This window comes from Massilia sp. TSP1-1-2 (genome assembly GCF_049896185.1).
Classification (GTDB): domain Bacteria; phylum Pseudomonadota; class Gammaproteobacteria; order Burkholderiales; family Burkholderiaceae_D; genus Telluria_A.
The window spans coordinates 53,593-98,594 of the sequence record NZ_JAFCTU010000022.1 but is presented as its reverse complement, the minus strand read 5'-3'; the positions used below and the strand labels follow the sequence as shown (position 1 = coordinate 98,594).

The 45,002-nt window shown below is 59.6% G+C and carries 43 protein-coding genes (1 of these 43 running past the window's edge); 31 read left to right on the top strand and 12 right to left on the bottom strand.

The features are described from left to right. Window positions 1-434 precede the first annotated feature (434 nt). Window positions 435-2,264: a glutamine--fructose-6-phosphate transaminase (isomerizing) gene (gene glmS, locus ACP7BV_RS18530; protein WP_426105898.1), complete on the bottom strand. Its 1,830-nt coding sequence runs from the start codon at window positions 2,262-2,264 to the stop codon at window positions 435-437. Window positions 2,265-2,449: 185 nt separating this feature from the next. Here glmS and ACP7BV_RS18525 point away from each other — a divergent pair, with 185 nt between their 5' ends. From ACP7BV_RS18525 to ACP7BV_RS18515, 3 genes are all read left to right on the top strand, one after another. Then, a complete protein-coding gene (locus ACP7BV_RS18525) occupies window positions 2,450-2,902 on the top strand; it encodes an Lrp/AsnC family transcriptional regulator (protein WP_426105896.1) in 453 nt (150 codons plus the stop codon). Window positions 2,903-2,998: 96 nt separating this feature from the next. After that, complete coding sequence (locus ACP7BV_RS18520; protein ID WP_426105895.1) at window positions 2,999-3,766, top strand: ABC transporter ATP-binding protein; 768 nt, start codon at window positions 2,999-3,001, stop codon at window positions 3,764-3,766. Continuing rightward, window positions 3,763-4,971 (top strand): ABC transporter permease, encoded by a 1,209-nt coding sequence (locus tag ACP7BV_RS18515; RefSeq protein WP_426105894.1) that lies wholly within the window; start codon window positions 3,763-3,765, stop codon window positions 4,969-4,971. The genes ACP7BV_RS18520 and ACP7BV_RS18515 overlap by 4 nt, the downstream gene beginning before the upstream one ends. 61 nt (window positions 4,972-5,032) lie before the next feature. Here the strand turns inward: ACP7BV_RS18515 and glmU are convergent, their stop codons facing one another. Then, entirely contained in the window at window positions 5,033-6,412 is a 1,380-nt protein-coding gene (gene glmU / locus ACP7BV_RS18510) for a bifunctional UDP-N-acetylglucosamine diphosphorylase/glucosamine-1-phosphate N-acetyltransferase GlmU (protein WP_426105892.1), read from the bottom strand. Window positions 6,413-6,438: 26 nt separating this feature from the next. Here glmU and ACP7BV_RS18505 point away from each other — a divergent pair, with 26 nt between their 5' ends. From ACP7BV_RS18505 to ACP7BV_RS18480, 6 genes are all read left to right on the top strand, one after another. Beyond that, the gene (locus tag ACP7BV_RS18505) at window positions 6,439-7,335 is read left to right on the top strand and encodes a DUF6279 family lipoprotein (RefSeq protein WP_426105890.1); all 897 of its coding nucleotides are present in this window, start codon (window positions 6,439-6,441) and stop codon (window positions 7,333-7,335) included. A gap of 111 nt (window positions 7,336-7,446) precedes the next feature. Next, window positions 7,447-8,091, top strand: coding sequence for a 16S rRNA (guanine(966)-N(2))-methyltransferase RsmD (rsmD, locus tag ACP7BV_RS18500; RefSeq protein WP_426105889.1), 645 nt, complete (start codon window positions 7,447-7,449; stop codon window positions 8,089-8,091). 82 nt (window positions 8,092-8,173) lie between these two features. After that, entirely contained in the window at window positions 8,174-8,671 is a 498-nt protein-coding gene (gene coaD / locus ACP7BV_RS18495) for a pantetheine-phosphate adenylyltransferase (protein WP_426105888.1), read from the top strand. A 4-nt stretch (window positions 8,672-8,675) separates the two neighbouring features. Continuing rightward, entirely contained in the window at window positions 8,676-8,930 is a 255-nt protein-coding gene (locus ACP7BV_RS18490) for a YfhL family 4Fe-4S dicluster ferredoxin (protein WP_426105887.1), read from the top strand. A gap of 452 nt (window positions 8,931-9,382) precedes the next feature. Then, window positions 9,383-11,062: a methyl-accepting chemotaxis protein gene (locus tag ACP7BV_RS18485; protein ID WP_426105886.1), complete on the top strand. Its 1,680-nt coding sequence runs from the start codon at window positions 9,383-9,385 to the stop codon at window positions 11,060-11,062. A gap of 39 nt (window positions 11,063-11,101) precedes the next feature. Beyond that, a complete protein-coding gene (locus ACP7BV_RS18480) occupies window positions 11,102-11,710 on the top strand; it encodes a chalcone isomerase family protein (protein WP_426105885.1) in 609 nt (202 codons plus the stop codon). Between the two features lie 101 nt (window positions 11,711-11,811). Here the strand turns inward: ACP7BV_RS18480 and ACP7BV_RS18475 are convergent, their stop codons facing one another. Then, the gene (locus ACP7BV_RS18475; RefSeq protein WP_426105883.1) at window positions 11,812-12,093 is read right to left on the bottom strand and encodes a hypothetical protein; all 282 of its coding nucleotides are present in this window, start codon (window positions 12,091-12,093) and stop codon (window positions 11,812-11,814) included. Between the two features lie 142 nt (window positions 12,094-12,235). On the opposite strand from ACP7BV_RS18475, the gene ACP7BV_RS18470 reads away from it, so the two are divergent. Further along, window positions 12,236-13,186: a LysR family transcriptional regulator gene (locus ACP7BV_RS18470; protein WP_426105882.1), complete on the top strand. Its 951-nt coding sequence runs from the start codon at window positions 12,236-12,238 to the stop codon at window positions 13,184-13,186. A 25-nt stretch (window positions 13,187-13,211) separates the two neighbouring features. Here the strand turns inward: ACP7BV_RS18470 and ACP7BV_RS18465 are convergent, their stop codons facing one another. Together ACP7BV_RS18465 and ACP7BV_RS18460 are read right to left on the bottom strand one after the other, a co-directional pair. Next, window positions 13,212-14,768, bottom strand: a complete 1,557-nt coding sequence (locus ACP7BV_RS18465) for a methyl-accepting chemotaxis protein (protein WP_426105880.1) — start codon at window positions 14,766-14,768, stop codon at window positions 13,212-13,214. A 145-nt stretch (window positions 14,769-14,913) separates the two neighbouring features. After that, entirely contained in the window at window positions 14,914-15,369 is a 456-nt protein-coding gene (locus tag ACP7BV_RS18460) for an Lrp/AsnC ligand binding domain-containing protein (protein WP_126073517.1), read from the bottom strand. A gap of 183 nt (window positions 15,370-15,552) precedes the next feature. On the opposite strand from ACP7BV_RS18460, the gene putA reads away from it, so the two are divergent. Next, entirely contained in the window at window positions 15,553-19,224 is a 3,672-nt protein-coding gene (gene putA, locus ACP7BV_RS18455; RefSeq protein WP_426105879.1) for a trifunctional transcriptional regulator/proline dehydrogenase/L-glutamate gamma-semialdehyde dehydrogenase, read from the top strand. A gap of 45 nt (window positions 19,225-19,269) precedes the next feature. Further along, window positions 19,270-20,385 carry an alanine dehydrogenase gene (ald, locus tag ACP7BV_RS18450; protein WP_426105877.1) on the top strand — a complete coding sequence of 372 codons (1,116 nt, stop codon included), beginning with the start codon at window positions 19,270-19,272 and terminating at the stop codon, window positions 20,383-20,385. Between the two features lie 159 nt (window positions 20,386-20,544). Here the strand turns inward: ald and ACP7BV_RS18445 are convergent, their stop codons facing one another. Genes ACP7BV_RS18445 through ACP7BV_RS18420 form a run of 6 tightly spaced genes read right to left on the bottom strand, consistent with a single transcriptional unit; the run spans window position 20,545 to window position 25,266 of the window. Next, window positions 20,545-21,312: a 5'-methylthioadenosine/adenosylhomocysteine nucleosidase gene (locus tag ACP7BV_RS18445; RefSeq protein ID WP_426105875.1), complete on the bottom strand. Its 768-nt coding sequence runs from the start codon at window positions 21,310-21,312 to the stop codon at window positions 20,545-20,547. A gap of 22 nt (window positions 21,313-21,334) precedes the next feature. Next, window positions 21,335-22,561, bottom strand: coding sequence for an ABC transporter permease (locus tag ACP7BV_RS18440; RefSeq protein WP_426105874.1), 1,227 nt, complete (start codon window positions 22,559-22,561; stop codon window positions 21,335-21,337). After that, the gene (locus ACP7BV_RS18435; protein ID WP_426105873.1) at window positions 22,554-23,288 is read right to left on the bottom strand and encodes an ABC transporter ATP-binding protein; all 735 of its coding nucleotides are present in this window, start codon (window positions 23,286-23,288) and stop codon (window positions 22,554-22,556) included. The genes ACP7BV_RS18440 and ACP7BV_RS18435 overlap by 8 nt, the downstream gene beginning before the upstream one ends. Then, window positions 23,285-24,544 carry an efflux RND transporter periplasmic adaptor subunit gene (locus ACP7BV_RS18430; protein ID WP_426105871.1) on the bottom strand — a complete coding sequence of 420 codons (1,260 nt, stop codon included), beginning with the start codon at window positions 24,542-24,544 and terminating at the stop codon, window positions 23,285-23,287. The genes ACP7BV_RS18435 and ACP7BV_RS18430 overlap by 4 nt, the downstream gene beginning before the upstream one ends. Further along, window positions 24,541-25,059, bottom strand: coding sequence for a YIP1 family protein (locus ACP7BV_RS18425; RefSeq protein WP_426105869.1), 519 nt, complete (start codon window positions 25,057-25,059; stop codon window positions 24,541-24,543). Before ACP7BV_RS18425 ends, ACP7BV_RS18430 begins: the two co-directional genes overlap by 4 nt. A 12-nt stretch (window positions 25,060-25,071) precedes the next feature. Beyond that, window positions 25,072-25,266 (bottom strand): hypothetical protein, encoded by a 195-nt coding sequence (locus ACP7BV_RS18420; RefSeq protein ID WP_426105868.1) that lies wholly within the window; start codon window positions 25,264-25,266, stop codon window positions 25,072-25,074. A 722-nt stretch (window positions 25,267-25,988) separates the two neighbouring features. On the opposite strand from ACP7BV_RS18420, the gene ACP7BV_RS18415 reads away from it, so the two are divergent. The 8 genes from ACP7BV_RS18415 (at window position 25,989) to ACP7BV_RS18380 (ending at window position 34,116) form a co-directional block, all read left to right on the top strand. Beyond that, window positions 25,989-27,023 (top strand): NAD(P)H-dependent flavin oxidoreductase, encoded by a 1,035-nt coding sequence (locus tag ACP7BV_RS18415; protein WP_426105867.1) that lies wholly within the window; start codon window positions 25,989-25,991, stop codon window positions 27,021-27,023. Between the two features lie 28 nt (window positions 27,024-27,051). Then, the gene (locus ACP7BV_RS18410; RefSeq protein ID WP_426105865.1) at window positions 27,052-28,674 is read left to right on the top strand and encodes a GMC family oxidoreductase; all 1,623 of its coding nucleotides are present in this window, start codon (window positions 27,052-27,054) and stop codon (window positions 28,672-28,674) included. A 126-nt stretch (window positions 28,675-28,800) separates the two neighbouring features. Further along, window positions 28,801-29,568 (top strand): ABC transporter ATP-binding protein, encoded by a 768-nt coding sequence (locus ACP7BV_RS18405; protein ID WP_426105863.1) that lies wholly within the window; start codon window positions 28,801-28,803, stop codon window positions 29,566-29,568. Further along, on the top strand, window positions 29,568-30,275 hold the full coding sequence (locus ACP7BV_RS18400) for an ABC transporter ATP-binding protein (protein ID WP_426105861.1): 708 nt from the start codon (window positions 29,568-29,570) through the stop codon (window positions 30,273-30,275). The genes ACP7BV_RS18405 and ACP7BV_RS18400 overlap by 1 nt, the downstream gene beginning before the upstream one ends. A gap of 161 nt (window positions 30,276-30,436) precedes the next feature. Continuing rightward, on the top strand, window positions 30,437-31,645 hold the full coding sequence (locus tag ACP7BV_RS18395; protein WP_426105859.1) for an ABC transporter substrate-binding protein: 1,209 nt from the start codon (window positions 30,437-30,439) through the stop codon (window positions 31,643-31,645). Window positions 31,646-31,744: 99 nt separating this feature from the next. Further along, entirely contained in the window at window positions 31,745-32,623 is an 879-nt protein-coding gene (locus tag ACP7BV_RS18390; protein ID WP_426105858.1) for a branched-chain amino acid ABC transporter permease, read from the top strand. A gap of 34 nt (window positions 32,624-32,657) precedes the next feature. Beyond that, window positions 32,658-33,644 carry a branched-chain amino acid ABC transporter permease gene (locus ACP7BV_RS18385; RefSeq protein WP_426105856.1) on the top strand — a complete coding sequence of 329 codons (987 nt, stop codon included), beginning with the start codon at window positions 32,658-32,660 and terminating at the stop codon, window positions 33,642-33,644. Window positions 33,645-33,903: 259 nt separating this feature from the next. Continuing rightward, window positions 33,904-34,116 (top strand): alpha/beta fold hydrolase, encoded by a 213-nt coding sequence (locus ACP7BV_RS18380; protein ID WP_426105854.1) that lies wholly within the window; start codon window positions 33,904-33,906, stop codon window positions 34,114-34,116. Between the two features lie 3 nt (window positions 34,117-34,119). Here the strand turns inward: ACP7BV_RS18380 and ACP7BV_RS18375 are convergent, their stop codons facing one another. After that, the gene (locus ACP7BV_RS18375; RefSeq protein WP_426105853.1) at window positions 34,120-35,277 is read right to left on the bottom strand and encodes an iron-containing alcohol dehydrogenase; all 1,158 of its coding nucleotides are present in this window, start codon (window positions 35,275-35,277) and stop codon (window positions 34,120-34,122) included. Between the two features lie 135 nt (window positions 35,278-35,412). On the opposite strand from ACP7BV_RS18375, the gene ACP7BV_RS18370 reads away from it, so the two are divergent. From ACP7BV_RS18370 to atpA, 11 genes are all read left to right on the top strand, one after another. Then, complete coding sequence (locus ACP7BV_RS18370; RefSeq protein WP_426105902.1) at window positions 35,413-36,183, top strand: sulfite exporter TauE/SafE family protein; 771 nt, start codon at window positions 35,413-35,415, stop codon at window positions 36,181-36,183. A gap of 155 nt (window positions 36,184-36,338) precedes the next feature. Further along, window positions 36,339-38,270, top strand: coding sequence for a tRNA uridine-5-carboxymethylaminomethyl(34) synthesis enzyme MnmG (gene mnmG, locus ACP7BV_RS18365; protein WP_426105852.1), 1,932 nt, complete (start codon window positions 36,339-36,341; stop codon window positions 38,268-38,270). Then, on the top strand, window positions 38,267-38,914 hold the full coding sequence (gene rsmG, locus ACP7BV_RS18360; RefSeq protein WP_426105851.1) for a 16S rRNA (guanine(527)-N(7))-methyltransferase RsmG: 648 nt from the start codon (window positions 38,267-38,269) through the stop codon (window positions 38,912-38,914). The genes mnmG and rsmG overlap by 4 nt, the downstream gene beginning before the upstream one ends. 114 nt (window positions 38,915-39,028) lie before the next feature. Continuing rightward, window positions 39,029-39,799 carry a ParA family protein gene (locus ACP7BV_RS18355; protein ID WP_426105850.1) on the top strand — a complete coding sequence of 257 codons (771 nt, stop codon included), beginning with the start codon at window positions 39,029-39,031 and terminating at the stop codon, window positions 39,797-39,799. A 31-nt stretch (window positions 39,800-39,830) separates the two neighbouring features. Next, the gene (locus ACP7BV_RS18350; RefSeq protein ID WP_426105849.1) at window positions 39,831-40,715 is read left to right on the top strand and encodes a ParB/RepB/Spo0J family partition protein; all 885 of its coding nucleotides are present in this window, start codon (window positions 39,831-39,833) and stop codon (window positions 40,713-40,715) included. A gap of 528 nt (window positions 40,716-41,243) precedes the next feature. Beyond that, window positions 41,244-41,582, top strand: coding sequence for an ATP synthase subunit I (locus ACP7BV_RS18345; RefSeq protein ID WP_426105848.1), 339 nt, complete (start codon window positions 41,244-41,246; stop codon window positions 41,580-41,582). Then, complete coding sequence (atpB, locus tag ACP7BV_RS18340) at window positions 41,579-42,454, top strand: F0F1 ATP synthase subunit A (protein WP_426105846.1); 876 nt, start codon at window positions 41,579-41,581, stop codon at window positions 42,452-42,454. The genes ACP7BV_RS18345 and atpB overlap by 4 nt, the downstream gene beginning before the upstream one ends. A 79-nt stretch (window positions 42,455-42,533) precedes the next feature. Continuing rightward, a complete protein-coding gene (gene atpE, locus ACP7BV_RS18335) occupies window positions 42,534-42,776 on the top strand; it encodes a F0F1 ATP synthase subunit C (protein ID WP_426105845.1) in 243 nt (80 codons plus the stop codon). Between the two features lie 71 nt (window positions 42,777-42,847). Continuing rightward, complete coding sequence (locus tag ACP7BV_RS18330; protein ID WP_426105843.1) at window positions 42,848-43,318, top strand: F0F1 ATP synthase subunit B; 471 nt, start codon at window positions 42,848-42,850, stop codon at window positions 43,316-43,318. 2 nt (window positions 43,319-43,320) lie between these two features. After that, window positions 43,321-43,854: a F0F1 ATP synthase subunit delta gene (locus ACP7BV_RS18325; protein ID WP_426105842.1), complete on the top strand. Its 534-nt coding sequence runs from the start codon at window positions 43,321-43,323 to the stop codon at window positions 43,852-43,854. A gap of 68 nt (window positions 43,855-43,922) precedes the next feature. Then, window positions 43,923-45,002: the 5' portion of a F0F1 ATP synthase subunit alpha gene (gene atpA / locus ACP7BV_RS18320; protein ID WP_426105841.1), read on the top strand. It continues 462 nt past the right edge of the window; only the first 1,080 of its 1,542 coding nucleotides appear in the window; the start codon lies at window positions 43,923-43,925; its stop codon lies beyond the right edge, outside the window.

Below are 45,002 nucleotides of genomic sequence, written 5' to 3'. Positions count from 1 at the left end.
ATCGCGGAGAAATTCTGTTGAGCATAGGCGCGCGGCGAAATCTTGGAACAGCGTGGTCAGAACGGACATGGCAGGCATGGATAGTAAAAATCCATGCTGGACGCCGCAATTTTAAGGTGATGTCAAGTGTTATTGTGAAAAAATTGATAATAATTTACTGAAATGCACGCCAACTGCTAACTTGGGTGGATTGACGTCGTACCCCATCGAAATTGATCTTCGAAAAGCACAGCATTCGCACTCATGAAAATCAATCCGCAAAAACACACCCATTAATAGCTGCTCTTTTGCAACTAAAGATCGGGACAGCGCAGCAAGAATGCAAGAATGCAAGAATGCAAGAATGCAAGAATGCAAGATGTTAAACTAACAATATTTTGCTTGTCCCGGACTTTAATGGCAAAGAACAACTAGTCAACCTAGCAGCCAGGCCGTTACTCAACAGTAACGGACTTCGCCAAGTTACGCGGCTTGTCCACATCCGTGCCCTTGGCCAGCGCCGTGTGGTACGCCAGCAGTTGCAACGCGCAAACGTGCAAGATGGGCGACAACAAACCATAGTGTTCCGGCAAGCGGATTACATGCACGCCATCGCCCGACGTAATGCGCGAATCAACGTCGGCAAACACGTACAGCTGGCCGCCCCGGGCACGCACTTCCTGCATGTTCGACTTCAGCTTTTCCAGCAAGGCATCGTTCGGCGCAATGGTCACCACCGGCATTTCGTCCGTGACCAAGGCCAGCGGGCCGTGCTTGAGTTCGCCTGCAGGATAGGCTTCGGCGTGGATGTAGGAAATTTCCTTGAGCTTGAGCGCGCCTTCCAGGGCGATCGGATAATGGATCCCGCGGCCAAGGAATAGTGCGTTTTCCTTGCGGGCAAAGTCGTCTGCCCAGGCGATGATTTGCGGCTCGAGCGCCAGCACGGCGGCGATCGCGACCGGCAAGTGGCGCATTTGCTTGAGGAAAGTTGCTTCTTCTTCGTCCGACAGTTTGCCGTTCACTTGCGCCAGCGTCAGCGTCAGCAGGAACAGGGCAGCCAGCTGGGTGGTGAAGGCTTTGGTCGAGGCAACGCCTACTTCCACGCCGGCGCGGGTGATGTAAGCCAGCGCACATTCGCGTACCATCGCGCTGGTTGCCACATTACAAATGGTCAGCGTGTGCACCATGCCAAGGCTGCGCGCATGCTTGAGGGCGGCCAGCGTGTCGGCTGTTTCACCACTTTGGGTAATGGTAACGACCAGCGTCTTGGGATTGGGGACGCTGTCGCGGTAGCGGTATTCGCTGGCAATTTCCACCTGGGTCGGCACTTTAGCTACCGACTCGATCCAATACTTGGCGGTCAAGCCGGCGTAGTAACTGGTGCCGCACGCCAGGATCAGCACGCGGTCAATGTCCTTGAAGACCTTGTATGCCTCGTCGCCGAACAGTTCCGGCATGATGCCGGTGACGCCTTCCAGCGTGTCGCCGATGACGCGCGGCTGCTCGAAAATTTCCTTTTGCATGTAATGACGATACGGGCCGAGTTCGGCTGCGCCCGTGTGTGCGTGCACGGTTTTGACTTCCCGGTCGACCGGGCGGCCGTCGGCATCGACGATCCAGCACTTGGCCAGTTGCAGGTCGACCACGTCGCCTTCTTCCAGGTAAATGATCTGGTCGGTGGTGCCGGCCAGCGCCATGGCGTCGGAAGCGACGAAGTTTTCGCCCTTGCCCACGCCGACGATCAAGGGCGAACCCTGGCGCGCGGCAACCACGCGGTGCGGCTCTTCGCGGCTGAACACGGCAATCGCGTAGGCCCCGTGCAGGCGCTTGACGGCCATCTTGACGGTTTCGAACAGGTCGCCGGTGTACATGTGGTCGACCAGGTGGGCGATGACTTCGGTGTCGGTCTGGCTTTGGAATACGTAGCCCAGTGCCGTCAGTTCGGCGCGCAACTCGTCGTGGTTTTCAATAATGCCGTTGTGAACCAGCGCGATGCGGGCGTTCTCTTCGGTCGGGGAAAAGTGCGGGTGCGCATTGTGCGACGCCGGGGCGCCATGGGTGGCCCAGCGCGTGTGCGCGATGCCGGTGAAGCCTTGCAGGCCTTCGGCGGCGATCTGGGTTTCCAGCTCGGCCACGCGCGAGGTGCTGCGCGAACGCTGCAGCTTGCCGTCCACGTGCAGCGCCACGCCGCAGGAATCATAGCCGCGGTATTCCAGCCGCTTGAGGCCCTCGATAAGAATAGGGGTGATATTACGTTGAGCTACTGCTCCGACGATTCCGCACATGGAAGGCCTCAATTGGAAAATGAATAATGGACATAGATAGTAGTTGGAAAGCAATGAAATTTGCTGTCGAACGGGGAGCGATTTTGGTATATTATTTCATCGATATCTCGCGATGAAATTTTATTTCATTTTTCTTCGAATTCTTTCGTTAATCGCTACATGACAAGAAGGGCTGTAAGAAACCCATGGATGATGTCGATCGTCGCATCTTAAATATCTTGCAAATTGATTCCTCACATACCAATGCGGAGTTGGCGGAACTGGTTCATGTATCGCCCCCCACGTGCCTGCGACGGGTCAAGTTGCTCACGGAGCAGGGCGTCATCGCGCGCCAGGTGGCCATCGTCGCGCCCGAAAAAGTCGGCGCGCGCTTGACGGCCATCGTCGAGATCACGCTCGACATCCAGGCGGCCGAGCGGATGAGCGAATTTGAACAGCACGTCGCGGCCGAGGCTGCCGTATTGCAATGCTACCGGGTAGCGCCCGGACCCGATTTCGTGCTCGTCGTGCAAGTAGCCGACATGCCATCCTACAACGCGCTGGCCCACCGCTTGTTCGCCGGCCACACCAACGTGCGCAACGTGAAAGCGTACTTTTCCACCTTCCGCAGCAAGTTCGAAACCCGCATCGCGGTCTGATCCCGCCCATCCTGAGCAAGCTCAACGAGTACCGACGAGAAACAGTGTCTACTGGAAACTGTTTACTGACGCACGCGAGGTTTTTTCATGGAAGCAATGCAGTTACCCGGATCGCCATGGCCACTGGCCGGCCCGCCCATCGAGCTGGTCAATCTGTCGCGGGTGCGCAAGGTGTACGGCGCCGGTTTCAGCGGCGTGCACGCGCTACACGACATCGACTTGCAAATCCACGCCGGCGACATGGTGTCCGTGTGCGGCCCCTCCGGTAGCGGCAAGACGTCGCTGCTGAACCTGGTCGGCATGCTCGAGACGGCCACCGAGGGCAGCATCGTCATTGCCAGTTTGCTCGTCTCCAAGCTGTCCGAACAGGCCCGCGCCGAGTTGCGCGGCGATATGATCGGCTTCGTGTTCCAGGCGTCCAGCCTGATTCCGGTCATGACGGCGCGCGAAAACGTGCTGCTGCCGCTGATGCTGCGCGGCCACCTGGACGACGCAGAACTCGCCGCAGCGCATGACCGTGCCGAGGCGCTGCTGACCCAGGTCGGACTCGGCACCCAGGCCGGCCACTATCCGCCGCGGCTGGACGCCAGCCAGTGCCAGCGGGTTGCCATTGCGCGCGCGCTGATCGCCAGGCCGCGCCTGGTGGTGGCGGACGAGCCGACCTCGCGCCTGGACAACGGCTGCATCCGCCTGGTCATGGACTTGTTTGCGCGGGAACAGCAAGCGCACGGTACCGCTTTCCTGATCTCTACCCGTGACCAGCGCCAACTGAGCCGCGCCACGCGCACCTTGCAGCTGAGCGAAGGGCGCCTGACCAGCGCCGCCAATGGCCAGGCGCGGCGCGCCGTCCGGGTTGAACTATGAGCCCGACGCAGCTGGCCCTGCGCACGCTGCTGCTGGGAAGCACCCGCAGCGTACTGGCCATCGTGCTCATTGCCGCCAGCCTGTGCGTGCTCGACTTGTTCGCCGGCCACATTGCCAGCGCCCGCGCCCGGATGGAATACCAAGCCGTCATCGGCGAACGCCTGGGCCACCTGGCCATCTTGCGCGCCGCCGAGCCCGGCAGCTTGCAGAGCACCCGCATGTTCGACCAGGCCGAGGCGCTGCGCGTGATCAAGCTGGCAGAAGCGAGCCCGGGCGTGGCGCTGGTGGTGCCGCAAATGAGCGTGAGCGGCATTGCCGCCACCGGCGAGCGCTCGGCCCTGTTCTTTGGCGAAGGCATCGTTTCCACGCCGGACGCCGCCAGCGCCACGCGCCAGTTGCCGGGCAAGCTCAATCCGACCGCCCGCAATGGCATTGCGCTCAGCAGCAAGCAAGCCCGGTCGCTCGGATTGGTCCACGGCAGTAATCTGACGCTGACCGGGGCCACACTTGACGCCCATACCGTCCCGTTCGACGCGCAAGTGGTCGATGTTTACAGCAGCGTGGGGCGGCCGGAGAACGGCCGCAATCCACTGTTGATGCCGTTTGCCATGGCGCAGTCGCTGCTCGATACGGAACTGACGGAACGGATCGTGGTCTATCTGTCGGAAGGTCAGCACACCGAAGAGCGCCGCGGCACTTTGGCTGCCGGGCTGCGGGCGGCCGGAATACCCGTGCACATCAAGACCTGGCAAGAGCAATCGGCCGCCTACGCCAATGAGCGGGGCGCGTTTGACGTCGCCTTCGACAGCGTGGCCGGCATGGTGTTTGCGGTGATCGGCGCCACGATTGCGGCCACCATGTCCATGAACGCGCTGGAGCGGCGGCGTGAAGTGGCCACGCTGCGCGCGCTTGGCATGCGCAGCAGTGCGGTATTCATGATGTTCGTGACGGAAGCTTTATGGATGGCACTGACGGGTGTGCTCTTTAGCCTGATAGGCAGCGGGCTGATCGCCTGGATTGTCAACCGGGCGGCGCTGTCTTACGCCGCGCAAACGGCGCTCAATGCGGCGCCCATGCTGGTCGAGCTTGATTTTAACCGCATGGCAATGGCGGTGGTAACGGTGCTTGCCGTGGCATTGCTGGCGGCGCTGGTGCCGTCATTTAAGGCAGCACGGGTGGCGATCGCGCCGGCGCTTGCGGCGTAAGGCAAGGCAAATGGGGGGAGGCGCCTCGAGCGCCCCCGCTATCGCGTCCGCTCTTCTGCAATCAAGCCTTCTTGACTTTCACCGGACGCGTCCAGCCTTCAACGGTCATCTGCTTGGCGCGCGAAATGGTCAGCTTGCCTGCTGGCGCATCTTTGGACAGCGTAGTGCCAGCACCCAGGGTTGCGCCCTTGCCAACCGTCACCGGGGCGATTAGCTGGCTGTCACTGCCAATGAAGCAGTCATCCTCGATCACCGTACGGAACTTGTTGGCGCCGTCATAGTTGCACGTGATGGTGCCCGCCCCGATATTGACGCGCGAACCCACCGTGGCGTCGCCCACATACGCCAGGTGATTGGCCTTGCTGTGCGCCGCCACCTGGCTGTTCTTGATCTCGACAAAATTGCCAATGTGCACATCCTCGGCCAGCTCGGTGCCCGGACGCAAACGTGCATATGGCCCGATGACCGATTTCGGCCCGACCACCGCTTCCTCGATATGGCAGAACGGCTTGATCGTGGCGCCGGCCGCAATGCGCGCATTGACGATGACGCTGTGCGCACCGATGCTCACGCCGTCCGCCAGCTCGACCCGGCCTTCGAAGATGCAGCCCACATCAATACTGACATCGCGCCCGCAAATGAGTTCGCCGCGCACATCGATGCGCGCCGGATCGAGCAAGTGCACGCCTTTTTCCAGCAGCGCATGGGCAATATTCAATTGATGGCGGCGCTCCAGTTCGGCCAGTTGCACCTTGCTGTTGACGCCCGCCACTTCCCACTCGCCACCCGGCTGGCTCGACACTACCGGCACGCCGTCGGCAACGGCCTGGGCCACGATATCGGTCAGGTAATACTCGCCCTGCGCATTATTGTTCGACAACGCAGCCAGCCATTTTTTCAGGTGGCGGGTTGGCGCGACCATGATGCCGCTGTTGATTTCGCGAATCGCGCGCTCTTGCTCGTTCGCATCCTTTTCCTCGACGATACGGCGGATCTGGCCGCCTTCGCGCACGATGCGGCCCAGGCCGAACGGGTTGGCCTGCTCGACCGTGAGGATGGCCAGCTTGTCGGCGCCGGCCGCCTCGACCAGGCGCTGGAGCGAGGCGGACGTGGTCAGCGGCACGTCGCCGTACAGGATCAGGGTAGGGACGCTGTCATCGAGCTGGGGGATCGCCTGCATGACCGCGTGGCCGGTTCCCAGTTGCGGTTCTTGCAGCGCGGTATCAATCGCCGCGTGCGTGCCAATGTTCTGTTTCTGAACCATTTCCGGCACGGCCGCGCCGCCGTGTCCGTAAATAACGCATAATTTGCTCGGCGCAAGGGTGCGCGCCGTATCGATCACGTGTAGCAATAGCGGCTTGCCGGCAAGAGGGTGCAGTACTTTGGGCAGCGCCGATTGCATGCGCTTGCCCATACCGGCAGCGAGGATCACAACGTTCATAGGCAGTTGTTCAGAGAGTTATAAAGATGAAAAAGTTTAACACGCAAGACCGATTGATCCAGCGCTTTCGCGTGGTGTTCCTGCTCACTGCCATGGTCGTGCTGGCCGCTTGCAGCAGCGTCAAGTTTGCCTACAACCAAGGCGACACCTTGCTGTACTGGTTTGTCGACGCCTATGTCGACCTCGATTCCGAGCAGGCGCCCGTGGTCAAACAAGATATCGGCCAGCTCATCAAATGGCACCGCAAGACCCAATTACGCGACTACAGCCAGTTCCTCGTCAAGGCCCAGGGTCAGCTTGCCGGCACTATGACCCACGCCGACCTGAAGGCCGATTACAAGGATATCAAGGGCCGCACCGAAACGCTGGCCTACAAGGCGCTACCCGAGCTGACCGACCTGGCGCTGTCGGTCAAGCCCGAACAGATCGCGAACATCGAAGAAAAGTTCCGCAAAAATAATGACACCTACCGCAAGAAATTCGTCGCTATCGACAACGACAAAAAGCAGAAGGTGCGCTACAAGAAATCGATGGAGCAATTCGAGTTGTGGTTCGGCAGTTTCAGCAGCGAGCAGGAAGCGGTGTTGCGCAAGGCATCCGACGCCCGCCCGCTGGACAACCAGATATGGTTGGACGAGCGCATCATCCGCCAGAAAAAGATCGTCTCGGTGCTGCATGAGATCCAGTCCAAAAAGCTGGGCAAAGAAGCAACCAGCGCCTTGCTGAATGGATTGCTGAAAGATATTTTCGGCCGTTTCGACGCCCCCGAGCGTAAGGCATTTTTCGACGCCTATATCGACAGCACGATCAACCTGACGCTCACGGCCATCAAAATTGCCACCCCGGCCCAAAAGGCGCACGCGCAAAAACGCATGCAGGGCTGGATCGACGACTTCAAGGTCCTTGCCGCCGAAACGAAGTAAAAAAGCTGGTTCTGCAGCAAGCGCCACACCGGGGTCAGACCACAAGGTCTGGCCCCGGTGCGTTTACCGGCCGTGATATAGTGCCGCCCATCAGATTCACAGGGTCTTTCCATGCCAAAAAAACCAGCCAAAGTCCCGGTCCACCGGGCCCCGCCTCCGCAGCAGGTACGCATCATCGGCGGCGCGTGGAAGCGCACGCCGCTGCCCGTGCTGGACGCCCTCGGCCTGCGCCCCACGCCGGACCGCGTGCGCGAGACCGTGTTTAACTGGATCACTCATTTGTGGGACGCCAACTGGGCCGACGCCGCCTGCCTCGACATGTTCGCCGGCAGCGGGGCACTGGGCTTCGAAGCCGCCAGCCGCGGCGCGCAGACAGTCACGATGATCGACTCGCACTCGCCCGTGGTGCGCCAGCTCGAAGCAATCAAGGACAAGCTCAAGGCCGACAATGTGACCATCTTGCGCGCCGACGCCATGACCTGCGTGCACAGCATGGCGCTGCGCGGCCAGCGCTTCAAGCTGATCTTTTTGGACCCGCCCTATCACCAGGAGTTCTTGTCCAAGGCGCTGCCGCTATGCGCAAACCTGCTTGAGCCTGGCGGCCTGGTGTACGCGGAATCGGGCGCGCCGCTGCCTTTCGCGCCCGAGGACGCCAGTGCGCCCCCGGACTGGCTGGCGCCGTGGGAAGCAATCCGCGCCGACAAGGCCGGCGTCGTGTTTTATCACTTGCTCAGGCTGCGCACCGGCCAGACCTGAAGGACCGCGGCCGCCGCGCCCCGGGGTGCCCGGGCTTTTCAGGCATAATGCGGCTTTTATTGGCGCATCTCTAGGAGCCGTAATGGTTGTAGCCGTTTATCCAGGAACCTTCGATCCGCTCACCCGCGGGCATGAGGATTTGGTGCGCCGCGCCTCCGGATTGTTCGACAAGCTGATCGTCGGCGTGGCCGACAGCAAGAATAAACGCCCGTTCTTTTCGCTCGCTGAGCGCCTGGAAATTGCCAACGAAGTGCTGGGCCACTATCCGAACGTGCAGGTGGAAAGCTTTTCCGGCTTGCTCAAGGATTTTGTGCGCAAGCACGATGCACGCGTCATCGTGCGCGGCCTGCGCGCCGTGTCGGACTTTGAATACGAATTTCAGATGGCCGGCATGAACCGCTACCTGCTTCCCGATGTCGAAACCTTGTTCCTGACGCCTTCCGACCAGTACCAGTTTATTTCGGGCACCATCGTGCGTGAAATTGCCATGCTGGGCGGCGATGTTTCAAAATTCGTGTTTCCGTCGGTCGACCGCTGGCTTCAGAAAAAGATCGCCTCGCTTCCACCTGACGCAGAGTAACGCCATGGCACTCCTGATTACCGACGACTGTATCAATTGCGACGTGTGCGAGCCCGAGTGCCCGAACGACGCCATCTACATGGGCGCCGAGATTTACGAAATCGATCCCAACAAGTGCACCGAGTGCGTCGGCCATTTCGACGAGCCGCAGTGCCAGCAGGTTTGCCCGGTCAGCTGCATCCCGTTCAACCCGGCCTGGCGTGAAACGCCGGAAGAGTTGCAAGCCAAGTACGAACGTCTGACCGCAGCCAAGAACTGACTGGCCTGCGGCCCTGCGGGCGAGGGTGTTGCACAAAATTTTCCGCCCCTTTGAACGCGCAAACACTCGCGCCATTTGGCAACATCAAACCATACCTACATCGTCCTCGCGCACGCGGGGACCCATGGAACAGTTGCTAAGTTGAACCGTTCCATGGGTCCCCGCATGCGCGAGGACGATATCGCTTTGTCAAACCTCCGGCCCATTCCGACAGCTTCGTTCGCCACGACAATGAGGCAGTCGATTCCCGTGCGCCTGAACGTTCCAATACAAAGTTTTAACAGTCGCTATTGCCAATATCGATAGCAATGTGCCTGCACGCCACGGTTTCCGCCGAAATATCCCGTTTGGTATGCCATATATGTACCCATACGGCAATTCTTTGATATATATAGGCTATAGTCGTAGTTAAGATTTAAGCACGCCCATTCTATTTTCAACACAGGAATCCCATGATCAAGAATATGCGCATCGGCCAGCGCTTGGCTCTCGGCTTCGGCGTGGTGATTTTCCTGCTGATTACGCTGGCGGGCTTGTCCTATCTGCGTATCGCCAGCCTGAACCAGGAAGTGGGCAAAATGGTCGACGTACGTTACCCGAAGACCGTGGTCGCCAACGTCATCAAGGCCGATGTCAACGAGGCGACCCGCAGCATGCTCAACGTGCTGATCATGACCGATCCCGCGCAGATCGCCAAAGAACTGAGCAATATCGAGGCCCACAGCGCCAGCGCGACCAAGGCCATCGCCGAGCTGACCGCCACCACCACCGATCCAAAAGCGGTCGAAATCCTCAAGGCGATCGGCGTCATCCGCAACCGCTTCATGCCGGGTCAGGCCACTTTCGTGAAACTGATCAATGAAGACAAAAAAGACGACGCAATGGTCAAGTTCATGTTTTCGCTGCGTCCCCAGCAAGGCAAGTATTTCGAGCAGCTCGACAAGTACATCGCTTACCAGAATGCCGAGATGGTCAGCGCCGGCAACGATGCGTCGGCCCTCACCAAGCGCACCCAGCTGATGATCACGGTGCTGGCCATCGTGGCCGGCGTGATCTCGCTGCTGGTCGCTTTCATGGCCACGCGCAGCATTACCCGTCCGCTCAATGAAGCGGTGGGCGTTGCCCAGCGTGTCGCCGACGGCGACCTGACCAGCGAGATCGTCGTGACCAGCACGGACGAAACAGGCCAGATGATGGAAGCGCTCAAGTTCATGAACGATAGCCTCATTCGCATCGTGGCCGAGGTGCGCACCGGCACGGTGTCGATCGCCGAAGCGTCCAGCGAAATTGCCAGCGGCAACCTGGACCTGTCGTCGCGCACTGAACAGCAAGCCTCGTCGCTGGGTCAAACTTCGCGCTCGATGCACGAACTGACCAGCACCGTCCAGCAAAATGCCGACAATGCGCGCCAGGCCAACGTGCTGGCGGCCAAAGCGTCTGAGGTAGCGGTGCGGGGCGGCTCGGTGGTATCGAATGTGATCGAGACGATGGGTTCGATCACGGCCTCTTCCAAAAAGATTGTGGATATTATCGGCGTGATCGACGGCATCGCCTTTCAAACCAACATCCTGGCGTTGAACGCGGCGGTGGAAGCGGCCCGCGCCGGCGAACAGGGCCGCGGCTTTGCCGTGGTCGCCGCCGAAGTGCGCAACCTGGCGCAGCGCTCGGCGGCGGCAGCCAAGGAAATCAAGACGCTGATCGGCGACTCGGTCAGCAAGGTGCGCGAAGGCAGCACGCTGGTCGAACAGGCCGGGGTGACGATGGAAGAAGTGGTGGCCAGCGTGCGACGGGTAACCGATATCATGGGTGAAATTACTTCCGCCAGCCAGGAACAGAGCGCCGGTATTGCCAAAGTAAATTCGACCATTCTTGAAATGGATGAAACAACGCAGCAAAATGCAGCTTTGGTCGAGGAAGCTGCCGCAGCGGCCGCTTCAATGCAGGATCAGGCCGCCAACCTGGCGCGCGTGGTGAGCGTTTTCAAGCTCGACCACGAGACGGCTTATCTGGCGTCGCCGCAGCCTGTGTCCACCGAATTGCCACGTGCTGCGTTAAGGAAAGAGATAGCTGCTGCGGGTGCGCCGCGGATGGCGGACAAGCAGTCGAACGGTAGCGACTGGGAAGAGTTTTAATTGTGTACAATTTGTATTTAAATCAATAATGGAGACAATATGATCAAGAATATCGTAGTCAAGACCCTGGTAAGCGGTGCGTTGCTGGCTGGCGCTTTCGGCCAGAGCGCCATCGCAGCTGAAGTTGCCGGCATCAAGTTCGCGGACACCGCCAAGGTAGGCGGCAAGGAATTGCAACTGAACGGCTTGGGCGTGCGTACCAAGTTCATCGTCAAGGTATACGCCGCCGGCCTGTATCTGCAAGATAAGAAATCGACGGCCGAAGAAGTATTCGCTGCCGAAGGTCCGCGCCGCATGCAGCTAGTCATAATGCGCGACATTAGCTCGGAAGACTTCGGCAATGCCTTCATGAGCGGCATTAACAATAACCTCGACGGCAAGGACAAGACCAAGATCGTCACCCAGATCAGCAAGTTTGGCGAGATTTTTGCCGCGGTCGATGGCTTGAAAAAGGGCGACGTGCTCGACACCGACTATATCCCTGGCCAGGGAACGATCTGCATTTTGAACGGCAAGCGCCTCGGCGAAGTGACTCCGGAAGTCAATTTCAACAACGCCGTGCTGAAGATCTGGCTTGGCAACAAGCCGGCAGACAATGCGCTCAAGCTAAAACTGTTGGCGCCAGCGGCGGCTTCGGCCAAGAAATAAGGCTCACTACGTAAGCGACAAACGTCACAAAGCAAAAAAGCGGCGCCGGTGTGAACTGGGCGCCGCTTTTTTCATGCACACCGAACTTTCAACTCAGGACACTAGCCGCGCGCGGCCATGGCTTGCAGCTCGGCCGTCATGCTCGGACTCGTGGACGCTGCAATCATTTTCTGAATCAGACGCTGGTCGCGCATCTGGGCGCGCCGCGCTCGCTGGTCCAGGCTCAGGCGAGGAAACGCCAGCAGCCACAAGGCGCGCGCGATGCCGACCAGCAAAGGCCGGAACGTCAGCAGCAGAGCGCCAATCACGAGATAAGTAGCGCACAGATGCAGCAGCGGCAAAAATTGGGCAGCGCTCAGTTCTAGCAGGTAGGTAGTAGACACAATATTTCCGTCGCAATAGTTATTTCTTCATAGAACTATAATGCGGTGCAACATATATAGCCAATTGCGTTTTCGGATGACCCTCATTCTTTTTGTGAATGCGTTGCTGTATGATTAAGCACCGCCTTTCTCTCTGGATCCCATGAGCTTCCTGACCCTCGACCTGAACCTGCTGCGCGTATTTGACGCGGTGATGACCGAGCAAAATCTAACCCGCGCGGCCGGCCACCTGGCCATGACCCAGCCGGCCGTCTCGAACGCCATCAAGCGCTTGCGCGAAAGCCTGGGCGACGAGCTCTTGATCCGCACCGCCTATGGCGTCAAGCCGACCCCGCGCGCCGAAGCGCTGTGGCCGGCCGTGCGCCAGGCGCTTGCCGGCCTGGAAGCTGCAGTCACGCCGGAAACGTTCGACGTCTCCAAAGCCCACGCCACCTTCCGCATGGCCATGGCCGACGCCACCGCCGCGTTCTGGCTGCCGGCCCTGATGCGCTCGATCGAGAGCGAGGCGCCAGGCGTCAACGTGCGCATGGTCCCGCTGACCACGCGCGAACCGCGCCCGATGCTGTTGCGCGGCGACATCGATCTGGCGGTTGGTTTTTTCCCGGGCGTGGCGGCGCAGTTGTCGAGCGACACCAGTTCGCCGATTCGCCATGAGCGCTTGTATTCAGGCCATTATGTGTGCGTGATGCGCAAGAACCATCCGCTGGCCAAGGTTGAATTGGGAATGGACAATTACTGCGCGGCGAATCACTTGCTGGTCAGTTTTTCGGGCCGCGCGCACGGCCTGGTCGACGAAGCGCTGGCGCAGGTGGGCCGCGAGCGGCGCATCTGGCTGACCGTCAATCAATTTTTTACGGCAGGGCGGGTGGTGGCCAATTCCGATCTGATCACCGTGCTACCCAAGCACTTGATCGCCTCGACCGGCATGACCGATGCGCTGGTCTGGCGCGAATTGCCGTTTACGTTGCCGGCGGTCCACCTGGACATGCTGTGGCACGAACGCGACGCCCGCAGTCCGGCCCACAAATGGCTGCGCAAGCATCTCGAGGGCATGAATACCACCACCTTGCGCGGCGCTGCCAGCAGCGATTGATGGCGCGGCCACGCAGCGCGTAGCGTCAAGCAACGATGCCTGACCGGTAACCGACCCGAAATCCGCCCCAATGCTTGCCGTCGACGTAAATCGGCGCGGACAAGTCATGCATCACCTCGCCCGTATCGCGCTTGTAGGTCTGAAGCAAGAACGGCGCGATACTCGATCCGCAGCGCTTGCCCGTGCGGTCGCTGAAAATGCGCTTGGTGCGGTTGTTGACGATGTCGACGTCATAGTCGCCCGTCAGCTGCCGAGAAAACTTCTTGTTGTGGGTCGGAAAATACCCGTGGTCATCCACCGCGCCCGCATACGCCAGGTGCGGCATTTTTTCCAGCAATTCTTCCTGCAACGCCGGCAACACCCGGTCCGTGTAAGCGTCGAACAGCGTGCTGTGCTTGAGAGGGTCGGTGTTGGCAATTGGCTTGTAGCGCCGGTCGAACAGCGCCTCGCGCGAAATTTGCCCCGCCTTGATTGCCTGGCTAAACAACTGTCCCACGGCCGCCGCTGCCTGCTGCGCCGCGATCCTGATCGGATCATGAGCATTGGGCACCGATGACTCGCCCAGTGCGGCGGCGATGGTTTCGGCTTTTTCGGCCAGCGCCATGGCCGAACCGGCCGCGCGCGGCAAGCCGGCGTCGATCGAACGCATGCTGTCGCAAATTTGCGACAGGGAATCAGTCATGTCGCGCGTGGTGGCCATATGTTCGCGCGCGGCCGCGGCAATCCCGCCAATTTCGCTCTCGGAAGCCGCCGACGACCGTTCGATGTGGCCGAGCAAACCGTGGACCCGCTCGACGTTGCCGGCCGCTTCGCTCACGGCAACAAACAGCGAGGCCATGCCGCCGGACGCTTTTTCAGCCTGTTCGGAAATGGCGCGCACCATGGCGCCGATTTCGTCGGTGGCTTCGCGTGTGCGATGGGCAAGTTGGCGCACTTCGCTGGCCACGACTGCAAAGCCGCGCCCGTGCTCGCCCGCGCGCGCCGCCTCGATCGCCGCGTTCAGAGCCAGTAAATTGGTGCGGGCCGAAATTTCCGTGATCACTTCGGTGAAGCCGGCGATGGCGCGCGACTTTTGCTGCAGCTCGACCATGGTGCAGGCGGCAAGGCGGGCGTCGTCGCGCGCGCTGCTGATGCGCCGCAGTCCCTCGTCGGCCTCGGCGCGCCCGGCCGCGCTTTCGCTGCGGACCTGGGCGGCAACGGCGGCCGCGCGCTTGGCATCGACGGCGATGCGTTCCGTCGTGGCGGCGATGTGGCGCGCGCTTTCGGCAACCGCGACGGCCGTTGCCACGTCCTCGTGGATGTTTTTCTTGAGCGACTCGACAAACCACGACGTTTCGGCGGCGCCGATCATCATGTCGTCGACCGCGTGACCAACCAGGCCCACGAAGCGCGTGCTGGCGTTAACCTGGCGCCGGTGCAGCACCAGCAACAGCGACACACTTGCCAGCGAGGCGAGCGCGGCGCACACCATCGGCCCGGCGCCCAGCCAGCTGGCCGGGAGGGCGAAGGCGCAGCCGGTCGCAAAAGCGATCACGGGCGGCAGGACACTACCCGCCCTCCTGGAGTGAAGAATTTGCAACATGTTTCTCCCCCGGCATCTCGGCCTGTTTTGTGCACAGAGCCTGACAGCAGGCGCTTACTTGAGCCTTACTTGAGCCTTACTTGAGCTTTACTTGAGCCTTACTTGAGCCTTACTTGAAACAATACTTGCGAAAATGAATGTAGTATTACTTTATTGGCAACTTAGTCGTATTCTTGACCTCTTCCATCACCGCATACGTGTGGGTTTCCCGCACACCTTTTTGCAACAAAGTCTTCCCCAGGAACTCCCGGTACGCCGCCATGTCCTTGACGCGCGCCTTGACCAGGTAATCAAAGCCGCCCGCCACCATGTGACATTCCAGTACCTCGGGGATCAGTTGTACGCTATTCTTGAAGGCATCGAACACTTCGGGCGTGGTGCGGTCGAGCACAACTTCGATGAACACCAGCAGGGAAACGTCGAGCAGCTGGGGGTTCAACTGGGCCGTGTAGCCCATGATGTAGCCCGATTCATGCAGCTTGCGCACCCGCTCCAGACAGGCCGCCGGCGACAGGTTGACCCGCGCGGCAAGTTCCACATTGCTGATGCGGCCATCGCTCTGCAACTCCGAAAGGATCTTCTTGCTGATCTTGTCCAACATTTCCCATGCTCCTTTATTAATATAATTTGGTTAAATTGTCTCACCAAAAACAATCTATGGCTAGTCTTCTGTAATACCAGAATTAATCCAGAAGAAATGGCTCTACAATCGAATCATTGTGCCGCGCATGGCTCGTTGCGCGGCTGCTTTTATTCTTTTAGTCCATTCCTGCAAAGACTCTTCATGCACATCGCCGCCGTATTGGCCCCCGTTTCGGCCCCCGTTCCCGGCTCACCGCCCATCCCTTTCGCCGCTTTCCAGGCCGAAACCGCCCACACCGTCACGCCGCTGCGCGCCGCCATCACCGCCGCCTACCGCCGCGATGAAGCCGAGGCCGTCAGCTGGCTGCTGGCCCAGCCGGCGCGCGCGCATGCCGACGCCCATGACCTGGCGCACCGCCTGGTGTCGGCCGTGCGCAGCAAGCGCACCCGCGCCTCGGGCGTGGACGCGCTGATGCACGAGTTTTCGCTCTCGTCCGAAGAAGGCGTGGCGCTGATGTGCCTGGCTGAAGCGCTGCTGCGCATTCCCGACAGCGCCACCGCCGACCGCCTGATTGCCGACAAGATCAGCAAGGGCGACTGGCGCAAGCACCTGGGCGAGTCGCCTTCGCTGTTCGTCAACGCCGCCACCTGGGGTTTGCTCATCACCGGCAAGCTGGTCGACACCAGCAGCGAAACGGGCTTGGGTTCGGCGCTGTCCAAACTCATTTCGCGCGGCGGCGAACCGCTGATCCGCAAAGGCGTGGACCTGGCCATGCGCATGCTGGGCAATCAGTTCGTTACCGGTCAGACAATCGACGAAGCGCTCAAAAACAGCCGCGATAACGAAGCGCGCGGCTACCGCTATTCGTACGACATGCTGGGCGAGGCGGCGCTGACCGAAGCGGACGCCAAAAACTATTATGCCTCGTATGAAAAAGCCATCCACGCCATCGGCAAGGCATCCAATGGCCGCGGCATCAAGGATGGCCCAGGGATTTCGGTCAAGCTGTCGGCACTGCACCCGCGCTACAGCCGCGCCCAGCATGCGCGCGTGATGAAAGAATTGCTGCCGCGCCTGCGCAGCCTGGTCCTGCTGGCCAAAAAATACAATATCGGCCTCAATATCGACGCCGAAGAAGCCGACCGCCTCGAGATCTCGCTCGACCTGATGGAAGCGATGGCCTTCGATCCCGGTCTGGCCGGTTTTGACGGCATCGGCTTTGTGGTGCAGGCTTACCAGAAGCGCTGCCCGTTCGTGATCGACTACCTGGTGGACCTGGCCCGGCGCAGCGGGCGCAAGTTCATGGTGCGCCTGGTGAAGGGCGCCTATTGGGATGCCGAGATCAAGCGCGCCCAGGTCGATGGCATGCCCGGCTACCCGGTCTACACGCGCAAGGTCTACACCGACGTGTCGTATCTGAACTGCGCCAAAAAGCTGTTGGCCGCAACTGACCTGATCTACCCGCAGTTCGCCACCCACAACGCGCACAGTCTTGCCGTGATCTACACCTGGGCCAAGGCCGACGGCGTCGACAACTACGAATTCCAGTGCCTGCACGGCATGGGCGAAACGCTGTACGACCAGGTGGTCGGCGCCGAAAACCTGGGCAAGCCATGCCGCATTTACGCGCCGGTCGGCTCGCACGAAACGCTGCTGGCCTACCTGGTGCGCCGGCTGCTGGAAAACGGCGCCAACTCCTCGTTCGTGAACCAGATCGTCGACCAGAAAGTCGCCATCGACAGCCTGATCGCCGACCCGTACAAAGCGTCGCGCGAGCAGGGCGGCGTGCCGCATCCGGGCATTGCGCTGCCGCTGCAGCTGTTCGGCGCCGAGCGCGCCAACTCGGCCGGGCTGGACTTGACCAATGAAGACGTGCTGCGCACGCTGGGCCGCGCGCTGGCCGAGGCGCGCACTTACGAGGCCACGCCGCTGATCAACGGCCAGCAAAGCGAACACCAATGGCTTGATATCCACAATCCGGCCCAGCATCTCGACATCGTCGGGCGCGTGGCCGAGGCCAGCGCGGACGATGTCGACACTGCGCTCGAAGGCGCGGCCGCGTACGCGATGGACTGGCAGACCACGGCGCCATCCGAGCGCGCCGCCATCATTGCCAACGTGGCCAACCTGTTCGAGGCCAACTGCGCCGAGCTGATGGCGCTGGCCGTGCGCGAGGCAGGCAAGTCGCTGCCGAACGCCATTGCTGAAATTCGCGAAGCGGTCGACTTCCTGCGCTATTACGCCGCGCAGGTTGACGGCACCCCGAACGTGCTGGCGTTGGGACCGGTCGCCTGCATCAGCCCATGGAACTTCCCGCTGGCGATCTTCACCGGCCAAGTTGCCGCGGCGCTGGCCGCTGGTAACGTGGTGCTGGCCAAGCCGGCCGAACAAACCCCGCTGATCGCGTTTCGCGCGGTGCAGCTGTTTTTGGAAGCGGGTGTTCCACGTGGAGCACTGCAGCTGCTGCCCGGCCGCGGCGAGATCGTCGGCGCGCGCTTGACCAGCGACGCGCGCGTGCGCGGCGTGATCTTCACCGGCTCGACCGAGGTGGCGCAGCTGATCAACCGCACGCTGTCACAGCGCGGCGTGAGCGAGAACAACGAGATCGCCCTGATTGCCGAAACCGGCGGCCAGAACGCGCTGATCGTCGACTCGTCGGCACTGCCCGAACAGGTGGTGCAGGATGTGATGACGTCCGCCTTTGACAGCGCCGGCCAGCGCTGCTCGGCGCTGCGCGTGCTGTTCCTGCAAGAAGACATCGCAGAAAAAACCATCCGCATGCTGATGGGAGCGATGCAAGAGCTAAGAGTCGGCAATCCCGACCGCCTGGCCACCGACATCGGCCCCGTTATCGACGCCGAAGCGCAAAAGAACCTGCAAGACCATATCGCGCGCCTGAAAAAAACCGCCAAGGGCCACTTCGACCTGGAGCTCGACCCTGGCCTGGCGGCGCAAGGCACCTTTGTCGCGCCCACCGTCTTTGAAATCGGCTCGCTGTCGGAGTTGACGCAAGAAGTATTTGGCCCCGTGCTGCACGTGATCCGCTACAAGCGCGCCGACCTGGGCAAGATCGTCGAGTCGATCAACGCCACCGGTTTTGGCCTGACGCTGGGCGTGCACACGCGGATCGATGAAACGATCGACTTCATCACCGCGCGCGCGCATGTCGGCAATATCTACGTGAACCGCAATATCGTGGGCGCGGTGGTGGGCGTGCAGCCGTTTGGCGGCGAAGGCAAATCGGGCACCGGTCCCAAGGCCGGCGGCCCGTTGTACATCAGGCGCCTGCAACGGGGCGCGCAGGCGCTGGCCGAGCACGAGCGCAAGGCGGCGCCCGGCCTTGACGCACTGCTGGCGTGGGCCCGCACCCACGGCCAGGAACGCGTGCTGTCGCTGGCCGAACAGTACATGCGCACCACGCTGGTGGGCACAGCCATCACGCTGCCGGGGCCCACGGGCGAGCGCAACACCCTCGCGTTCGCGCCGCGTGGCGCCGTGCTGTGCGCCGCCACCAGCATTGGCGTGTTACTCAATCAACTGGCTGCCGTGCTGGCGACCGGAAACCGCGCCGTGGTAGTGGCCCCAAGCGCCGACGTGATCCCGCAAGGCTTGCCGGCTGAAGTAAAGGAGAGGATCGATTTCGCAGGCAGCATCGGCGAATGCAAAATACCGTTCCAGATCGCTTTGGTGGAAGCGGAGCTGGCCGACGAACTGCGGCCCATGCTGGCTGCGCGATCTGGCGCGATTATCGGCGTGATCGACACCACCGAAGAAGGTGCGATTGCGCTATGGCGCCTGGTGGCCGAACGCGCCCTGTGCGTGAACACGACTGCGGCTGGCGGCAACGCAAGCCTGATGACGCTGGGTCTGTAATAGTAGGAACTGTAAAAAAAACCGAATCAAACCTTGGAGGAAGACATGATCGTAGGCGTACCAAAAGAGATCAAGAATCACGAATACCGAGTCGGACTGACGCCCCCAAGTGTGCGCGAGCTCACGTCGCGCGGCCACCAGGTGCTGGTGCAAAAAAACGCGGGCGCCGAGATTGACCTGTCTGACGAGCAGTACGTTGCGGCCGGCGCGCTGATGATCGACACGGCCAAGGAAATTTTCGCGCGCGCCGACATGATCGTCAAGGTCAAGGAACCGCAGCCGGGCGAATGCGCGATGCTGGGCGAAGGGCAGATCCTGTACACCTATCTGCACCTCGCGCCGGACCCTGAGCAGACCGCCGCGCTGGTCAAGTCGGGCGCGGTGTGCATCGCGTACGAAACCATTACCGGCGCCGGCGGCGGCTTGCCGCTGCTGGCTCCCATGAGCGAAGTGGCGGGGCGCATGGCGATCCAGGCCGGCGCCGCCCACCTTGAAAAATCCAAGGGTGGCATGGGCTTGCTGCTGGGCGGCGTGCCGGGCGTGGCTGCCGGCCATATTGTCATTATCGGGGCCGGCGTGGTGGGAACGAACGCGATGCAGATGGCCGTTGGCACCGGCGCGCGCGTGACAGTGCTCGACAAGAGCATCGATCGCCTGCGCCAGCTTGACCTGGTGTATGGCAACCGGATCTCGACCCAGTATTCGAATGCGCAATCGATCGAAGAAGCGGTGCTCTCGGCCGACCTGGTCATTGGCGGCGTGCTGGTGCCGGGCGCCGCGGCGCCCAAGCTGGTCACGCGCGACATGATCTCGCGCATGAAGCCGGGGGCAGTGGTGGTGGACGTGGCGATCGACCAGGGCGGGTGCTTCGAGACGTCGCACGCGACCACGCATGCCGATCCGACCTATGTGGTGGACGGCGTGGTGCACTACTGCGTGGCGAACATGCCAGGTGCAGTGGCGCGCACATCGACTTTTGCGCTCAATAACGCGACCATCGGGCATGCGATCGCGCTGGCCGGCAAAGGCTGGCAAAAGGCGCTGGCCGATGATCCGCATTTGCGCAATGGCTTGAATGTGTGCAAAGGAAAGGTGACCTACGCGGCCGTGGCGCAGGATCTGGGGTATGAATATACGCCGGCCGAGAGCTTGCTGACCTGATGCTGCATCGTCCTCGCGAAACGCGGGGACCCATGGAACTGACGAGTCATGTTTCCCTTGAATCGAGCTGCTTGCTGTAACGAATTGATTCGAATCGAACTATTGGCATCCGTTCTATGGGTCCCCGCTTTCGCGAGGACGATGTGGGATGAGCGCTATTTACCCTGCAGCCGCTTTCAGATCCCGGCACACCCGCATTACGATATGAAACGCGTACTTTGACGCAACCGCCTGCACAAACCGCATGAAATCATGCGCCGCCCCTTCATTGGCGTTGTCCGAAATCGTCCTGATCACCGCAAACGGCACGCCCAGTTCAAAACATACCTGCGCCACCGCCGCGCCTTCCATCTCCACCGCCAGCAAGCCCGGTAACGCCGCCCCAAGCGCATTGACCTGCTTGGCACAGCTGATGAACTGGTCCCCGCTGGCAATCAGCCCCCGATGCAGCCTGGGCGAGCGCAAGCCGAAATCCTGGCGCTCTCCCGCCGCGATCGCCTCCTCGAAATCCAAAGCGAGGAAAGTTCCCGCCGCGCTCGCCACCAGATTACTCAAATGCTGGTCCGTCGCAAAATGCGACACGCCGGTCAACGGCACTTCAAACTTGGGAAACAGGGGACTGGCATCCATGTCGTACTGCAGCAGCGCATCGGCCACCACGATATCGCCCACCTGGACCCCGGCATCTCCCGCCCCGGCCACGCCCGTGAACAAGATATGCGATACCCCAAACTTTTCCACAAGCATGGTCGCCGTCGTTGCGGCGGCAACCTTGCCAATGCGCGACAACACGCACACAGCGTCGATCCCGGCAATGCTGCCTGCCGTGTAGCCTCGCATGCCATGCATGACCCTGGTGGCCCCTTGCATGGCCTCCACGAGCCCTTGCTGCTCCTCTTCAAGCGCGCTGATGATTCCTAAACGCATTTTGATTCCACTTTTTTACGCATTACTCGTAACGTAAGGCATCAATCGGGTTCAGGTTGGCCGCCTTGGCCGCCGGCATGATGCCAAACACGATGCCCACCAGGCTGGAAAAGCCCAGCGCCATCAGGATGGCCCACCATGGCACCACGGCGCTGGGAAATTCCGGAATGATTTTGGACACCCCAAAGCCGATCGCGTAACCCACGCCCAGCCCGACTAGGCCCCCCAGCAGCGAGAGCGTGGTCGCTTCGATCAGAAATTGCAGCAGGATATGGTGGCGCTGCGCGCCCAATGCCTTGCAGATGCCAATTTCCCGGGTGCGCTCGGTCACCGACACCAGCATGATGTTCATGATCCCGATTCCCCCCACCAGCAGCGAAATACTGACAATGCCGCCCACCACCAGCGTCAGCGTGCTGATCATGCCTTCGAACATGTCGCTCATTTCTTTGGCGGTTTGCACTTTGAAGTCGTTCGGCTGGCCCGGCTTGAGGTGGTGCGCCGTGCGCAGCAAGTTTGTCAGCCGCGCCTGAACCGCCTCGAGCTGTTCGATGTCATTGACGGTCAAACTGATGCCGATATTGAGCTTGGCGCTGTTGCCGGCGATGGCGGTGCCCACTGAAAACGGCATCAGGACGTAATCATCCTTGTTCATGCCCATCATCTCGCCTTTTTCTTCGCCCACGCCAATGATCTTGAACCACTCGCCGCCGATTTCAATGAAGGTCCCCACCGGATTGTCGACCAGCTTGAGCTTTTTGCGCACTTCGGCGCCTATAAAGCAGACCCGGCGGCGAGACTGGTCGTCGCTCTTGCGCAGAAAGCGCCCTTGCTGCGGCTCGACCTGTTGCGCCTGCTGATACGCCTCCGTCACGGCCATCACCCGGGTCACGGTCGATTGACTGCCGTAACGCACCGCGGCGCTCATCGAAAACGGCATGAAATACGGTGAAACGTCACTGACATCGTCAACGTGCGCAACAATTGTCTCGTAATCGGTCAGGCTCAGGATATTTTCCTTTCCCTGCATCGCTTCCGCAAACGACGTTTCGGCCCGCACCGACAAGCTGTTCGCACCGAGTCCCTTGAAATTATCGCTGATCGACGCCGACAAGCCTTGCAGGATGGACACCACGGCAATCACCGAAGCGACGCCGATAATAATGCCCAAGGAGGTGAGAAAACTGCGAAAACTGTGCGCCCGTATGCTCTGCAGCGCCGAGCGGAACGATTCGATCATGCTAAACATGGCCGCGCTCCCGTGAACGGAAGGCGGTCTGCACCGTGTTGACAACATCGCTCTGGACCTTGCCATCGGCCAGCCGCACCGCGCGCCGGCAATGAGCGGCAATATCGGGCTCGTGGGTGACGATAATGACGGTCTGGCCTTCGGCATGCAGCGTGTCGAACAGGCTCATGATGTCGGCGGCGGTGGCGGAATCGAGGTTGCCGGTAGGCTCGTCGGCCAGCAAAATGGAAGGCTCGCTGCACAGCGCGCGGGCAATCGCCACCCGCTGGCGCTGGCCGCCAGACAATTGATTGGGCAAGTGATCGAGCCGGTTTTCCAGTCCTACCCTGGCCATGGCCAGCGTGGCCCGGCGGGCGCGTTCAGCCGGACGAATGCCGCGGTAAATCAGCGGCTGCATCACGTTTTGCAGGGCGGTCGCCCGCGTCAGCAAATTGAAACTCTGGAAAATAAAGCCGATTTCCTCGTTGCGGGTGCGCGCCAGGTCGGACTCGCTCATGCCGGCCACATCGCGACCGTTAAGAAAATACTTGCCCAGTGTGGGGGTGTCGAGGCAACCGAGGATATTCATCATCGTCGACTTGCCCGATCCGGACGAGCCGATGAAGGCAATGTACTCGTTGCGCGCAATCTCCAGGTCGATCCCGTTGAGCGCGGCAATGGTTTCTCCCCCCATTTGGTAGTGCTTGGCGATACCTTGCAGGCGAATCAGCGGCTCTCCGGTACTCATGCCTTCAACTTTGCCGGTTCGCTTGCGCCTTTCGGCAGATCCGTTGTAACGCGGTCGCCCTGTTTCAGGTAGCGCAGGATTTTATAGGGGCCGGTGATGACGCTTTCGCCTTCCTTCACGCCCGACAGGATTTGCTGTTGGCTGTCGTCCGATACGCCGATCGTCACGATCCGCTTTTCCGCTTTGCCGGCATTGTTGACGAAGACGTAGTACTCGGTTTTGACCTCGATCTTTTCCTTGTTACCTTTTTTCTTTGGCGCCACTTCCGTGTTTTCATCGTTATTCGACAACACTGCCTGCAGAGGCAGCGCCAGCGACTTGTCCGAGCTCGCCGTAAAAATTTCAGCGCGGCACGTCATGCCTGGACGCAGCGTCAGATCCTTGGTGTCGGACAGCTTGACCTTGATGTTGTAATTGCGCGCCAGCGAAGCGCCGCCCTGGCCCTGCGCCACATTTGTCTTTGGCGACAGGGGAATGGTCAGCACTTCGCCCTTGATCGGCGTATCCGGGTAGGCGGCAGTATGGATCTGCACTTCCTGCCCCACGGTAATTTTCGCGATGTCGCCTTCATCCACATTCACTTCGGTGATCATGGTCGACGTGTTGGCGATCGTCATCAGGCTGGAACCGGCGATGCTGACCTGGCTGGCCACGGCCGTTTCGCCCACCTTGATGTCGAGCGCCGTGATGGTCCCGGAAATGGGCGACTTGATGTTGGTCTTGGCCAGGCGTTCATTGGACTGCTTCAAAATCGCTTCGACCTGTTCCAGGCGCGAACGGCTGTTGCGCAACTCGATGCGCGCAGCGTCTACCGCATAGCGTGCATCGTCGATTTGCACGTCAGCAATCATTTTCATGCGATGCAGCTCAACTTTGCGCTTGTACTGGTTTTCCTGGTTGGACAGGTTCAGCTGTTGCTGCTCGATCACGATGCGCTGCTGGCGTACCGCAGCTTCTTGCTGAGCAACTTCCGCGCGGTAGCTCTGGTCGTCCAGGTGCAGCAGCAAGTCACCCTTGGACACTTTCTGCCCTTCCTTGACGAAAATGGTGTTGACCTTGCCGATCACTTCGGGCGACAGCAACACTTGTTCCTCATACAACAAGTGCCCGGAAGCGAGAATCGACGACTTGATGTCCCTGAAGGCGATTTTGTCGACTTTCACCGAGCGCGCCGGATCTTGACGCGTCATTTTCACGACAACCGGCACGCACAGCGCGGCGACGATTGCCGCCCCAACGACATATTGCTTTTTCATGCTGCCTTGCTCAGTGCGTAGGCGAACCAGATCCCGTAAATGATTGCATAAGGAATCAAGACGACCTTGATGGCGGTGCCACGGGCAACTTTCGCCCATACCTGGAAGCCGATGACAGTCAGGAAAACACTCCAGAGACTGGTCAAATTGATGCTGTCGAGCACCCCAGCCATCGGATGAGTCATTTCATGATGAAAAAACAGTTGGTTGACCGACAGCGGATTGAGTTCTGAAAAGCTCAGCTGTCCACCGGACGCCAAGACAATCGCGACCGCACCCAAGGGCAGCATCAGCAGCCCAGGTACGGATGCCCAGGCCGACAGCGCAAAACCGGTCCCAAAGCTGACATCCTTGTTGATGAATTTCCCAACCATCATGAAATACAGGCCAAAGACGGCGCACACAGCCGGATACATCGCGACGGTGCTGATTAGGGTAATGATTTGCATCATGCCTTTGGTCATCATGCCCTTCGCCTGCTCACGCTGGGCAGCGTCCTTCACGGTGGCGAACATTTGGTCCATCAATCATGCGAAATCGACCACGTTGAAATACCAGGTCATCAAGGCCATTGCAGTGACGATGAGCAACACCAGCGGCGGCCAGGCGTGGCGCTTAGGTTCCAGCATGGCAAAAGCGCGGCTTGGATCATAAAACATCGTACCCAGGGCACTCACAGGAGAAGCATTGCTTGCGGTATCCGTCGACTTGGTCAATTCCATTGTTTGCTTGCTTGAAAGTGGTCGTTTTGTAAAAGTGTTTCGATCAGGAATCGCAGAATAGCATAGGCATTAACAAGAATATCAACTTTGATGCTCATGCATATCAAAGTTTTTTTGTAGAGGCTTTTTCTTCTTGTTCGCCTGGTTTACTGTTTTATATAAAGGTATGTATACAAAATTAGTAGTGATAGTAAACAAGAGAAAAATTGTGGATAAGTCTGTTTACCCGAAGATTTTCAACGACTTGGGTGACCTTGAACTAGCTGTACAAGTTTTGTATCAAAGAGGGATGACTGTTGGATAGATTTTTGACTGTACTCAAGTAGCGCGGTTTTGCACAACGAGTCCTGTGGATATCCAATGACTTATCCACAGCTGGCGCTTGGTGTCTGCTTGTTGTTTTTTTGTTGTGCAAAAAAGGAAACTTGCTGCCGGTGACTTTTTTCGGTGTTTTTCGCGTCTCGGATTTTTTTTTCGGTCTTTGTTTGTTTACTTAAAAAGGTAATATATATCTTTAATAGTAGTTGTTAACGCAGGCACATTTCTGTGGATAAGCCATTTTTTTCTTTTGTAAACAAGCGCTTGCAAGAAGTATAAAGGGGAAAGTAAGCCTGTATCCGGCTGGGGCCAATTCTGGACAAAAATGAGCCTGTGCATAAAACCGACTTTATCCACAATCGACACCTGTGGATATCCAAACACTTATCCACAGGGGTATCACCATGAAACTGCATGAGCTGTTCAAGTTCCCCATCATCCAGGGACCGATGGCCGGAGGCGCTTCCGGGCCTGCCCTGGTTGCCGCTGTTTCCAACGCGGGCGGGCTTGGTTCCTTCGCTGCCTCGTTGCTGACGCCGTCTGTGCTGCGCGACCAGGTCGCCGTCATCCGCAACTTGACCGACCAGCCTTTCTTGCTGAACTTGTTCGTACAAGAAACGCCGGCGCCGTCCGCGGCCGAAATCGACGCGGCGGTCCAGTTGCTCGCACCTATTTACAAGAGCCTGGGCTGGGACAGCTTGCCCATGCCTGAAAAATGGTGCGAAGACTTCCATGCCCAGTTCGATGCTTTGATCGCGCTGCGTCCCGCAGCTGCCAGCTTTACTTTTGGCATATTGACGCCGGCTCAGGTCGAGCGGCTGCACGATGCGGGCATCTTTGTCATCGGCACCGTCACCAGCGTTGCCGAAGCGCTGGCCTGGGAGAGCGCTGGCGCCGATGCCGTGGTTGCTTCCGGTATCGAAGCGGGCGGCCACCGCGGCACCTTTATTGGCGCCCAAGAAGATTCCATGCACCCGTCAAGGGAGTTGTGGCCGCAAGTAGCCGCATCGGTGGGCATACCCGTCATCGCCGCCGGTGCCATCATGACCGGGATCGATATCAATGAAGCGCTCGCACAAGGTGCCCAGGCAGTACAGATGGGCAGCGCGTTCCTGGTGTGCGACGAATCCGGCATCAACGCCACCTACCGCCGGGCCTTGATCGATGCCGACGATACGCCCACCCGGCTGACCCGCGTTTTTTCCGGGCGCTATGCGCGCGGACTGGAAAACCGTTTCATGCGCGAAATGCAGGACCTCGAAGCGCGCGTTCCCGCGTATCCTGTTCAAAATGCGTTGACGACGGCAATTCGCGCCGCCGCCGCCAGCCGGGGCGATCCTGAACTGATGTCGCTCTGGGCTGGCTCGGAGATAAAACGTGCGCGGCCCTTGCCTGTTGCCAGGCTGATGCAAACGCTGGTGGCTGAAATGCGTCACTAGCGTTATCACAATGAGATGAGGAGTGAGTTTGGAATCTGCCGGTGAATACGATTACATCATTGTCGGGGCTGGCACTGCCGGCTGTGTGTTGGCCAACCTCCTGAGCCGCAACCGCGACGTCGACGTGCTGCTGATTGAAGCGGGCGGACGCGACGATTACCTGTGGATTCACATTCCCGTGGGCTACCTGCATTGCATCGGTAATCCGCGCACTGACTGGCTTTACCAGACTGAACCGGACGCCGGCTTGGCCGGAAGAGCGCTGATCTATCCGCGCGGCAAGGTGCTGGGCGGCAGCTCATCCATCAACGGCATGATCTATATGCGCGGCCAGTCGCACGACTATGAACGCTGGGCCGACGCCACGGGCGATGGATCCTGGTCCTGGGACCACGTCTTGCCGATGTTCATGAAAAGCGAAGACTATTACGGCGGCAGCGGTCCCGTCCACGGAACAGGCGGCGAATGGCGGGTGGAAAAGCAGCGTCTGTCGTGGCCGATCCTCGACGCCTTTCGCGATGCGGCCGAGCAGGTCGGCATTCCCAAGACGAGCGACTTCAATGGCGGCGACAATTTCGGCTGTAATTATTTCGACGTCAACCAGAAGCGCGGCATTCGCTGGAACACGGCCAAGGCCTTCCTGAAACCGGCGGCATCGCGCCCGAACCTGACGATCATGACCGGCTGCCACGTGGAACGGTTGATCATCGACGATGGCGAGCATGGCAAGGTGTGCAGTGGCGTTCAATTTACCGGCGGTGGCACCGCGTGGACGGCGCGGTCCCTGCGCGAGACTATCCTGACTGCGGGCGCCATCGGCTCGCCGCAACTATTGCAATTGTCCGGCATTGGACCGGCGGGGGCATTGCAGCAGCATGGCGTCAAGGTCCATGTCGACGCGCCCGGCGTTGGAGAAAACCTGCAAGACCATTTGCAACTGCGGATGATTTTTAAAGTCAGCAACGCCAAGACGCTCAACACCAGCGCGGCAACTTGGTACGGCAAGATGAAAATAGGGCTCGAGTATGCCATGTTCCAGAGCGGACCCATGTCGATGGCGCCTTCGCAACTGGGCGCCTTTGCGCGCTCCGATCCCGGCCAGGCTACCCCCGATTTGGAATACCACGTGCAACCGCTGTCGCTGGAAAAATTCGGCGACCCGCTGCATGCGTTTCCGGCGTTCACGGCCAGCGTGTGCAACCTGCGGCCCACGTCCCGCGGCCATGTGCGCATTGCCTCGAACGATTCCTACGCGGCGCCAAAAATCACGCCCAATTACCTCAGTACGCCGGAAGACCGCAAGACAGCCGTGGCCGCACTGACGCTGACCCGCGCCATCGCCGCCGCCCCGGCGCTGGCGCGCTATGCGCCGGTCGAATTCACGCCAGGCATTCATTACCGGACGCAAGAAGAATTGGCCGAAGCGGCAGGGCTGATTGGCACGACCATTTTCCACCCGGTAGGCACGTGCAAGATGGGAAAAGCGAACGATGCGATGGCCGTCGTCGACAGCCAATTGCGCGTGATCGGCGTGCAGCGCCTGCGCATTGTGGACGCGTCGATCATGCCGTTCATCACGTCCGGAAACACGAATTCGCCGACGCTGATGATTGCTGAAAAGGCCGCCCAAATGATCGTCAATACGCCCTGAAAATGGTGCGAGTTTCCCTATACGGAAAGGTAGTTATACCGTATTGTGAGCAAAAACCAATCTGTGTATTATCTGTCTAAAATTATTTTTCAAGTGCGCAGTCAAGCTTAGAAAAACGGAGACACGATGACAGACGTCATTCTGGAAACACGAAACCTGACCAAGGAATTCAAGGGTTTCACCGCAGTCAGTGACGTTAGTTTGCAGGTGCAGCGCGGCCATATTCACGCGCTGATCGGCCCCAATGGGGCCGGTAAAACCACCTGCTTTAACTTACTCACCAAGTTCCTGGTGCCCACTTCCGGCCAGATCATTTTCAACGGCAAGGACATCACGGCGGCCAAGCCGGCGCAGATCGCACGCATGGGCGTCATCCGGTCGTTCCAGATATCGGCTGTGTTTCCGCACCTCACCGTTTTGCAGAATGTGCGTATTGGGCTGCAGCGCGAGCTTGGCACGTCTTTCCATTTCTGGCAGAGCGAACGTTCGCTGTCGCGGCTCGACGAGCGCGCCATGGAATTGCTGACCGAAGTCGATCTGGCGTCCTTTGCCGACACCGTCACGGTGGACATGCCCTACGGGCGCAAGCGGGCGCTTGAAATCGCCACCACGCTGGCGATGGAACCGGAGCTGATGCTGCTCGATGAACCGACGCAAGGCATGGGCCACGAAGACGTGCACCGCGTCACTGAGCTGATCAAAAAAGTGTCTGCCGGCCGCACCATCCTGATGGTTGAACACAATATGAGCGTGGTCGCCGGCTTGTGCGACAAGATTTCAGTGCTGCAGCGCGGCGCCATGCTGGCCGAAGGCACGTATGCCGAGGTATCGAAAAATCCGCAAGTCATGGAAGCGTACATGGGAACAACGGACGTGCTGGAAGGAGCGCACTGATGGCGGCGGCGCTCGAGATAACAAACTTGCAGGCGTGGTACGGCGAGTCGCACATTTTGCACAATGTGAACCTGAGCGTGAACCAGGGCGAGGTGGTCACGCTGCTTGGCCGCAATGGCGCCGGCCGCACCACCACACTGCGCGCCATCATGGGCTTGACCGGCGCGCGCAAGGGTTCCATCAAGGTCAACGGCGTGGAGGCGATCGGCCTGCCGACCCACAAGATTGCCCACCTCGGCATCGGTTACTGCCCGGAAGAACGGGGCATTTTTTCCTCGCTGTCGACCGAAGAAAACCTGATGCTGCCGCCGCAACTGAGCGGCGCGGAGAAGGGCATGTCGGTAGCGGAAATCTACGAGATGTTTCCCAACCTGCAGGAGCGCCGCAACAGCCAGGGAACGCGATTGTCGGGCGGCGAACAGCAGATGCTGGCCGTGGGCCGGATTCTGCGTACCGGCGCGCGCCTGCTGCTGCTGGACGAAATTTCCGAAGGGCTGGCGCCCGTGATCGTGCAAGGTCTTGCCCGCATGATTACCACGCTCAAGTCCAAGGGCTACACCATCGTCATGGTGGAACAGAATTTCCGCTTCGCCGCACCGTTGGCGGACCGGTTTTACGTGATGGAGCACGGTCAGATCGTGGAGACCTTCGCTTCGTCGGAATTGAACGCCAAGATGCCGGTCTTGACCGAGCTGCTGGGCGTGTAACTGGATCGACACGTTGCACCCATAAGTTGCACCCATAAGTTGCATCCACGAGTTGTAGCCATGAGTTGTACCCATGAGTTGTACGCATGAGTTGTACGCATGAGTTGTACGCAGAAGCGCAACCCACAATAAGACAAACCCATCCTTAAAACGGAGACAACATGAAACGTACTGTTCTCGCCATTGCGGCTACCGCCGCGTGCGCTATCGGTTTTTCCATGCCTGCTCAAGCGCAGGTTTCGGGCAACACCATCAAGATTGGCTTGATCACTGACTTGTCGGGCGTGTATTCGGACGTCGACGGCCCCGGCGGCGCGGAAGCGGTCAAGATGGCGATCGCCGATGCCGGCGGCATGATCGACGGCAAAAAAGTCGAATTCATCGTGGCCGACCACCAGAACAAGGCCGACATTGCCGCCAGCAAGGCGCGCGAATGGTTCGACCAGCAAGGGGTCGACATGCTGATCGGCGGCACCAATTCCGGTGCCAACCTGGCCATGGCCAAGGTTGCAGCGGAAAAGAAAAAAGTATTCATTTCCATCGGTGCAGGTTCGGCCCGCCTGACCAATGAGGAATGCAGCCCGTTTACCGTGCACTACGCGTATGACACCGTGGCATTGGCGCGCGGCACGGGCGGGGCGATCGTCAAGCAGGGCGGCAAGAGCTGGTTCTTCCTGACGGCCGACTACGCTTTTGGCCAGTCGCTCGAAAAAGACACGACCGACGTCGTCAAAGCCAACGGCGGCACGGTGGTGGGCAGCGTCAAGCACCCATTGTCGGCGTCGGACTTTTCGTCCTTCCTGCTGCAGGCACAGTCGTCCAAGGCGCAAATCCTGGGCCTGGCGAATGCCGGCGGCGACGCCATCAATGCGGTCAAGGCGGCCAATGAATTTGGCATCACCAAGAACATGAAGCTGGCCGGCTTGCTGGTTTTCATCAACGACGTGCACACGCTGGGCTTGAAAACCACGCAAGGCATGTACCTGACCGACGGCTGGTACTGGGATCAAAGTCCGGAGAGCCGCGCCTGGTCCAAGCGCTATTTCGCCAAGATGAAGAAAGAGCCGTCGATGCTGCAGGCGGCCGACTACTCGGCAACCGCCAACTACCTGGCAGCCGTCAAGGCGATCAAGACCGATGAAGGCGACAAGGTCATGGCGCAAATGAAAAAAACCAAGATCAACGACATGTTCACCAAGAACGGCGAGATCCGGGGCGACGGACGGATGGTGCACGATATGTACCTGATGGAAGTCAAAAAGCCGGGCGACTCCAAGTATCCATGGGATTACTACAAGGTCGTCCAGACCATCCCTGGCGCGCAAGCCTATACCACCAAGGCTGAAACCAAGTGCGCGGCGTGGAAATAATGTAAGCCGGCAAAGCAGGGCAGGCCGCGGCCGCCCTGCCTGTTGCGTTCCTCTTTGTACTCACCGGCACGCCGGTGCATTCTTTTGTACTGTGAAGCCATGGAAAACTTCAACGTTGCGGGGCTGATGAGTCAGCTCCTGCTCGGGCTTGGCAATGGCTCGTTTTACGCGATGCTGTCGCTGGGACTGGCCGTCATCTTCGGCCTGCTCAATGTCATTAACTTCTCGCACGGCGCGCTGTACATGATGGGCGCTTTCCTTGCGTGGATGGGCTTGCAGTATTTCGATCTCAATTACTGGGTCATGCTGGCACTCGCGCCGGTGCTGGTGGGATTGTTCGGCATCATTATCGAGCGCACCATGCTGCGCTGGCTGTACAAGCTCGATCACTTGTACGGGCTGTTGTTCACCTTTGGCGTGACGCTGGTGCTCGAGGGCGTGTTTCGCTCTTTCTACGGCGTGTCCGGTCAATCCTACGCGGTACCCGAAGCTTTGCAGGGTGTTACCGACCTCGGCTTCATGATGTTGCCTAATTATCGGGCCTGGGTGGTCGTGGCCTCGCTGGTGGTCTGCTTCTCGACCTGGTTCGTTATCGAAAAAACAAAACTTGGCGCGTATCTGCGTGCCGGCACCGAAAACCCCAAGCTGGTCGAAGCCTTCGGCATCAACGTGCCGCTGATGGTCACGCTGACCTATGGCTTTGGCGTCGCTTTGGCGGGCTTTGCAGGGGTGCTGGCGGCCCCTATACAGAATGTGACGCCCCTGATGGGGGCGGACCGGATTATCGTCGTGTTCGCCGTTGTGGTGATCGGCGGCATGGGTTCGATCATGGGTTCCATCCTGACCGGACTCGGTTTGGGGCTGATCGAAGGCTTGACCCGCTATTTTTACCCGGCCGGGTCGGAAGTGGTGGTGTTCGTCATGATGGTGATCGTGCTGTTGCTGCGCCCTGCCGGCTTGTTCGGCAAGGAAAAATAATGACATCGCCGCAGACAACCATTGGAGCATCGACATGAATAAACGACCTATTTTGTACCTCGTGGTGCTGGCCGTAGCGCTGGCGGCGCCTTTCGTCGGCTATCCCGTTTTCCTGATGAAGCTGCTGTGCTTCGGCCTGTTCGCGTGCGCGTTCAATTTGCTGATCGGCTATACCGGGTTGCTTTCGTTTGGGCATGCCGCGTTTTTCGGCTCGGCCGGCTACGTGGCCGGCTATATGCTGCGCGACCAGGGCTGGCCGATCGAACTGGCGATTCTGGCGGGGGTGGGCGCGAGTGCGCTGCTTGGCCTGGTGATTGGCGCCCTGGCCATCCGCCGCACCGGCATTTATTTTTCAATGATCACCCTGGCGCTGGCGCAGATGGTTCACTTTGCCGCCTTGCATGCGCCGTTCACGGGTGGCGAGGATGGCTTGCAGGGCGTGCCAAAAGGCAAGGCGCTCGGCTTTATCGACCTCTCCAATGACGTAAATATGTATTTCTTCGTGCTGGTCATTGCCATCGCCGGCTATGCGCTGATCAACCGCACCATCCATTCGCCTTTTGGCCAGGTCCTCAAGGCGATCAAGGAAAACGAGCCGCGCGCCATCTCGCTGGGCTTTAACGTCGACCGCTACAAGCTGATGGCTTTTGTGCTGTCGGCCGCGCTGGCGGGCCTGGCAGGCGCGACCAAAACGGCCATGATGGGTTTCGCCACGCTTACCGATATCAACTGGACCATGTCCGGGCTGGTGATTTTGATGACCTTGGTGGGCGGCATGGGAACGCTGACCGGACCGATCATCGGCGCCGTCATCATCATCTCGCTGGAAGAGAAAATGGGCGAAATCGGCGCTTACCTCGCTACCCATACCGGCGTCGAGTGGTTCAACACCCTGGGCGAATCGGTCGGCATGGTGACCGGACTGATCTTCATCGCCTGCGTGTTGTTGTTCCGTCGCGGCATCGTTGGAGAAATCGGCGCGGCGCTGGCCAATGCAGGGCGCACTAAAAAACCAGCCTGAGAGTCAGCCTGAGCGCCATACAATTGCACCAGGAAATCATCCTGACGAACGGCATTGCGCTCAATGTCGCCAGTGCAGGTCCTCGCACCGGCCGGGTGGTCCTGTTGCTGCACGGCTTTCCTGATACCCATGCCGTGTGGCGCAAGCATACGGCAGCCGCCCCATTGGCGGTCTGGCGCGCCAACTTTGCGCGCAAGGGCAGAGCTGCAGCGGTTCTGCATTACTATCGCGCCAATGTGACGTTGCCAGGAACGGCCCAATGCACACCCTTGCCCGGTCCGATTCTGGCATGTGGGGCGAGGGTGACCCGGCGCTGACCGAAGCGCAGATGCGCGACTCCGCGCGCTATGTTGGCGGCAGCTTTCGGTACGAGCGCATCGAAGGCGCTGCCGGACACTGCTTGCAGCTAACCGAGCCCGACCGCATCAACGCCTTGCTGATCGGCTTTGGCCGCGTCTCTGACGTTCCCTAAATCTTAAAAGGCTGCGGCGTAGATAGCGCGGGCGTCTGTCCGTGTGACCTCGCGCGGATTGTTGCCTAGCAGACGAGTTTGCAGCATTGCGTCGTCCGCCAGGCGGTCCAGGTCGACTTCACTGACACCAACTTGCCGCAGCGTCGTTTGAATCCCTGTAACTGTGGCGATATGCTGCATCGCAACAATCAACGCCTCGGCGCGCGCTTCGATACTTCCCTGCGCATGCGGGGCCACAATGGCCGCCAAGGCCGCATAGTGTTCCATCGCTTCGGGCAAGTTGAAACGCAGCACGTGCGGCAAGACCAGTGAATTCGACAGGCCGTGCGGGACGTGGAAGATGCCGCCGATCGGGTAGGCCAGCGCGTGCACGGCGGCGACGGGCGCGTTTGAAAATGCCTGGCCGGCAAAATAGGCGCCCAGCAGCATGTTCTGGCGCGCGGCCAAGTTGGCGCCGTCTTCGCATGCGGTGAGCAAGTTGGCCGACAGCAGTGTCAGTGCCTGGCGCGCCAGCAGGTCGGACAGGGGATTTTTCTTGTGGCGGCTGGTGAACGCTTCGATGGCATGAACCATGGCATCGATGCCCGTTGCGGCCGTGACCAGGGGCGGCAAGCCCAGCGTGAGGGTCGCGTCCAGTACGGCCAGGTCCGCATACAGCTGCGCCGACACGACTCCTATCTTGCTGGTCTCGCCTGTGGTGACGATGGCGATGTTGGTGACCTCGGACCCCGTGCCAGCAGTGGTTGGCACCTGCACCAGCGGCAGGCGCGATCCCTTGACATTGCCGATGCCGTAAATGTCGGACAGTTGCTGGGTGCTTGCCGCCAGTACGGCGATCAGCTTGGCCACATCCATGGAGCTGCCGCCGCCCAGGCCGATGACGATGTCGATGTCTTTGCTGCGCGCAAATTCCACTGCCCGCAAGACCACGTGTTCCGGCGGATCGGCAACCACGTCAGCGTAGATGTGGGCCGTAATGCCCGCTTCCTGCAAGCTGGCTGCGGGCGCCTCGACGAGGCCGGTTTTCAGGAACCCGGGATCGGTGACGATCAGTGCGTGCCGCACCAGTGGGAAGTGTTGCCGCACGTGCTCGCCAAGGTTGGCGGCAGCGCCTGGCTGGGAAACCAGGTGCGGGACGGTGCTGAAGCTAAATGGATTCATGGCGGGAGCGAAGGCTGGTCGGAAGTAAAGCTTACACCAATCTGGCGACGGCGAAAGGCGAGGGCACGCACAAGCGGTTTGCATTTCTTCCGTACAATAGTCGGGCTTGCTGGCGAACGTTTTCTGGGCCTGACGATGATCGATGTTGCTTTACTTGTTGGTGCTGCCTTTCTGGCCGGCTTGGTCGATGCGGTGGTTGGTGGGGGAGGGCTGATCCAGATACCGGTGCTGTTCTCCGTCTTTCCACGTGAAATTCCCGCGACGCTGCTTGGCACCAGCAAGCTGGCCGGGATCTTTGGCACCGGCGCGGCGGCAGTCAACTATGCGCGGCGCGTCCGCGTGGCCTGGAGTGCGGCGGCGCCGGCTGCCGCTGCAGCCTTTGCCCTGTCGTTCGCCGGCGCGTACACGGTAACCAAAGTGCCGGCCGATTTTGTCAGGCTGCTGTTGCCCTGCGTGCTGGTCGCCGTGGCGTTCTATACCTTCAGGAAAAAAGACTTTGGCAGCGTCCATGCACCCGTCCATAGCGGCAATGCCGAACGCTTGCTGGCGATTGGCATGGGCGCGTGCATTGGTTTTTACGATGGCTTTTTCGGGCCCGGTACCGGCAGTTTCCTGATTTTTCTGTTCGTTCGTTTTTTTGGCTTCGATTTCCTCAGCGCTTCGGCGGCAGCCAAGATCGTTAATGTCGCGTGCAACTTTTCGGCGCTAATATGGTTTGGTTACAGCGGCCATCTTATGTGGCGGATTGGTCTGTTGATGGCCGTGTGCCAGGTAGCCGGCTCGCTGGTCGGCACGCGGCTGGCGATCAAGCACGGCAGTGCCTTCGTGCGCAAACTGTTCCTTGTGGTCGTTAGCGGGTTGATCGTCAAGACCGGGTTTGATGCCATTTCCAGACTTGGCGTGTGAATTTGTTCCACGTGAAACAATTCTGAACTTCGTTCAAGGATGTTCCACGTGGAACAATGGCGGGGGGACGAGGCCTAAATCTGCCAGTAAAAGAGTTTGTTGGACGAAAAGACTCTATAATCGGGCCTCATATCGTCGCTCCAACATTCCAAATCATGCTATTTCCAACTGAATTTGACGTCATCGTCGTCGGCGGCGGCCACGCCGGCACCGAGGCCGCTCTTGCTTCTGCCCGCATGGGGCAGAAGACTTTGCTGCTTACTCATAATATCGAGACGCTGGGGCAGATGTCCTGCAACCCTTCCATCGGCGGCATCGGCAAGGGTCACCTGGTCAAGGAAGTCGATGCAATGGGTGGTGCGATGGCGATTGCGACCGATGAGTCGGGGATCCAGTTCCGCATTCTGAATTCGTCCAAAGGTCCCGCTGTGCGCGCCACGCGCGCCCAGGCCGACCGCATTCTGTACAAGCAGGCCATTCGCTCGCGCCTGGAAAACCAGCCCAACCTGTGGCTGTTCCAGCAGGCAGTCGACGATCTGATGCTCGAGGGCGACCGCGTCGTCGGCGCCGTCACGCAAATCGGCCTGCAGTTTCGCGCGCGAGCGGTTGTGCTAACGGCCGGCACTTTTCTCGATGGGAAGATTCATGTTGGCCTGCAAAACTACTCGGCAGGGCGCGCCGGCGATCCGCCGGCCATCTCGCTCTCGGCCCGCTTGAAGGAAATGAAGCTGCCGCAAGGCCGGCTGAAAACGGGCACGCCACCGCGCATTGATGGCCGCAGCATCGATTTTTCGCAGATGCTCGAGCAGCCGGGCGACCTTGATCCGGTGCCCGTGTTCTCGGTCATGGGCAAGCGCGCGATGCACCCACGCCAAGTGCCGTGCTGGGTGACGCACACGAATGCCCAGACGCACGACATCATCCGCGCCGGCCTGGACCGTAGCCCGATGTATACGGGCGTGATCGAAGGCGTCGGTCCCCGCTATTGCCCGTCGATCGAAGACAAGATCCACCGCTTCGCCGGCAAGGATTCGCACCAGATATTCCTTGAACCGGAGGGCTTGACCACCAACGAGTTCTATCCAAACGGAATTTCAACGAGTCTGCCATTCGACGTACAAATTGCGCTGGTGCGCTCGATGAAGGGTATGGAAAACGCCTTCATCATCCGCCCCGGCTACGCCATCGAATACGATTATTTCGACCCGCGCGGGCTGAAAATGTCGCTGGAAACAAAGGCGGTACAAGGCTTGTTTTTCGCCGGCCAGATCAACGGCACCACCGGTTACGAGGAAGCTGCGGCCCAGGGCATGCTAGCAGGAATCAATGCGGCGCTGCTGACCAAGGGAGAATCGGCCTGGGTCCCCGGCCGCTCCGAAGCCTACCTGGGCGTACTGGTGGACGACCTAACCACGCAGGGCGTGGCCGAGCCGTACCGCATGTTCACCAGCCGCGCCGAGTTCCGCCTGTCGCTGCGCGAAGACAACGCGGACATGCGCCTGACCGAAATCGGCCGCAAACTCGGCTGCGTCGGCGACGCGCAGTGGGAAGCGTTCGAACGCAAGCGCGAGGCTGTTGCTGTGGAACTTGAGCGCCTGCGCAGCACCTGGGTAAATCCGCGCATTCTGGCGGCAACAGAGTCAGAGCGCGTGATCGGCCAGAGCATCGAGCGAGAATATTCGCTGGCCGACTTGCTGCGCCGTCCGGGCGTGGAATATGAAAAGCTGATGACGATGGCCGGCATGGAAGGGCAGGCCCTGGCCGGTCCGGGCGTGGAAGACGCTGCCGTGCGCGAACAGGTGGAGATCCAGCTCAAATACGCGGGTTACATCGACCGGCAGGCAAAAGAAGTCGAGCGTCACGATCACTATGAAAACCTCAAGCTGCCCGAGTCCTTCAACTACCTGGAGATCGGCGCCTTGTCGTTTGAAGTGCGCCAAAAGCTCGACAAGCAGCGCCCCGAAACGCTGGGCCAGGCATCGCGAATTTCCGGCGTCACACCGGCCGCCATTTCGCTGTTGCTGGTACATCTAAAAAAGCGCGGTGCAAAAGGTTTTGCCACCCTCAACGAGGAGTTGGCGCAATGACGTTTTTCGACCGGCCCAAGCTGGCGCCGATCCTGGCCGACGGTGTCAAAGAACTTGGACTCAATTTGGATGGCAAGCAGCGCGAACAATTGCTCGACTATCTCGCGCTCTTGTTCAAGTGGAACAAGGTGTACAACCTGACGTCAGTGCGCGACCCGATGCAGATGATGACGCACCATTTGCTGGACTCGCTTGCGGCAGTGTCCGCGTTTGCTGGTGCGCGCAATGTGCTCGACGTCGGGGCAGGGGGCGGCTTGCCGGGCATGGTACTGGCCATTGCCTGTCCGGCGATGACAGTGGCGATGATCGACACCGTGCACAAGAAGACTGCTTTTCTGACGCAAGTGAAAGCCGAGCTGGAGTTGGCCAACGTCGCAGTGCATACGATGCGGGTCGAACAGCTGCAGGTGAGCGACAAATTTGACGTCATCACTTCGCGCGCCTTTGCCGACTTGTCGGATTTCGTCAATTGGTCAGGCCACTTGCTGGTGGAGGGCGGTCAATTCATCGCATTAAAGGGCACGGCGCCTCCCGAGGAGCAGGAAAGACTGCCAAAACAGTGGAAAGTGACGAAATTGGTCCCTTTGCGGGTGCCAGGACTGGATGCGGAACGACATCTCGTATTTATCCAGAAATCAAAGTAAATAATATAAACCGTATAAATGGTTTATACCAAATATACTAAATAAATCAATTATACGATTTTTATAGTATAAACGGTATAAACAGTAATTGTTGCGTCCACGATAAGAAGATACATGGCCAAAATATTTTGCGTAGCAAACCAAAAAGGCGGCGTCGGTAAGACTACTACCAGCGTCAACCTGTCGGCAGGGCTGGCAAAGCTCAATCAGCGCGTGCTGCTGGTCGACCTGGACCCGCAGGGAAATGCCACCATGGGCGCCGGCATCAACAAGGCGGGCCTGAAGGCGTCCACGTACGAAGTGCTGCTGGGCGAGGCTGACGTGAACACTGCGCGCCAGCGGTCCGAAGCAGGGCGCTTTGACGTGCTGCCGTCGAACCGCGAACTGGCCGGCGCCGAAGTCGAAATGGTGGAACTGGAAAACCGCGAACGGCGTCTGAAGGATGCGCTGGCCGTAGTGGACCAGGAATACGATTTCATCTTGATCGACTGCCCGCCCGCGCTGTCGATGCTCACCCTCAACGGCCTGTGCGCCGCGCATGGCGTCATCATCCCCATGCAGTGCGAGTATTACGCGCTGGAAGGCTTGTCGGATCTGGTCAACACGATCAAGAAGGTGCACGCCAACCTGAACCACGACCTGAAGATCATTGGCCTGCTGCGCGTAATGTTCGATCCGCGCATGACGCTGTCGCAGCAAGTCTCGGCCCAGCTCGAAGAACACTTTGGCGACAAGGTATTCGAAACCATCATCCCGCGCAACGTGCGCCTGGCCGAAGCACCGTCGTACGGCATCCCCGGCGTGGTGTTCGATCCCGCGTCCAAGGGTGCGCAGGCGTACATCGCCTTTGGCGCCGAGATGGTCAAACGCATCAAGACAATGTAATTAGAAGAGAATTCAGAAAGTAACCCGAATCATGGCAACCAAAAAACTCAAGGGGCTGGGCCGCGGCCTCGAAGCACTGCTCGGTGGCGACGGCGAGATGAACACGGCCGACGCCGGCACGCCATCGTCGCTGCCGGTGGTTCAACTACAGGCCGGCAAATACCAGCCGCGTACGCGTATGGACGAGGGCGCGCTGGCTGAACTGGCCGCGTCGATCAAAACGCAGGGCATCATGCAGCCGGTGCTGGTGCGGCCGGTGGGCAAGGACACGCTGACCGGCGCCATCAAGTACGAGATTATCGCCGGCGAGCGCCGCTTCCGCGCGGCCCAGCTGGCAGGCCTGGAGACGATACCGGTGCTGGTACGCGATGTGGACGACCAGGCCGCCGCTGCGATGGCGCTGATCGAAAACATCCAGCGCGAGGATTTGAACCCGCTGGAAGAAGCGCAGGGCATTCACCGCCTGATCTCGGATTTCAGTTTCACGCACGAGCAGGCGGCCACGGCGGTGGGGCGTTCGCGCAGCGCCGTGTCGAATTTGCTGCGCCTGATGAACCTGGCGGCGCCGGTGCAGACCATGCTGATGGCCGGCGACATCGACATGGGCCACGCGCGCGCCTTGCTGGCGGTCGATTCAGCCAGCCAGATCAACCTGGCCAACCAGGTGGTGGCCAAACGCTTGTCGGTACGCGAGACCGAAAAGCTGGTAACGCGCGCGATGGAAGAGCAGGCCAATCCGCCGAGCGCGCGCCAGAAAGAAAAATCCGGCGATATCGTCCGCCTCGAGGAAGAGCTGTCCGACAAGCTCGCCACGCCGGTTTTGTTCAAGATGGGCGCCAAGGGCAAGGGGCAGATGATTATTGATTTTGCCGATCTTGATATTCTTGACGGCGTCTTGGCGCGCTTGCGGGCGTAATTCCCGTCCATCGCGGCGCGTGGCGGATTGCGCGTGCCGCTTATCCGCCCTACTATTGACCCGGGCGAGTAGGGCAGATTAGCGAATGCGCATTCGGCCACGCGCCGCCCGGAACGCCCCCGGTAGGGCGGATAAGCGCCAGCGCCATCCGCCATGCTCCGCCCGGGACGCTACCCGGTAGGGCGGATAAGCGCCAGCGCAATCCGCCAAGCTCCGCCCGTGACGCTCCCTGGTACGGCGAACAAGCCCATTCCGCCAAGCTCCGCCCGTCGCGCCACCCGGTAAGGCATGCAAGCGCACGCCCAATCCCCATGCGCCTTCCGCAACGTCCCATGCCTGTCTTACACGAACATTACCGCCCCGAATTAGTGCGAAAGCTCGAATAATTCGTGGTTTTTGGACACGAACGGGCTCTGCCGCGGTGCAGCAACGTTTGACGCACATGCGTATATCGCCTTATAATCCCGCTGATTCACGTAATCCCAACACCCGAAACAGAATCCAAACGACTGGCGCGAAGAAGAAAACATGCTGCGCATAGTCTCCCTGCAATTGATGGCAACAGCAGTCGCCGGCGTCATCGCTGCCCTGCTGGGGGGATGGCCTGCGATGTTTTCGGCGGTGTTCGGCGGCTTATGTGCAGTAGTGCCCAATGCCCTGTTTGCGCTGCGCCTGTTTTCATCGGCACAGCGGGGCGCTGCAAATCCGATGACGTTCATGATCGGTGAGTTTATAAAGATTGCACTAACGGTGACGCTGCTTGGCGTGACCGCATGGCTGTACCGCGATTTGAACTGGCTTGCATTAATCTGCGGCTTCATCGTGGCACTAAAAAGTTACATCATTTTATTGTTTAGGCAGACATGACAACAGCGACAGAACACGTGGCAGCGGCCGCCGCTCACGCGCCGACCTCCGGCGAGTACATCAAGCACCACCTGGGTCACATGCGTTCGACGACCCAAGTCGATATCGTCGACTTCTCGGTGATTAACTACGACACCATCTTCTGGTCGGTGGCGATGGCGCTGGTCACCTGCCTGATTTTGTGGGCAGTGACGCGCCGCGTCACCTCCGGCGTGCCGTCGCGCTTCCAGGGTGCGATCGAATCGATCGTGGAACTGGTCGACAACCAAGCCAAGGCCATCGTCCATGGCGACCGCAGCTTTATCGCCCCGATGGCGCTGACCGTGTTCTTGTGGGTCGCGCTGATGAACTCGATGGACTTCCTGCCGGTCGACCTGTTTGCCACCATCTTCCGCGCGCTGGGCATCCACGGCGCACATGGCGAGCCCTTCTTCCGCGTGGTCCCGACCGCCGACTTGAACGGCACCTTCGGCATGGCCCTGGTCGTATTTGGCGCAATGATTTTTTACAACCTGAAGATCAAGGGTCTGGGCGGCTTCATTCATGAGCTGTTCACTGCACCTTTCGGCGCCCATCCGGCACTGTGGATCTTCAATTTTGGTCTGAACCTCATCGAATTCGCAGCAAAAACCGTCTCGCTCGCAATGCGACTGTTCGGCAACATGTTTGCTGGCGAACTGATCTTCTTGCTGATCGCGCTGCTGGGCGCTACCTGGGTCGGTTTCACCGCCCAAAGCGTCGCACTGGCCGGTCTGCACGTTGCGCTGGGTTCAGTCTGGGCTATCTTCCACATTCTGATCGTGTTCTTGCAGGCGTTTATTTTCATGATGCTCACGCTGGTGTATATCGGCCAGGCTCACGAAGGTCACTAAAAACGCAGCATCGTAGTTGGCAGGTTTTCGCAGTATCTTGATTTTTTAATTTTTCAATTTTTTATATTTAGGAGTTTTCATGACTAACGTCGCTATGGTTGCACTGGCTTGCGGTTTGATTATTGGTTTGGGCGCGATCGGCGCATGTATCGGCATCGGTATCATGGGCGGCAAGTTCATCGAAGCTTCGGCACGTCAGCCTGAACTGATGAACACGCTGCAAACCAAGATGTTCCTGTTGGCTGGTCTGATCGACGCTGCATTCCTGATCGGTGTTGGTATCGCAATGATGTTTGCGTTCTCCAACCCGTTCACCGGCTAAGCGCTGATTCTCAATAGCCGGGCACGCGTTCTTGCCTGCCCGGCGTATGTCATTCTGAGAAGGAAAATGCTGTGAATTTAAATTCTACGATGTTCGTGCAAGCCATCGTGTTCCTGATCCTGGCCTTTGTTGTTTCGAAGTTCTTCTGGCCACCGATCATTGGCGCACTGGATGCACGTGCTAAAAAAATTGCTGATGGTTTAGCTGCTGCCGATCAGGGCAAGCTGGCCATGGCTGCCGCAGAAAAGCGCGTACAGGCTGAACTGGCCGGTGCCCGCGACGAAGGTCAAAAGCGCATCGCTGACGCTGAAAAGCGCGCCCAGATGATCGCCGACGAAATCAAGGCAAACGCCCAGGCTGAAGCGAATCGCATCATCTCGCAAGCTAAAGCCGATGCTGACCAGCAAGTAACCAAGGCGCGCGAAGAATTGCGTTCCCAGGTTGCCGGTCTGGCCGTCAAAGGTGCTGAGCAGATCCTCAAGCGCGAAGTGAACGCAGCGGCTCACGCCGACCTGTTGTCGCAACTGGCTGTCGAGCTGTAATCATGGCGGAACTCGCAACCGTCGCCCGTCCTTACGCCGAAGCCGTGTTTCGCGTCGCCCAAACCGGCGACATGGCTGCCTGGTCTACCCTGATCGACGAACTGGCGCAAATTGGCGCCAATGCCGACGTCAAGGATTTTGCCCGCAATCCGAACGTGACCGAGGCGCAAGTGCTCGACGCGTTCGCATCGCTGGTGAAAGCCCCGTTGACCGCTGAAGCGACCAACTTCGTCATGATGTTGATCGAAAACGGCCGTGTGGCATTGCTGCCTGAAATCGGCGCCCAGTTCGCTGTGCTGAAAAACGCGCAGGAAGGTGCCGCCGATGCTCACATCACGAGCGCGTTCGACATCTCGGCCGAGCAGGTCGCAGACCTCGTAAAGACGCTGGAAAAGAAATTTGGCCGCAAGCTTAACCCGACCGTGACAGTGGATTCTTCGCTCATCGGTGGTGTGCGCGTGGTCGTTGGTGATGAAGTGCTCGATACCTCGGTACGCGCCAAGCTGCAACAGATGAACGTTGCGCTCGCGTCGTAAGACATTCGCATTTCAAGCCGGCGCCTTCGCCCCTTGCTCTACGCATCAAGAAACTATTAGGAGTTAGCATGCAACTTAACCCATCTGAAATCAGCGAACTGATCAAGAGCCGGATTCAAGGTCTCGAAGGTTCCGCTGAAGTTCGCAATCAAGGCACGGTTATCTCCGTAGCCGACGGTATCTGCCGCATCCATGGTCTGTCGGACGTGATGCAGGGCGAGATGCTCGAATTCCCAGGCAATACGTTTGGCCTGGCAATGAACCTGGAGCGCGACTCCGTCGGCGCCGTTATTCTGGGTGCTTACGAGCACATCTCCGAAGGCGACGTTGTCAAGTGCACCGGCCGCATCCTGGAAGTACCGATCGGTCCTGAACTCAAGGGTCGGGTCGTCAACGCGCTGGGTCAGCCGATCGACGGCAAGGGTCCTGTCAACGCCAAGCTGACCGCCGCTATCGAAAAAATCGCACCGGGCGTGATCGCCCGCCAGTCCGTCTCGCAGCCTATGCAGACCGGCCTGAAGTCGATCGACTCGATGGTACCGATCGGCCGTGGTCAGCGCGAGCTGATCATTGGTGACCGCCAGACCGGTAAATCGGCTGTCGCGATCGATGCGATCATCAACCAGAAGGGCCAGAACATGACGTGTATCTACGTCGCGATCGGCCAGAAGGCATCGACCATCAAGAACATCGTGCGCTCGCTCGAGACGCACGGCGCGATGGAATACACCATCGTCGTTGCAGCGTCGGCTTCCGAGTCGGCAGCGATGCAGTACATCTCCCCGTACTCCGGTTGCGCCATGGGCGAATACTTCCGTGACCGCGGCCAGGATGCACTGATCGTCTACGATGATCTGTCCAAGCAAGCTGTTGCCTACCGCCAGATCTCGCTGCTGCTGCGCCGTCCACCAGGCCGCGAAGCGTATCCTGGCGACGTGTTCTACCTGCACAGCCGCCTGCTCGAGCGCGCAGCACGCGTGAACCCTGATTACGTTGAAAAGTTCACCAACGGCGAAGTCAAGGGCCAGACCGGCTCGCTGACCGCACTGCCGATCATTGAAACGCAAGCAGGCGACGTATCCGCTTTCGTGCCAACCAACGTGATTTCGATTACCGACGGCCAGATCTTCCTGGACACCGCACTGTTC

Excerpts from the sequence above, each read along its gene's own strand:
- glmS (WP_426105898.1), bottom strand. The coding sequence starts at position 2,264 with ATGTGCGGAATCGTCGGAGCAGTAGCTCAACGTAATATCACCCCTATT.
- ACP7BV_RS18525 (WP_426105896.1), top strand. The coding sequence starts at position 2,450 with ATGGATGATGTCGATCGTCGCATCTTAAATATCTTGCAAATTGATTCC.
- ACP7BV_RS18520 (WP_426105895.1), top strand. The coding sequence starts at position 2,999 with ATGCAGTTACCCGGATCGCCATGGCCACTGGCCGGCCCGCCCATCGAG.
- ACP7BV_RS18515 (WP_426105894.1), top strand. The coding sequence starts at position 3,763 with ATGAGCCCGACGCAGCTGGCCCTGCGCACGCTGCTGCTGGGAAGCACC.
- glmU (WP_426105892.1), bottom strand. The coding sequence starts at position 6,412 with ATGAACGTTGTGATCCTCGCTGCCGGTATGGGCAAGCGCATGCAATCG.
- ACP7BV_RS18505 (WP_426105890.1), top strand. The coding sequence starts at position 6,439 with ATGAAAAAGTTTAACACGCAAGACCGATTGATCCAGCGCTTTCGCGTG.
- rsmD (WP_426105889.1), top strand. The coding sequence starts at position 7,447 with ATGCCAAAAAAACCAGCCAAAGTCCCGGTCCACCGGGCCCCGCCTCCG.
- coaD (WP_426105888.1), top strand. The coding sequence starts at position 8,174 with ATGGTTGTAGCCGTTTATCCAGGAACCTTCGATCCGCTCACCCGCGGG.
- ACP7BV_RS18490 (WP_426105887.1), top strand. The coding sequence starts at position 8,676 with ATGGCACTCCTGATTACCGACGACTGTATCAATTGCGACGTGTGCGAG.
- ACP7BV_RS18485 (WP_426105886.1), top strand. The coding sequence starts at position 9,383 with ATGATCAAGAATATGCGCATCGGCCAGCGCTTGGCTCTCGGCTTCGGC.
- ACP7BV_RS18480 (WP_426105885.1), top strand. The coding sequence starts at position 11,102 with ATGATCAAGAATATCGTAGTCAAGACCCTGGTAAGCGGTGCGTTGCTG.
- ACP7BV_RS18470 (WP_426105882.1), top strand. The coding sequence starts at position 12,236 with ATGAGCTTCCTGACCCTCGACCTGAACCTGCTGCGCGTATTTGACGCG.
- ACP7BV_RS18465 (WP_426105880.1), bottom strand. The coding sequence starts at position 14,768 with ATGTTGCAAATTCTTCACTCCAGGAGGGCGGGTAGTGTCCTGCCGCCC.
- ACP7BV_RS18460 (WP_126073517.1), bottom strand. The coding sequence starts at position 15,369 with ATGTTGGACAAGATCAGCAAGAAGATCCTTTCGGAGTTGCAGAGCGAT.
- putA (WP_426105879.1), top strand. The coding sequence starts at position 15,553 with ATGCACATCGCCGCCGTATTGGCCCCCGTTTCGGCCCCCGTTCCCGGC.
- ald (WP_426105877.1), top strand. The coding sequence starts at position 19,270 with ATGATCGTAGGCGTACCAAAAGAGATCAAGAATCACGAATACCGAGTC.
- ACP7BV_RS18445 (WP_426105875.1), bottom strand. The coding sequence starts at position 21,312 with ATGCGTTTAGGAATCATCAGCGCGCTTGAAGAGGAGCAGCAAGGGCTC.
- ACP7BV_RS18440 (WP_426105874.1), bottom strand. The coding sequence starts at position 22,561 with ATGTTTAGCATGATCGAATCGTTCCGCTCGGCGCTGCAGAGCATACGG.
- ACP7BV_RS18435 (WP_426105873.1), bottom strand. The coding sequence starts at position 23,288 with ATGAGTACCGGAGAGCCGCTGATTCGCCTGCAAGGTATCGCCAAGCAC.
- ACP7BV_RS18430 (WP_426105871.1), bottom strand. The coding sequence starts at position 24,544 with ATGAAAAAGCAATATGTCGTTGGGGCGGCAATCGTCGCCGCGCTGTGC.
- ACP7BV_RS18425 (WP_426105869.1), bottom strand. The coding sequence starts at position 25,059 with ATGTTCGCCACCGTGAAGGACGCTGCCCAGCGTGAGCAGGCGAAGGGC.
- ACP7BV_RS18420 (WP_426105868.1), bottom strand. The coding sequence starts at position 25,266 with ATGGAATTGACCAAGTCGACGGATACCGCAAGCAATGCTTCTCCTGTG.
- ACP7BV_RS18415 (WP_426105867.1), top strand. The coding sequence starts at position 25,989 with ATGAAACTGCATGAGCTGTTCAAGTTCCCCATCATCCAGGGACCGATG.
- ACP7BV_RS18405 (WP_426105863.1), top strand. The coding sequence starts at position 28,801 with ATGACAGACGTCATTCTGGAAACACGAAACCTGACCAAGGAATTCAAG.
- ACP7BV_RS18400 (WP_426105861.1), top strand. The coding sequence starts at position 29,568 with ATGGCGGCGGCGCTCGAGATAACAAACTTGCAGGCGTGGTACGGCGAG.
- ACP7BV_RS18395 (WP_426105859.1), top strand. The coding sequence starts at position 30,437 with ATGAAACGTACTGTTCTCGCCATTGCGGCTACCGCCGCGTGCGCTATC.
- ACP7BV_RS18390 (WP_426105858.1), top strand. The coding sequence starts at position 31,745 with ATGGAAAACTTCAACGTTGCGGGGCTGATGAGTCAGCTCCTGCTCGGG.
- ACP7BV_RS18385 (WP_426105856.1), top strand. The coding sequence starts at position 32,658 with ATGAATAAACGACCTATTTTGTACCTCGTGGTGCTGGCCGTAGCGCTG.
- ACP7BV_RS18380 (WP_426105854.1), top strand. The coding sequence starts at position 33,904 with ATGCACACCCTTGCCCGGTCCGATTCTGGCATGTGGGGCGAGGGTGAC.
- ACP7BV_RS18375 (WP_426105853.1), bottom strand. The coding sequence starts at position 35,277 with ATGAATCCATTTAGCTTCAGCACCGTCCCGCACCTGGTTTCCCAGCCA.
- ACP7BV_RS18370 (WP_426105902.1), top strand. The coding sequence starts at position 35,413 with ATGATCGATGTTGCTTTACTTGTTGGTGCTGCCTTTCTGGCCGGCTTG.
- mnmG (WP_426105852.1), top strand. The coding sequence starts at position 36,339 with ATGCTATTTCCAACTGAATTTGACGTCATCGTCGTCGGCGGCGGCCAC.
- rsmG (WP_426105851.1), top strand. The coding sequence starts at position 38,267 with ATGACGTTTTTCGACCGGCCCAAGCTGGCGCCGATCCTGGCCGACGGT.
- ACP7BV_RS18355 (WP_426105850.1), top strand. The coding sequence starts at position 39,029 with ATGGCCAAAATATTTTGCGTAGCAAACCAAAAAGGCGGCGTCGGTAAG.
- ACP7BV_RS18350 (WP_426105849.1), top strand. The coding sequence starts at position 39,831 with ATGGCAACCAAAAAACTCAAGGGGCTGGGCCGCGGCCTCGAAGCACTG.
- ACP7BV_RS18345 (WP_426105848.1), top strand. The coding sequence starts at position 41,244 with ATGCTGCGCATAGTCTCCCTGCAATTGATGGCAACAGCAGTCGCCGGC.
- atpB (WP_426105846.1), top strand. The coding sequence starts at position 41,579 with ATGACAACAGCGACAGAACACGTGGCAGCGGCCGCCGCTCACGCGCCG.
- atpE (WP_426105845.1), top strand. The coding sequence starts at position 42,534 with ATGACTAACGTCGCTATGGTTGCACTGGCTTGCGGTTTGATTATTGGT.
- ACP7BV_RS18325 (WP_426105842.1), top strand. The coding sequence starts at position 43,321 with ATGGCGGAACTCGCAACCGTCGCCCGTCCTTACGCCGAAGCCGTGTTT.